This is a genomic window from Colwellia sp. MB3u-4, assembly GCF_014077065.1.
Taxonomy (GTDB): Bacteria; Pseudomonadota; Gammaproteobacteria; order Enterobacterales; family Alteromonadaceae; genus Cognaticolwellia.
The window spans coordinates 57,672-115,342 of record NZ_JACGVE010000086.1; the positions used below are offsets into that span (position 1 = coordinate 57,672).

Annotated in this window: 56 protein-coding genes and 2 pseudogenes (2 of these 58 cut by a window edge); 33 read left to right on the forward strand and 25 right to left on the reverse strand. The window is 37.8% G+C overall.

Annotated features, from left to right (window positions below):
• Positions 1 to 488, forward strand: the 3' end of a protein-coding gene (dinG, locus tag H4J61_RS13725; RefSeq protein ID WP_182185426.1) for an ATP-dependent DNA helicase DinG. It extends 1,627 nt beyond the left edge of the window; only the last 488 of its 2,115 coding nucleotides appear in the window; its start codon lies off the left edge, out of view; its stop codon occupies positions 486 to 488.
• Positions 489 to 561: 73 nt separating this feature from the next.
• Here dinG and H4J61_RS13730 read toward each other — a convergent pair whose 3' ends face one another.
• On the reverse strand, positions 562 to 1,521 hold the full coding sequence (locus tag H4J61_RS13730) for a magnesium transporter CorA family protein (RefSeq protein ID WP_182185427.1): 960 nt from the start codon (positions 1,519 to 1,521) through the stop codon (positions 562 to 564).
• Positions 1,522 to 1,831: 310 nt separating this feature from the next.
• Between H4J61_RS13730 and H4J61_RS13735 the strand changes: the two genes are divergently transcribed.
• Positions 1,832 to 3,184, forward strand: coding sequence for a magnesium transporter (locus tag H4J61_RS13735; RefSeq protein WP_182185428.1), 1,353 nt, complete (start codon positions 1,832 to 1,834; stop codon positions 3,182 to 3,184).
• A gap of 24 nt (positions 3,185 to 3,208) precedes the next feature.
• Positions 3,209 to 4,303, forward strand: a complete 1,095-nt coding sequence (locus tag H4J61_RS13740; RefSeq protein ID WP_182185429.1) for a DUF21 domain-containing protein — start codon at positions 3,209 to 3,211, stop codon at positions 4,301 to 4,303.
• A gap of 169 nt (positions 4,304 to 4,472) precedes the next feature.
• Here H4J61_RS13740 and H4J61_RS13745 read toward each other — a convergent pair whose 3' ends face one another.
• The 4 genes from H4J61_RS13745 to H4J61_RS13760 form a co-directional block, all read right to left on the reverse strand.
• The gene (locus tag H4J61_RS13745; protein ID WP_182185430.1) at positions 4,473 to 5,339 is read right to left on the reverse strand and encodes a universal stress protein; all 867 of its coding nucleotides are present in this window, start codon (positions 5,337 to 5,339) and stop codon (positions 4,473 to 4,475) included.
• Positions 5,340 to 5,530: 191 nt separating this feature from the next.
• Positions 5,531 to 5,734, reverse strand: a complete 204-nt coding sequence (locus H4J61_RS13750) for a hypothetical protein (RefSeq protein ID WP_182136830.1) — start codon at positions 5,732 to 5,734, stop codon at positions 5,531 to 5,533.
• Between the two features lie 255 nt (positions 5,735 to 5,989).
• A complete protein-coding gene (locus H4J61_RS13755) occupies positions 5,990 to 7,204 on the reverse strand; it encodes a CaiB/BaiF CoA-transferase family protein (RefSeq protein ID WP_182185431.1) in 1,215 nt (404 codons plus the stop codon).
• 91 nt (positions 7,205 to 7,295) lie between these two features.
• Positions 7,296 to 8,552, reverse strand: coding sequence for a bifunctional alpha/beta hydrolase/OsmC family protein (locus tag H4J61_RS13760; protein ID WP_182185432.1), 1,257 nt, complete (start codon positions 8,550 to 8,552; stop codon positions 7,296 to 7,298).
• Positions 8,553 to 8,731: 179 nt separating this feature from the next.
• On the opposite strand from H4J61_RS13760, the gene H4J61_RS13765 reads away from it, so the two are divergent.
• Together H4J61_RS13765 and H4J61_RS13770 are read left to right on the forward strand one after the other, a co-directional pair.
• Entirely contained in the window at positions 8,732 to 9,952 is a 1,221-nt protein-coding gene (locus H4J61_RS13765) for a Xaa-Pro peptidase family protein (RefSeq protein WP_182185433.1), read from the forward strand.
• 369 nt (positions 9,953 to 10,321) lie between these two features.
• Positions 10,322 to 10,624: a YciI family protein gene (locus tag H4J61_RS13770; RefSeq protein ID WP_182185435.1), complete on the forward strand. Its 303-nt coding sequence runs from the start codon at positions 10,322 to 10,324 to the stop codon at positions 10,622 to 10,624.
• A gap of 168 nt (positions 10,625 to 10,792) precedes the next feature.
• Here the strand turns inward: H4J61_RS13770 and H4J61_RS13775 are convergent, their stop codons facing one another.
• From H4J61_RS13775 to H4J61_RS13800, 6 genes and pseudogenes are all read right to left on the reverse strand, one after another.
• The gene (locus tag H4J61_RS13775; protein ID WP_182185437.1) at positions 10,793 to 11,545 is read right to left on the reverse strand and encodes a DUF1461 domain-containing protein; all 753 of its coding nucleotides are present in this window, start codon (positions 11,543 to 11,545) and stop codon (positions 10,793 to 10,795) included.
• Positions 11,546 to 11,551: 6 nt separating this feature from the next.
• Positions 11,552 to 12,286: a hypothetical protein gene (locus H4J61_RS13780; protein WP_259363344.1), complete on the reverse strand. Its 735-nt coding sequence runs from the start codon at positions 12,284 to 12,286 to the stop codon at positions 11,552 to 11,554.
• Complete coding sequence (locus H4J61_RS13785; protein ID WP_182185440.1) at positions 12,286 to 13,098, reverse strand: hypothetical protein; 813 nt, start codon at positions 13,096 to 13,098, stop codon at positions 12,286 to 12,288. Before H4J61_RS13785 ends, H4J61_RS13780 begins: the two co-directional genes overlap by 1 nt.
• Positions 13,099 to 13,168: 70 nt before the next feature.
• Positions 13,169 to 13,534 (reverse strand): annotated as a pseudogene (locus tag H4J61_RS13790) (cupredoxin domain-containing protein); the annotation flags it as partial.
• A complete protein-coding gene (locus H4J61_RS13795; protein ID WP_182185445.1) occupies positions 13,534 to 14,958 on the reverse strand; it encodes an ATP-binding protein in 1,425 nt (474 codons plus the stop codon). The gene H4J61_RS13795 and the pseudogene H4J61_RS13790, both read right to left, overlap by 1 nt.
• Before the next feature lie 9 nt (positions 14,959 to 14,967).
• Positions 14,968 to 15,627, reverse strand: coding sequence for a response regulator transcription factor (locus tag H4J61_RS13800; RefSeq protein ID WP_182185448.1), 660 nt, complete (start codon positions 15,625 to 15,627; stop codon positions 14,968 to 14,970).
• Between the two features lie 538 nt (positions 15,628 to 16,165).
• Here H4J61_RS13800 and H4J61_RS13805 point away from each other — a divergent pair.
• Together H4J61_RS13805 and H4J61_RS13810 are read left to right on the forward strand one after the other, a co-directional pair.
• Positions 16,166 to 16,636, forward strand: coding sequence for a hypothetical protein (locus tag H4J61_RS13805; RefSeq protein ID WP_182185450.1), 471 nt, complete (start codon positions 16,166 to 16,168; stop codon positions 16,634 to 16,636).
• A gap of 249 nt (positions 16,637 to 16,885) precedes the next feature.
• Positions 16,886 to 17,317 (forward strand): YchJ family protein, encoded by a 432-nt coding sequence (locus tag H4J61_RS13810; protein WP_220461269.1) that lies wholly within the window; start codon positions 16,886 to 16,888, stop codon positions 17,315 to 17,317.
• On the opposite strand, the gene H4J61_RS13815 is transcribed toward H4J61_RS13810, so the two are convergent.
• From H4J61_RS13815 to H4J61_RS13825, 3 genes are all read right to left on the reverse strand, one after another.
• A complete protein-coding gene (locus tag H4J61_RS13815; RefSeq protein WP_220461270.1) occupies positions 17,314 to 17,847 on the reverse strand; it encodes a VC2046/SO_2500 family protein in 534 nt (177 codons plus the stop codon). The genes H4J61_RS13810 and H4J61_RS13815 overlap by 4 nt on opposite strands.
• Before the next feature lie 123 nt (positions 17,848 to 17,970).
• Entirely contained in the window at positions 17,971 to 19,263 is a 1,293-nt protein-coding gene (locus tag H4J61_RS13820; RefSeq protein WP_182185455.1) for an ATP-binding protein, read from the reverse strand.
• A gap of 75 nt (positions 19,264 to 19,338) precedes the next feature.
• Positions 19,339 to 20,055 (reverse strand): response regulator, encoded by a 717-nt coding sequence (locus H4J61_RS13825; protein ID WP_146879497.1) that lies wholly within the window; start codon positions 20,053 to 20,055, stop codon positions 19,339 to 19,341.
• Between the two features lie 391 nt (positions 20,056 to 20,446).
• Here H4J61_RS13825 and H4J61_RS13830 point away from each other — a divergent pair, with 391 nt between their 5' ends.
• The 4 genes from H4J61_RS13830 to rlmA all read left to right on the forward strand — a co-directional run bounded on the left by H4J61_RS13830 (position 20,447) and on the right by rlmA (position 24,028).
• Positions 20,447 to 21,706: an MFS transporter gene (locus H4J61_RS13830; RefSeq protein ID WP_182185456.1), complete on the forward strand. Its 1,260-nt coding sequence runs from the start codon at positions 20,447 to 20,449 to the stop codon at positions 21,704 to 21,706.
• 116 nt (positions 21,707 to 21,822) lie between these two features.
• Positions 21,823 to 22,104, forward strand: a complete 282-nt coding sequence (locus H4J61_RS13835; RefSeq protein ID WP_182185457.1) for a transposase — start codon at positions 21,823 to 21,825, stop codon at positions 22,102 to 22,104.
• 155 nt (positions 22,105 to 22,259) lie between these two features.
• Positions 22,260 to 23,069, forward strand: coding sequence for an exodeoxyribonuclease III (xthA, locus tag H4J61_RS13840; RefSeq protein WP_182185458.1), 810 nt, complete (start codon positions 22,260 to 22,262; stop codon positions 23,067 to 23,069).
• A 134-nt stretch (positions 23,070 to 23,203) separates the two neighbouring features.
• The gene (gene rlmA / locus H4J61_RS13845) at positions 23,204 to 24,028 is read left to right on the forward strand and encodes a 23S rRNA (guanine(745)-N(1))-methyltransferase (RefSeq protein WP_259363337.1); all 825 of its coding nucleotides are present in this window, start codon (positions 23,204 to 23,206) and stop codon (positions 24,026 to 24,028) included.
• A gap of 79 nt (positions 24,029 to 24,107) precedes the next feature.
• Here the strand turns inward: rlmA and yfbV are convergent, their stop codons facing one another.
• Positions 24,108 to 24,539: a terminus macrodomain insulation protein YfbV gene (gene yfbV, locus H4J61_RS13850; protein ID WP_182136848.1), complete on the reverse strand. Its 432-nt coding sequence runs from the start codon at positions 24,537 to 24,539 to the stop codon at positions 24,108 to 24,110.
• 671 nt (positions 24,540 to 25,210) lie between these two features.
• Here yfbV and H4J61_RS13855 point away from each other — a divergent pair.
• The 5 genes from H4J61_RS13855 (at position 25,211) to H4J61_RS13875 (ending at position 28,141) form a co-directional block, all read left to right on the forward strand.
• Positions 25,211 to 25,591 carry an ACT domain-containing protein gene (locus tag H4J61_RS13855; protein WP_182136849.1) on the forward strand — a complete coding sequence of 127 codons (381 nt, stop codon included), beginning with the start codon at positions 25,211 to 25,213 and terminating at the stop codon, positions 25,589 to 25,591.
• A gap of 13 nt (positions 25,592 to 25,604) precedes the next feature.
• Positions 25,605 to 25,949 (forward strand): ArsC family reductase, encoded by a 345-nt coding sequence (locus H4J61_RS13860; RefSeq protein ID WP_182185461.1) that lies wholly within the window; start codon positions 25,605 to 25,607, stop codon positions 25,947 to 25,949.
• Between the two features lie 15 nt (positions 25,950 to 25,964).
• Positions 25,965 to 27,113, forward strand: a complete 1,149-nt coding sequence (dapE, locus tag H4J61_RS13865) for a succinyl-diaminopimelate desuccinylase (protein ID WP_182136851.1) — start codon at positions 25,965 to 25,967, stop codon at positions 27,111 to 27,113.
• Position 27,114: 1 nt separating this feature from the next.
• Positions 27,115 to 27,792 (forward strand): M15 family metallopeptidase, encoded by a 678-nt coding sequence (locus H4J61_RS13870; protein ID WP_182185464.1) that lies wholly within the window; start codon positions 27,115 to 27,117, stop codon positions 27,790 to 27,792.
• Positions 27,793 to 27,910: 118 nt separating this feature from the next.
• Positions 27,911 to 28,141, forward strand: coding sequence for a hypothetical protein (locus tag H4J61_RS13875; RefSeq protein ID WP_182136853.1), 231 nt, complete (start codon positions 27,911 to 27,913; stop codon positions 28,139 to 28,141).
• A 51-nt stretch (positions 28,142 to 28,192) separates the two neighbouring features.
• Here H4J61_RS13875 and bamC read toward each other — a convergent pair whose 3' ends face one another.
• Positions 28,193 to 29,278 carry an outer membrane protein assembly factor BamC gene (gene bamC, locus H4J61_RS13880; RefSeq protein WP_182136854.1) on the reverse strand — a complete coding sequence of 362 codons (1,086 nt, stop codon included), beginning with the start codon at positions 29,276 to 29,278 and terminating at the stop codon, positions 28,193 to 28,195.
• 561 nt (positions 29,279 to 29,839) lie between these two features.
• Positions 29,840 to 30,079 (reverse strand): CDGSH iron-sulfur domain-containing protein, encoded by a 240-nt coding sequence (locus H4J61_RS13885; protein WP_182136855.1) that lies wholly within the window; start codon positions 30,077 to 30,079, stop codon positions 29,840 to 29,842.
• A gap of 559 nt (positions 30,080 to 30,638) precedes the next feature.
• Between H4J61_RS13885 and H4J61_RS13890 the strand changes: the two genes are divergently transcribed.
• Both H4J61_RS13890 and bcp read left to right on the forward strand, forming a co-directional pair.
• A complete protein-coding gene (locus tag H4J61_RS13890) occupies positions 30,639 to 31,166 on the forward strand; it encodes a glycine cleavage system protein R (RefSeq protein WP_182185466.1) in 528 nt (175 codons plus the stop codon).
• A gap of 8 nt (positions 31,167 to 31,174) precedes the next feature.
• The gene (gene bcp, locus H4J61_RS13895; RefSeq protein ID WP_182136857.1) at positions 31,175 to 31,645 is read left to right on the forward strand and encodes a thioredoxin-dependent thiol peroxidase; all 471 of its coding nucleotides are present in this window, start codon (positions 31,175 to 31,177) and stop codon (positions 31,643 to 31,645) included.
• 160 nt (positions 31,646 to 31,805) lie between these two features.
• Here bcp and cobA read toward each other — a convergent pair whose 3' ends face one another.
• From cobA to H4J61_RS13910, 3 genes are all read right to left on the reverse strand, one after another.
• Positions 31,806 to 32,636, reverse strand: coding sequence for a uroporphyrinogen-III C-methyltransferase (gene cobA / locus H4J61_RS13900; RefSeq protein ID WP_220461271.1), 831 nt, complete (start codon positions 32,634 to 32,636; stop codon positions 31,806 to 31,808).
• Between the two features lie 481 nt (positions 32,637 to 33,117).
• Positions 33,118 to 34,191: an AI-2E family transporter gene (locus H4J61_RS13905; protein WP_182136858.1), complete on the reverse strand. Its 1,074-nt coding sequence runs from the start codon at positions 34,189 to 34,191 to the stop codon at positions 33,118 to 33,120.
• Between the two features lie 5 nt (positions 34,192 to 34,196).
• On the reverse strand, positions 34,197 to 34,421 hold the full coding sequence (locus H4J61_RS13910; protein WP_182136859.1) for a sulfurtransferase TusA family protein: 225 nt from the start codon (positions 34,419 to 34,421) through the stop codon (positions 34,197 to 34,199).
• A gap of 108 nt (positions 34,422 to 34,529) precedes the next feature.
• Between H4J61_RS13910 and H4J61_RS13915 the strand changes: the two genes are divergently transcribed.
• The 5 genes from H4J61_RS13915 to H4J61_RS13935 all read left to right on the forward strand — a co-directional run bounded on the left by H4J61_RS13915 (position 34,530) and on the right by H4J61_RS13935 (position 39,761).
• On the forward strand, positions 34,530 to 35,132 hold the full coding sequence (locus tag H4J61_RS13915; RefSeq protein ID WP_182136860.1) for a hypothetical protein: 603 nt from the start codon (positions 34,530 to 34,532) through the stop codon (positions 35,130 to 35,132).
• Positions 35,133 to 35,171: 39 nt separating this feature from the next.
• Positions 35,172 to 36,629: a M48 family metalloprotease gene (locus H4J61_RS13920; RefSeq protein ID WP_182185468.1), complete on the forward strand. Its 1,458-nt coding sequence runs from the start codon at positions 35,172 to 35,174 to the stop codon at positions 36,627 to 36,629.
• A gap of 57 nt (positions 36,630 to 36,686) precedes the next feature.
• Positions 36,687 to 37,037 (forward strand): arsenate reductase (glutaredoxin), encoded by a 351-nt coding sequence (gene arsC, locus H4J61_RS13925; protein ID WP_182185470.1) that lies wholly within the window; start codon positions 36,687 to 36,689, stop codon positions 37,035 to 37,037.
• 2 nt (positions 37,038 to 37,039) lie between these two features.
• Entirely contained in the window at positions 37,040 to 37,432 is a 393-nt protein-coding gene (locus H4J61_RS13930) for a DUF2069 domain-containing protein (RefSeq protein ID WP_182136863.1), read from the forward strand.
• 361 nt (positions 37,433 to 37,793) lie between these two features.
• Positions 37,794 to 39,761, forward strand: a complete 1,968-nt coding sequence (locus H4J61_RS13935) for a hypothetical protein (RefSeq protein ID WP_182185473.1) — start codon at positions 37,794 to 37,796, stop codon at positions 39,759 to 39,761.
• A 426-nt stretch (positions 39,762 to 40,187) separates the two neighbouring features.
• On the opposite strand, the gene H4J61_RS13940 is transcribed toward H4J61_RS13935, so the two are convergent.
• Positions 40,188 to 40,541 (reverse strand): RNA-binding S4 domain-containing protein, encoded by a 354-nt coding sequence (locus H4J61_RS13940; protein ID WP_182185476.1) that lies wholly within the window; start codon positions 40,539 to 40,541, stop codon positions 40,188 to 40,190.
• A 494-nt stretch (positions 40,542 to 41,035) separates the two neighbouring features.
• On the opposite strand from H4J61_RS13940, the pseudogene H4J61_RS13945 reads away from it, so the two are divergent.
• The 5 genes and pseudogenes from H4J61_RS13945 (at position 41,036) to H4J61_RS13965 (ending at position 45,498) form a co-directional block, all read left to right on the forward strand.
• Positions 41,036 to 42,468, forward strand: a pseudogene (locus H4J61_RS13945) (IS1182 family transposase).
• A gap of 936 nt (positions 42,469 to 43,404) precedes the next feature.
• The gene (locus H4J61_RS13950) at positions 43,405 to 43,776 is read left to right on the forward strand and encodes a hypothetical protein (protein ID WP_182185478.1); all 372 of its coding nucleotides are present in this window, start codon (positions 43,405 to 43,407) and stop codon (positions 43,774 to 43,776) included.
• A gap of 150 nt (positions 43,777 to 43,926) precedes the next feature.
• Positions 43,927 to 44,265: a hypothetical protein gene (locus tag H4J61_RS13955; protein ID WP_182185481.1), complete on the forward strand. Its 339-nt coding sequence runs from the start codon at positions 43,927 to 43,929 to the stop codon at positions 44,263 to 44,265.
• A 53-nt stretch (positions 44,266 to 44,318) separates the two neighbouring features.
• The gene (locus H4J61_RS13960; protein ID WP_182185483.1) at positions 44,319 to 44,783 is read left to right on the forward strand and encodes a GNAT family N-acetyltransferase; all 465 of its coding nucleotides are present in this window, start codon (positions 44,319 to 44,321) and stop codon (positions 44,781 to 44,783) included.
• A 211-nt stretch (positions 44,784 to 44,994) separates the two neighbouring features.
• On the forward strand, positions 44,995 to 45,498 hold the full coding sequence (locus tag H4J61_RS13965) for a hypothetical protein (RefSeq protein ID WP_182185486.1): 504 nt from the start codon (positions 44,995 to 44,997) through the stop codon (positions 45,496 to 45,498).
• A 506-nt stretch (positions 45,499 to 46,004) separates the two neighbouring features.
• On the opposite strand, the gene hda is transcribed toward H4J61_RS13965, so the two are convergent.
• Positions 46,005 to 46,715 carry a DnaA regulatory inactivator Hda gene (hda, locus tag H4J61_RS13970; RefSeq protein WP_182136867.1) on the reverse strand — a complete coding sequence of 237 codons (711 nt, stop codon included), beginning with the start codon at positions 46,713 to 46,715 and terminating at the stop codon, positions 46,005 to 46,007.
• The gene (locus H4J61_RS13975; protein WP_182185488.1) at positions 46,712 to 47,830 is read right to left on the reverse strand and encodes a DUF2066 domain-containing protein; all 1,119 of its coding nucleotides are present in this window, start codon (positions 47,828 to 47,830) and stop codon (positions 46,712 to 46,714) included. Before H4J61_RS13975 ends, hda begins: the two co-directional genes overlap by 4 nt.
• Positions 47,831 to 47,972: 142 nt before the next feature.
• Here H4J61_RS13975 and purM point away from each other — a divergent pair, with 142 nt between their 5' ends.
• Genes purM through H4J61_RS13990 form a run of 3 tightly spaced genes read left to right on the forward strand, consistent with a single transcriptional unit; the run spans position 47,973 to position 50,445 of the window.
• Positions 47,973 to 49,019: a phosphoribosylformylglycinamidine cyclo-ligase gene (gene purM, locus H4J61_RS13980; protein WP_182185491.1), complete on the forward strand. Its 1,047-nt coding sequence runs from the start codon at positions 47,973 to 47,975 to the stop codon at positions 49,017 to 49,019.
• A 3-nt stretch (positions 49,020 to 49,022) separates the two neighbouring features.
• Positions 49,023 to 49,670, forward strand: a complete 648-nt coding sequence (gene purN, locus H4J61_RS13985; RefSeq protein ID WP_220461272.1) for a phosphoribosylglycinamide formyltransferase — start codon at positions 49,023 to 49,025, stop codon at positions 49,668 to 49,670.
• Positions 49,671 to 49,692: 22 nt separating this feature from the next.
• Complete coding sequence (locus tag H4J61_RS13990; RefSeq protein WP_182185496.1) at positions 49,693 to 50,445, forward strand: DUF3108 domain-containing protein; 753 nt, start codon at positions 49,693 to 49,695, stop codon at positions 50,443 to 50,445.
• 139 nt (positions 50,446 to 50,584) lie between these two features.
• Here the strand turns inward: H4J61_RS13990 and H4J61_RS13995 are convergent, their stop codons facing one another.
• On the reverse strand, positions 50,585 to 51,370 hold the full coding sequence (locus H4J61_RS13995; RefSeq protein ID WP_182185498.1) for a class II glutamine amidotransferase: 786 nt from the start codon (positions 51,368 to 51,370) through the stop codon (positions 50,585 to 50,587).
• 350 nt (positions 51,371 to 51,720) lie between these two features.
• On the opposite strand from H4J61_RS13995, the gene fadE reads away from it, so the two are divergent.
• A complete protein-coding gene (fadE, locus tag H4J61_RS14000; protein WP_182185500.1) occupies positions 51,721 to 54,138 on the forward strand; it encodes an acyl-CoA dehydrogenase FadE in 2,418 nt (805 codons plus the stop codon).
• A 591-nt stretch (positions 54,139 to 54,729) separates the two neighbouring features.
• Positions 54,730 to 55,782 carry an aldo/keto reductase gene (locus H4J61_RS14005; protein WP_182185502.1) on the forward strand — a complete coding sequence of 351 codons (1,053 nt, stop codon included), beginning with the start codon at positions 54,730 to 54,732 and terminating at the stop codon, positions 55,780 to 55,782.
• 195 nt (positions 55,783 to 55,977) lie between these two features.
• Here the strand turns inward: H4J61_RS14005 and H4J61_RS14010 are convergent, their stop codons facing one another.
• Positions 55,978 to 57,671: the 3' portion of an acyl-CoA dehydrogenase C-terminal domain-containing protein gene (locus tag H4J61_RS14010; protein ID WP_182185504.1), read on the reverse strand. It continues 127 nt past the right edge of the window; the window shows 1,694 of its 1,821 coding nt (coding positions 128-1,821); its start codon lies beyond the right edge, outside the window; its stop codon occupies positions 55,978 to 55,980.

Consider the following 57,671-nt stretch of genomic DNA (forward strand, 5'->3'; position numbering starts at 1 on the left):
AAGCGACGCTAGTGCTGTTTTCCTCTTATTGGCAAATGGACAAAGTGGTGACCGCCCTGCGAGAACAAACCAAACTCAGTATTTTGGTGCAAGGCGAGCAGTCTCGACAAAAAATCATTGAAACTCATAAAGCCCTTTGTGACAAAAAAGAAGACAGTATTATTTTTGGTACGCAAAGTTTTTCTGAAGGCTTGGACTTACCCGGTCATTATCTCACTAATGTGATTATTACCAAGTTGCCGTTTTCGGTGCCATCATCGCCAGTAGAAGAGGCTCAAGCAGAATATATCACGGCTAAAGGCGGCAATCCGTTTATGTCTATCTCAGTACCTGAAACCTCGAAAAAGCTGATTCAAGCGACTGGACGACTACTGAGAAACGAAAAAGATTATGGTGTTATTATACTAATGGACCGGCGTGTGGTGAATAAACGTTACGGTAAAGACTTATTAAACTCTTTACCGCCATTTAAACGTATTATTGAGTGAAACGAGGCCTAGTTAAGAAACTATACCGGTTTAATTGGGTATAGTTTCCAATAAATTAGCATTTAACTATTTACTACAACCAACGTTTTTTCTTAAATATCATCAGCAGCACCACTGAAACCACGGCCATTACCCCTAATAAAATAAAGTAACCATTAGCTGCTTTTAGTTCAGGTATATATTCAAAGTTCATCCCATAGATACCGGCAAGAAAGGTTAAAGGCACGAATAATGCCGTGATCACGGTTAATACCCGCATAGTGGCGTTAAGTTGATGCGAGGTTACAGACATATAGCCATTGATTAAATCACCGCAAATATCGTAATACATTTGCGAAAGGCTCAGCAAACGGTCTAAACGTTCGCGTAAATCATTAACCGTATGGATTTCTTTATCTGTGATTAGATCAGTATCTTCATCATCTACATAAGCTTTGAGCCTTTCTCCCATGGTGACATGGTAGTTAAAAGTACGTCTTATTTTTACCAGTTGTGAGCGGTATGAGGTAATTTGTTTCATCATCTTGTCATTACCACTTGATTGAAAGTCATCTTCAATTTTTTCTAGCTCAGCTTCAAAACTAAACATTTCCTTTAGATAATAACCACAACTGCTGTGGAAAAGCCTCAGTGCCAAATGCACAGGGCTGCGCTTAAGGTATTTTTCACTGCTTTCGGCAAATAACTCGTTGATCGCTAATGAACTTTGCGGGTGACGGGTAATGAGTACACGTTTACCGATAAACATACTGATTTGCAAATGAGCAAATCTTAGGCCATCGTCATTGGCAATAATGCCGCGGTATAGCATAAAAATATAATCGTTAAACAACTCAATTTTAGGCGGATGGCGCTCACGAAGCGCATCATTTATCGCTAAAGGATGGCAATTAAACTGCGTTAATAGCCGTTTCTCTTCTTCTAATTCAACGTTATCAAGATCAATCCACAGTGTAGTATCGTCATTTTCTTGCCATTGCTTGATTAATTCACTGCTACCAAAGACAGTTTTTTTAGTTGCTGATATCAACATACATTTTATCATTATATACTCTCAATATGCCCCGAGTTAAACGGGATGATTATTACCCCTGACCTTTGATTTTATTGTTATAAAGTCAAAAAAGCAGCAATAAGCCAAAGCTAGAAAAATAGTGAACTAAATTAGCATTAAAACTAACTTATTTCTCCTTGATTGTAATACACTTGTTTTTAAATACGAATCTAATTCACCGAATATAATTCACTAAAAGTAATAACATAAAGTTAAGAGTAAATGACAAACAGTTACCCTCCCACACAAGGTCATATGCCTTTATTAAAACAACTTTAAGGATAAATAAATGTTAGAAAATCCCATTGATAAATTATCCTTAGTCATTGACGACATTCTCATTGCAGAGCATACGCAAGAAATTGTCCAGGTAATGCGCTCGGCCATTGAAACACTCGCGCCAGAACAATTTGCCCTGTTAATTGAAGCACTGCCACAAGATAAGCGTTTAAGTGTTTGGTCTACTTACCCTGAAACCATGCAAAGGTCTGCTTTTGTCGATATGGGACAAGGCACTCGAACCAGCTTAATTCAGGCGTTGAGCGACGAGGAATGTTTTGAGTTACTTGCTCAACTAGATGTTGATGAAGTAATTGAAATTGCAGAGGAAATACCAAGCCGTCTATTAAAGTATGCGATAAAAAACTTAGATGATTCACAGCGAAAACTTTATCAACAAGCACAGCAATTTAGTGTTGATGAAGTCGGTCACTGGTTAGATTACAATTATGTTCGCATTTCAGAAAAACTTAAAGTCACTAGTGCGCAGCTACTTTTACAAAAAGGTCTATCGCCCTATACCGAAGACTTTTATGCGGTCAATAAAGAAGGTGTTTTAACCGGCACTGTCGCCATTAATACGCTAATACAAAGTGACGGCGAAAGCACGTTAAAAACACTTTTTTCTGCTGAGATAACAAGACTTAATGCTAATGAAGAGTTAACAACTGCAGCGGAAACGGTCATATTATCAGGTAAAATGTCGCTACCCGTTGTGGATGAAAACGAACATTTTCTTGGCCGATTTACTGTCGAAACCGCTTATCAAGTAAAGCAAGAGTCGCAAACAGAGCAGATGACTACCGCCGCGGGTTTAAGTACCGACGAAGACTTATTCGCTAGTGTACGCACCAGTGCGAAAAACCGTGGCATTTGGCTTGGTATTAACTTACTGACCGCATTTTTGGCGTCTTGGTTTATTGGTTTTTTTGAAGCAACGCTACAACAAGTGGTAGCCTTGGCGGTATTAATGCCGGTAGTTGCCTCTATGGGTGGCGTATCCGGTAGTCAAACCTTAACGGTTATTGTTCGAGGATTAGCCCTAGGGCAGATAACAGAACAAAATAGAAAGGTGCTGCTGCGAAAAGAGTTAAAAGTGGGCGGGGTCAATGGCATCATTTGGTCTATTGTTATCGGCGCAATTACCTATTTTTGGTTTGACAGCATCGAATTAAGTTTCGTTATTGCCTTAGCGATTTTATTAAATTTACTAACCGCGTCTGCATCCGGCGTTATGATCCCGGCATTATTAAACAAATTAAATATTGACCCCGCCTTATCTGGCGCGGTTATTTTAACCACAGTAACCGATATTGTTGGCTTTGTGGTGTTTTTGGGGTTAGGTAGCTTACTGCTACTTTAGAAAAGTAAAAAAAGGAAAAAAGTAATGCCCGTAGAAACTATCACCTGGATTGCTATTGTGTTTTGTATTTCACAATCTGCCATTTTTTCTGGATTAAATTTAGCGTTTTTTTCACTCAGCAGGCTACAACTAGAAGTAGAAGCAAATAAAGGTAATAAAGCCGCCATAACGGTATTAACACTGAGAAACGATTCTAACTTTTTATTAGCGACTATTTTATGGGGCAATGTGGGGATTAATGTTTTGTTAACCATGTTGTCTGACTCGGTACTTGCGGGTGTTGGCGCCTTTTTGTTCTCAACCATAGTGATCACGGTGGTGGGTGAAATTACGCCTCAGGCTTACTTTTCTCGCAATGCGTTAAAAATGGGTAGCATGCTCGCGCCTATCATTCGCTTCTACCAGTTTCTGCTTTACCCCGTTACTCGCCCAAGTGCGCTAATACTTGACGCTTGGTTGGGCAAAGAAGGTATTACCTATTTAGCAGAAAGTGAATTAGGCAGTATTATTAAAGAGCACATTAGCGCTGAAGAAGCTGACTTAAACCATGTTGAGGGTATTGGCGCACTGAATTTTTTTGCTTTAGATGAAATTAGAGTCACAGAAGAAGGTGAAGTTATTGACCCTAACTCTATTATTGCCTTGCCAACAAAGCTTGATTTACCCGTTCTGCCAGATACTTATTCTGGCCCCAACGATCCATTTTTAACTATGCTAAATCATTCTGGTTATAGTTGGGTGGTATTAACCAACCTCGAAGGTAAACCTTTACTGGTTATTGATGCTGATGGCTTCTTGCGTAGCGCACTGTTTCAGTCAGAAAACTTTGACCCTTACAATTTTTGTCATCGTCCGGTGGTTATCACTGATGAAACGACATCGTTAAATGAAGCTATTTTAAAAATGAAAGTAAGTACCTCTATTGATAAAAACTTCGACGGCGTTATTGAACACGATGTGCTGCTGGTATGGGGTGAAACTAAACGTATTATTACCGGTGCAGATATATTTGGCCGTTTACTTAAAGGTATGCTGCCCCCGATGCAAGATACCGATAATGCCACGGTAAAAAATAAAACTGAAAAAAGTAAAGCTAAACCAAGTAAAGACGAGAAATAAGCATCTAATATAGCGCTGAATCATCCTTTTTCAGCGCCCGTTTCGGCTATTAGTTTCGGCTATAAATAGCATAGCCGAAACGCTTGGTATTAGTTCTGCTCATAGTCCTGATCAAAGTCCTGGTCAAAGTCATAAAAAACAGTGATCATTGAGGTTAAATAGCCGCTAGTTATTCTGGTTTTAGGGCTAGCACGTCTGATTTTAACAAGCTTAAAATTTTCTCGGCGGTATTACCTAACACTTTTGCTTTCAAACCTTTTCGACCAATAGTACCAATAACCACTAACCCTGCTTTTTGCCGTGCCGCAATACTGGGGATTACTTTTTCGGGTTCACCAGCCTTAATAAAAAAATTCGCGACAGGAATGTCATATTCTGCCGCTAACTTTTCAATTTTATGCTTTAGGGTTTTCCCTGCTTTAATTTCTAATTCGTCTTTGTATTGTAAACCTAAGTCACGTAAAAATTTTGAAAATTGTAAGGTATAACAGACAAATAATTCTGCGTTGTTCGCTTTAGCAAATTCTTTCGCTGCAGTTAATATCTGATGATTTAGTGTTTGTTTACTTTTACGCTTAGTCTCTAAATCAATAGCGGCTAAGACATTTGGCGATTTACGCCATTTATGATCACTGACAATAAATATCGGCGCTGGGCACGCGCGTAATAATTGCCAATCGGTAGATGTGTATAAGAAAGTCTCAGTGCGATGGGCTGTTTTAACTACCATTGATAGCTGGTGTTGTTTTGCGTAGTCACTTATCCAATGGTCAATACGCTTTTCCCATACGACTTCATAACTGTAATCAATGTCGTCAGGCACTAAGGTCTTGAGTGATTTTTCTGCGTTATAGGTGACCGCATCGATTACCGCTTGTTTAATATTTTGTGGATCATCTTGAATATGACGTAAACTTTGATAACAAAAATAAACAATATGCAATGCTTGGCTTTTAGTTTTAGCCAGTTCACAAGCTCGTTTTATAGCGACTTGTTTGCTGTCTGATAAATCGGCAACAACGAATATTTTACTCATAATATCTTCTTTTATTTATAGGTATAAATTAAAAGTAGCATACAAAAATTTATTTACTTTGATATAAAACAACTATCTAAAAATTAATGACGAGGAGTTATTGATCACGATAAATTTAACATCTGGGCAGATGATTTTAAGAGTTAAGCAGGTCATTATAGGCGAGTGTAATGCTTAACTTGCCCAGGTATTTAATCTTCAACTTTTGCTTTATGTTTTTTATTAAAATAAAGATATAAAAAGCCAGCGATAACAATATTTAAGATACAACGCAATACCTCAGCGAGTTGAATATTTGCGTCTGCTAAAGCATATATCAAGTCAACCGCAGAGCCAAACCCTAGTATGATCGCTATAATAATAAATATTTTTTCTAAAGACATTGAATTAGACATGGGTTTCTCGATAAACATAACGACATTAAGCGACATAAAATGATAGTGGCTTATTAAAACAGTTCTGCTCTTGCATTTCGCAATCAAACCGAACTAGCTAAAGGCTAATTATACAGGTTAATATGCAGATAATTAGTATATAGGTTAATAACCTACTTAACCTATATACTCGCTTTATTTAAGGTAAAAACAACAGAGCACACTGATTTAAGCGCTTATTTTTACAAAAAATACAAACAATGCAAACAATAAAAATTACGCCACAACACCCGCTTGCAATAACGCGGCAACTTTCTCGTCATTATACTGTAAAAACTGCGTTAAAATCTGTTGGCTATGTTGGCCAATATTCGGCGCGGCGTGTTTATATTGTAATGGCGTATCCGATAAGTTAATAGGTGATGCCACGGTTTTAATTAGCCTACCGTCTTTATCCGGTACTTGTTTTACCATCTCGCGATGGTGTATTTGTGGGTGGTTAAATATTTGCTTTAAGGTATTTACTGGTCCACAAGGTACCGCGATTGCTTCTAATATCGTGACCCAATAATCTGTGCTTTGCTTAGCGAGAATAAGCGCTAAAAGCGGCACAAGTTCAATACGGTTTTCGACCCTATGTTGATTAGTTTTAAATAAGGCATTGTTTGCTAATGCTGAGCACTGAGCGGCCTGACAAAATCGTTCAAACTGTTGATCATTACCTATCGCTAATATCAAGCTGCCATCATTAGTCGCGAAGGTTTGATAGGGCACAATATTGGGGTGAGCATTGCCTAAACGCTTTGGATTTTCACCTGTGGCTAAATAGTTCATGCCTTGATTAGCCAGTGTTGCCACTTGTACGTCAAGTAAGGCAATATCTATGTGCTGGCCTTTGTTGGTATGCGCTTTAGCGAGTAATGCCGCAAGAATAGCATTCGCGCTATAAAGCCCGGTCATTACATCAATCACGGCCACGCCAACTTTCATCGGTTCGCCATCAGCAGCACCGGTTAAACTCATTAAGCCACCCTCACCTTGGATCATGGCATCGTAACCAGCTTTATGTGCGTATGGGCCATGTTGACCAAAGCCAGTGATTGAACAATAAACTAATTTAGGGTTGAGTTTTTTTACTTGCTGATAACTCAAACCATATTTTTCAAGACCACCCACTTTATAGTTTTCAATTAAGACATCGGCTTTAGTGATCATGTCTTTTATCACTTGTTGACCTTGTCGCTGGGTTATATCAATAGCGATTGACTGTTTGTTGCGGTTTGCACTGTGGTAATAGGCAGCTTGGGCAGGTTCATTACCATGCGCTGGTTTAATAAATGGAGGACCCCAGTGACGGGTATCATCACCTTTTTTTGGTCTTTCTACCTTAATAACGTCAGCACCCATATCAGCAAGCATTTGTGATGCCCAAGGCCCGGCCAAAATTCGGCTTAAATCAACAACTTTAATACCCTTTAACGCTTCAGACATATCCCAAACTCTACCCTTTACATTGTTGCCATAACAATGATGATCTTCTATCTGCCAATGATAATTTATCATCAGCAGTTAGGCTAATTTTTTATGCTTGATTAAGCAATGTACTCACCACTTTGACATTATTGTGCAGCGTTTTATGTACTGGACATTTATCTGCTATGGCTAAAAATCGCGCGTATTGAGCTGTTTCTAGCTCGCCAACAAAGCTAATTTTCCGCACTATGGCTTCAATACCCTGACTTTCACTTTCACATTTTTGACAGTCTTGTTGGTAATCTCGACTGTGTGTTAGCTCCACTTTAATATGTTTGATAGCCAAATTTTTACGCTCGGCGTACATACGTAAAGTCATGGCGGTACAAGCGCCTAAGCCCGCTAGCAAATGCTCATAAGGATCAGGTCCCATGTTATTACCACCAACACTTTCTGGTTCATCAGCAAGCCAATAGTGGCTATTGGTGCTGACGTGTTGAGTAAATTTATGGTTTTTTTCTTCTACGATGACGTGGCCTTTAGCGACCTCATTTTTGTCAGGCTTACTGCTAGCAGTTTCCGCAATATGTTCAGTAATATGGTTAGCATTGTCCGCGTAAGTAATATATCGCCCTGCCCACGCCGCGATTACATCAGCAGCATATTCAGCATCACGTTTATTGGTCAGTAAATGGTCGGCATCATCTAAACTAACAAAGCTCTTAGGATGTAAGGCGGCTTGGTATATTTTCTCCGCTTCGCTGATATTTACCGTGCTGTCAATTGGCGAGTGCATAACTAAAAGTGCTTTTTTTAGTTGACCAATATGACGGGTATCGTAGCGCTTTATATCATCTAAAAATTGTTTTTCTATGGTGAATACACGCCCAGCTAAATTAACCTCTGCTTTACCATTTTTTTCAATATCATCAAGCTGCAGGGCAAAATTCTTCGCGACATGCGCTGCATCTAATGGCGCGCCAATAGTGACCACTGCGCTCGCTTCTTCAACATATTGAGCAACGTTAAGCACAGCTGCACCGCCTAAACTATGACCAATAAGTAGTCGTGGTGCTTGATATTCTGTGCGAAGAAAATCTGCTGCCGCAATTAAATCTTCTATATTTGAAGAAAAATTACTATTAGCAAAATCACCATCACTATTACCTAAACCGGTAAAATCAAACCTTAATACCGCAATACCTTTTTGCACTAAAGCTCGGCTAATACGTGATGCCGCCGCGATGTCTTTGCCACAGGTAAAACAATGAGCAAATAAGGCATAAAACTTAACCTCAGATTCAGGACTCTCCAGTAAACCTCTTAAGCGGTGTTCACCACTGATAAACTCGACTTTTTTACGCATAGCTATTCCTTGGGTTAATTGAGTTAATTGGGCTTGTGATCTTTCTGGGATTACAATATTTGACCGTTAAGCTTTAGGATAAATTTCTTTCATCATACCGCTACTTTATTTGTTAGGATACATGGCTTATTTTTTTGTATAAAATATATCAGTATTAATTAAATTTTTTAAGGAACCATATGACTATAGGTGTTGGCGGCTCTACCGCGAAAGTTGAACTTGAAAAGTTAGTCAATATGACTAGCAAAGTGCAAGCAATAACAGCGACTGAATTAAAACAGCGCATTGTGAAAGCGCAAAAAATTATGGCTGAAAATAATATTGAAGCCACCTATATCAATGCCGGAACAAATCTATATTACTTTACAGGTACCCGTTGGTACGCCAGCGAACGTATGGTTGGCGCTATTATTCCTCAACAGGGTGAGATTAAATATATCACGCCATTTTTTGAAGTGAATACGCTTGAGCAATATATGACCATTAAAGGCGAGATAAAAGGCTGGCAAGAACATGAAAGTCCTTATCTGCTATTTAAACAAACCTTGGCTGAGTGTGGCATTAACTCCGGCCAAGTAGCCATAGATGAGTCGACCGCTTTTTTTATTGCCGACGGTATTAAAAAAGCGGCACCAGAGTTTGAACTTGTTGATGCAAAATGTGTAACCGCGGGTTGTCGTGCAGAAAAATCAGACACTGAAATAGCCTTATTGCAACAGGCAAAAAATATGACTATCGAAGTGCATAAAGCGGTTGCTCGAATATTACATGTGGGGATTACTACCCAAGAAGTCACTCACTTTATTGACCAAGCGCACCGCAAAGTGGGCGCTACTGCCGGTTCCTATTTTTGTATCGTGCTATTTGGTGAAGATTCATCTTATCCACACGGCGTAAAATCACCAAAAACTCTGGAAACAAATGACATAGTCTTGATTGATACTGGCTGTCAGGTTGAAGGATACAACGCTGATATTACCCGCACTTATGTATTTGGTGAGCCTAATCAACGCCAACGTGAAATGTGGCTCTTCGAAAAGCTAGCACAAAAAGCGGCCTTTGATGCCGCCAAAATTGGCGTAGCTTGTGGTGATGTAGATGTTGCCGCCAGAGCTTATTTAGCCAGCCAGAATTTAGGACCAGATTATGAAACACCAGGCTGTCCCCATAGAACAGGCCATGGTGTTGGCTTAGATATTCACGAATGGCCTTACCTAGTGCGCAGTGATAGAACGCCACTAACTAAAGGTATGTGTTTCTCAAATGAGCCTATGTTGGTATTGCCGAATGAATTTGGCGTACGTTTAGAAGATCACTTTTACATGACTGATGCTGGCGCAAAGTGGTTTACTGAGCCTTCTTATTCTATTGACGATCCGTTTGGCTATCAGCAAACTTAAGCAAAGCTACAACTAACAGACAAATACAAGGCTTTAACTTCAATACCCGTACCATCTAGTAAAAACTTAGTAAAGTTAGGGGTAAACGAACGTTTATCCTTAACTTATCAAAACTAATACCGCTTATAGCCTTAAATAGTTTGGCGTATAGCTTAGCTTTGGATAGAATTGTTATCTTATCGTTTTTGATACGATCTTATGTACGCATTTTAGAAGATATCCCGTTAGTTATTTTCTTTGTTCTTTACTTGCTATTGGCTCAGTGTTGTCTTGTTATAAATACAGGTCTGAAGCTTAGGCAGAAGATAAACAATAATAATTTAACTTGGACGCTACTTGCGGCTTTTAATTAATAATTTTGGATGTAATATGTTTTATCTTATCTACAGTGAAGATGTTGAAAATAGTTTAGCTCTGCGTATGAGCGTGCGTGAAAATCATTTAGCGCGTCTACGTGTATTGCAAGATCAAGGCAAGTTACTGGTGGCTGGACCTTGTCCTGCTATTGATAGTGAAAATCCTGGCGACGCAGGCTTTACCGGTTCACTTATTATTGCTCAGTTCGACAGTTTAACTGATGCTCAACAGTGGGCAGATCAAGACCCCTATATAGCAGCGGGTGTTTATAAAAAAGTGACCGTTAAACCTTACAAAAAAGTACTGCCAGCATAACTATTAATATTAATCATGCAGAGTAACTTTTAGCAAATACCTATTACTTAGCTTACTGGGATTTTTTCCTGCGGCAATGGCTAGCAACACCATAGAAATGTGTCAAGCCAATATGGAAACGCTTGCTTGAGGTGGTTAATTTTCTATAGGTTTAAGATTAATTAACCTTTATTTTTGACGCTGATAACGGCTTAATATTGCATCAATAATTAGTGCTAATAGTAAAGCTACGAATAGCAATTGTCCGGCTATCGCGGCAAAAATATCAGGCGCTTTCATAAGTGAAGCCATTAACGAGTCTTGATAATAAAAAAACCACTGATGATCGTTAGGAAATATAAGGGTATGTAAATAATAAAAAATGGGTGTAAAACCCCATATCCCCAAGATAGCGATAACCAAAAAAACAAGGCAGCCTAAAGCGATTAACTTCTGCTTTGCTGTCGGCATTGCTCTTATCGACTCTACCGTTAATTGCTTAGCTTTACGGCTATAAAATATCAATAAGCTGAGCAAAAAAAGTAAATTACCCCACCAAAATCTACTCATATTATCGAGTAAATTAGCCACATCTTGCAAATGCTGCACTTCACTTTTAGTTAATAATTTTTGTAATATCCCCTGATGATTTAAATAACTAATTTCTGTTAAACCATCACCCTGATGGTGGATAGACTGCACAATATCGGCAAACTTTTTTTCGTGTAATCTCACATCGTTAATGGGAAAGTCACGCTTACCTTGGGTGTTTTTTGGCACACTTTTGCTAATCACGGTATTTATTTCTAATGTTTGGTACCAAACATGATATAAAAAGTTGGTCGCTTTACTCATTTGCCAACTGACACCTAAAGAAAAAACCAGTAATGCTAAGGCAAAAACACACCAAAATAATTGTCGAATCAATAAATGTTTCAACATGATTTTTTAAAATTCATATTCAATGGAAGCACGTAAGATATGGTCTTTGTCATCGCCATTTAAACCGGTTATAAAACCCAATTCCCATTTCAATTGCTTTTGACCATCAAACCTTTGTATGCCCATAAAAGTGGGACCAATACCGGTATAGTCTTGGCCAATATAAATTTCAATGGCTGGCTGAACTTGTGGTAGCCACCGATAGCGGTATTGTAAACGAAACTCTGTTTCAAATTCATTTTTGATATCGCTACCACTTTCATAAATTAAAAACGCATTCAAGGCTAAGCTGTCACGGCCAAATTCTTTTTCAAATAACAAACCGGTAGTAACTTCCCAAATATCCAATTCATGTACTTTTTCGACTTCAAGTGACAGACCCCAATCGGCCCAATATTCGCCTTGATCTGTCATCATCCAGCGCGTTTCAACTTCATAGGCAGACAAGCCAAAGTCACCATCTTTATCTCGCTCACCCACGATATAAAATTCAATCATAACATTGTCAGTTATTGACTTTCCGTAGGCTATTCGTTGCCCTAAACTGTTACCCGCGTCATTTTGATGTGACAACATACGCCATTCAAATTCTTGCTCGTTAGGTAGCACATAGGGATGATATACCTTATCAACAACAACACCGTCAGCCAGCGCAACTTGACATGTCAGCGCTGAAAAAGCAGATAAAATCAACGGCAAAAAACTAAATCGTGTTAATTTCTTAAAGATTAGAAAGTTCATCACACCATCTCCTTATGACTCACTATAGTGCGTGTTGACTTTGAAAGCGTCGAGCAAACAAAAATCAAAGTAAAGGCAATCACAATGGCCGAAATATAAAGTAATAATTGCAGTAATGTTGGCGTGGCGTCGTAGCCAAAAAACACTGTAAACAACTGCCCTAGTTCGGAATTTTCCATTATTAAATAATTAGAGTCCCACAAAAGCCTATTCCCAGGTAAAACATCGATTTGGATCAGTAATTTTGTCGCTTTCATCAATAGTCCAACACTAAAAACGATCAATAGTGCTTCGCGAATGAGGCGACAATAACGCTCAATAAACGCCATTAAAAAATACAACAACACAGCGATACTGGCGCAAATACCCACACCGAGAGTAACGCCTGCCACCAAGGCATTAGAGGCATTATTTTGATGCCAAAAGCCTGTGATATAAATTAGAAAATTCGCACCGTTGAGTGTCATAACAATAACGGTTAAGGCCACTGCACAAAGCCGAACAAGAGTAAGTTTTCGGACGCTTAATGGCCTTTTTACGATTGCAATCTGGCTCAATAACAACAGCGATAGAAAATAGCAAACAATGTAAAGACAAGCATAAAGCCATTCTCGCCCGGTATCATCTAGTGTATGTGCAATTTCATCCATAGTATTTAATAAAATTAGGCTTAACATTACGCTAGTCAATACCGCAAGATAATACCACCGCAACTTGATACCTTCTTGCTGGAGCATAGAGATCAAAATAATACTAATGACAAATATGGGTAAAGCATCTCTTAAAAAAAGAATAACGGTATTAATTAACATGTAAAACCTCCTTAAGCAGAAGGCTATTCGCTGCTAGCGGTGCAGTATAAACTAGCGCTAAAGTCTCTATATTAGTGTCAGCTACGCTCTTTTTAGGGACAACAATAATGGTGCCTTGAGCGCTGTTAGGGTTAAACTCACCAAAAAATTTGTAACGACCTGGAGGTAAAGGTCCAATAAAAATCACTGATTTTTTTTGTGGGAAAATCACTTTCTCTCTATTAAGGTCAAAACTATCAAACTCTTCAGGGGTGCTATCTCGATTATAAATAACTAATTTTACTTTCGTGTTTGCTGGAATTTCTATTTCAGCCGGATAAAACAAATGATTTTTAAGTTCTACCTCGAATTCTGGCCGATTTGCCAAGCTAGCAAATGACAGTAGCGCGAAAAAGACAATAACGCTTTGCATAAGTTTGACAGAAAATAGGCTCATTAATAATCTCCCTTTGCTGGTGAGCTGGGTAATTTATTGCCATTAATAGTTGCACCGTGGTTACTATCTGCCATAGAAAAAACAACCTTTACACATAAGCCAAACAAAGCCTTTGAGCGACTTAAACTGATGTTTGCTTGATGTAATTCTACAATATGTTTAACAATCGACAAACCTAAGCCACAGCCAATAACTTTTGAATTATGGCTATCGCCGCCGACACGATAAAAGCGATCAAATACCCGTGAATATTCTTCTGGCGCAATACCCGGGCCGGAGTCTTCAACACGTAATATAAGCTTATTTTTGTCTTGCAGGCACGAGACTAAAATCTTGCCATTATCTGGGGTATATTTAGCCGCATTAGCAATCAAATTTTTCAATAGTATACCGATTGCAAACCTGTTGCCCAAAATGTTCAATGGCGCACTATTCAGTTCAATATCATGGCCTCTGCTGGCAATATAAGGATAGAGTTCACTAATACATTCTTGCAATAGCGCTTGTAAATTAAGCACCGCACTTTCAGCCAATATTTGTTCTGGATTAGTCCGGTTCAAGGTTAATATTTGATCAACCACATGTGCCATACGTTCAACACTTTGCTCTAATTGCTGAAAGGGTAATACTGACAGCGCTGTTGAGTTTTGGTCACTGTCAACAAGGATGACATCATTAAAGCTTTGCTGAAGGTTATAAACATTAATTTTCAATACGCTTAATGGCGTTCTAAGTTCATGGGCAGCATCTGAGGCAAATTGCTTTTCACGCTCAAACGATAATGACAGTCGCAGAAATAATTCATTTAAGGTTTCAATCACTGGCGCAAGTTCTGTGCTTGAACTGACCGTTAAAGGGCTAAGGTCATTTGCTTTTTTATTTTTCAGTGCTCGAGTTAAAAAAGTCAATGGTTTCAAGCCCTGCCGCACCGCTAATGAAATGATTAATGCGAGTAATGGCATGACTAAAATAATGGGGGTAACCGCAGATAAAATTATATCCTCAGCAAGGTCAAATCTTTGTTTTAATGGTTGCGCAATAATAACCCAAGCATTTGTTGCTGAGTTATCTGCTGAGTTATCTGTTATTTTATCAGTATAAGTACGCCAGCGTTTGCCTAAGAAATTAGCTTCTTTAAAACCAGAATTTAAGGTATTTATTAGCGTGTTTGGCGCATTATCACTACGTGTTACCACCTGGTTATCAAGCACTATTTGATAAGAAAAATTGCTGGTAGCTGGGTGCGTAATGACACCTTTAGGTAGCTTAACGGCCGTTATAACCTGAGCTAGAGAGACTAATTCATTATCAAAGACACTTTCTGCTTTGCGCATACTCGCTTTATAACCCTGAATAGCCGAAAAAAAAATGACTAAGGTAATAATTGATAACAGCATTAGCACGAGATAACGACGAATAGGCATAAGAAACTTTTAAGCCTTATTTATGGTGTAGCCAACACCACGAACCGTTTGGATAAATTTTTCAGGTAATTTTTTGCGTAAATTGTGAATATGGACTTCTACCGCATTACTCATCACTTCTTCACCCCAATCGTAAAGACGTGATTCAATTTGCTCTCGTGACTGAATTCGCCCAGCATTTTCCATTAATACTTTTAGCACCATATATTCTTTTTTTGAACAGGACAGTTCTTTATCTTCGATAAACACTTTGTGGGCAGTCGTATCGAGCTTTACCAAGGCAATGGAGATTATTGCGCTATCAGCAGTGCCTAATCGGCGTTCAATCACCCGTAAGCGAGCAAGAAGCTCGTTAATGTCAAAAGGTTTAATTAAGTAATCATCGGCGCCAAAGTCTAGTCCTTGAACACGCTGCTCAATAGTGTCGCGCGCGGTCAGCACAATAACTGGCGTAGTTTTCTTTTTAGCTCTAAGCTTTTTTAGCACTAATAAACCATCCATGTCAGGCAAGCCTAAATCTAAAATTACCATGTCATGATCAGGAATAGTCAATGACGTTAATGCGTCTTCGCCGGTATCAACGTGATTAACCAAGAAGCCCTCATGTCGTAACGACTGTTGTAATGCTTGTGCTAATGGCAGATCGTCTTCAACGAGTAAAATTCTCATATTGTTACTTTAGAACCTATTTAACTTATTTAACTTATTTCAAGCCAAACTATCGATAAAAATTTAGCTATTTACATATAACTAACCGTAATAGTTTTAGCACGTAAACTCAATAGCTTGGTTATACACTTCGAGATGAAATTAACGACGTAATTGGATATGTATTTATTAATATTCTTGGTTATTGTCGTTCGCTCTGTAGAAGTTTCATTTTAAATCAATTTGCACCAGTAACATAGTAGAATGCGGTGTTTATCTTTTCACCTTTAATGTTTAGAGCAATTATTCCTTAAAATTTACCCGTGTCGTAAGTTACGCAGCTGTAGTGTAAATAGCGTTAAACAGTATAATTAATCTCTAACTACTAAGCTCTAGCTACGCTTACTTTACACATAAAAAATCAGCTTAACTTCTTTAAATTATCGATTTAAAAAAGCGACTCTTCTTATAACCTTGAGTAAATATCAGTAAAATAATGCTTGAAATAGCATCAAAACCGATATACTGTACATTCATACAGTATATCGAGGTAGGCACTATGATTAACACTAATAAAATAAATTTAAAAATAAATAACAACAGCTTAGCTATAGCCCCTAGTATTAATTTACCACCTCAAATTAATTTATCTTCTGCTTGGTGTAATATTATTAGTGTAAATAACCTCGGAGATGTCTCTGAAAAGTACCAGGACATTTGTCAAAACCACCATGATGATAAAAAGTGGATTTTAATGATTAATCCAGAAAATGCCTCGCTAGAACAACTCTCTAACATGGGTAAAATTAATCCAGCAAAAATACTAAAAGTGAATGCAAATAAGGTCAATGTCAGTTTAGAGCATATCAAAAACACGTTATTAAAAGGTACATGTTCTGCGATGATTCTATCAAACGCCAACTATAATCAAGCCGAATTAAAAGAAATATCTCGCTGTGCTGCCTTAGGAAAAACTCAATGTATTTTATTACAAAAAACAGATTATAAAGCGATAAACCAATTGCATTAAATTACTATATTTAGTCAAGGTTTTAAAACAAAAATAAAGCAATAAATTGTGCTTAATCCGACGACTTAATCTCAAGCGCAAAAAGCGTTGGGCTAAGTTAGATTAACTAAAAAATTAAAGCCATAAACTATGTAAAGCATAATAATTGTCATGATAAACTAAACATAATTGCCCTTTAAATAGTTTATCTAGATGTTATGTCCATGCGGCTCAGAACAAACCTTTACACTGTGTTGCCAACCTTTAATCATGGCAACAAAACCGGCTAACTCTCCAGAACAACTGATGCGGTCACGCTACTCTGCTTACGCAACACAACAGGCCGAGTATATTTACCTTACTTATGCCCAATCAAGCCAAGCTGAACAATCCATTGATGACATCGCACAATGGGCTGCAGAAACAAAATGGCTGAAACTCATTATTCACTATGCCAGTGATCACGAAAAAGATTTAGCTAACCGTCATAATGCTCAAGTAGAGTTTTCTGCTTTTTATCAAGTTCACAAACAAATCTGGCAAATGCGAGAACAATCTAATTTTGTGCTTGAAGATAGCGCATGGCGATATCTTGATGGTGAGGTGTCAGATAGCAAAGCATTAAATAAACCCAAAAAAAATGAGTTTTGTTTTTGTGGCAGTGAGAAAAAGTTTAAACATTGTTGTGCTAAGACTTTTTAGGCAACCGCTTCCATTAGCGGTGCTTTAACAATAGTAGTTTGCACTGCCGCTAACCAAGCCATAGCATTGAAGTCGGCTCTTGGTGGTGTTTGTGTTAATGATATGTCTTGATTTTTTTGCTGGCAATATAAACTGGTATTAGTCATCACCTGTTGGTTTATATGTTTTACATCATCACGAAACGCCAATGGTTTAGGATTAAGTATATTTGCTAATCTTAGGTCTTCTAACTGCTGTTTTTCAATCAAATTTGCCTGATTATAACTGCTGATATCAGCAACATCTTTTACTGCTAAAGGGGCTTCATCAGGTAATTGAAAATATTTTCGTAACTGTTCTGCTGAAGTGGTTTTTTCAGGTATTTGTGAAAGTGGTAATGTAAATTGGCTATGCGCTCTAACATCGTCGGTTAGCATGGCGAGTAACAGCGAAAAATCAGAACGACGAGCATGATGAACACTTTGGTTAAGCTGTTCGCCTAACTGAAGTTCATGAACAAGTATGTCGTTTGATAAAGCGTTTAGGGTCAAAATAATCTACTGTTTTGCTACCGATAATATTTGTATCGGCAGCAGCACAGATTACTTTAACGCTATGCGTAATTAATTATTAATTTTTATAGTAAATACAAAGTATTGACTGATTTTTATCCACTAAGCAGAAATTTGTTTAATGGGCCAACGCAGTATGAAGCTCGCGCCACCATTTTTGCTATCAACAACAGATGCACTGCCACCATGCCACTCCATAATCCGACAAACGATGGCTAGACCTAAACCAAAACCTCCTGTTTGACGGTTACGAGATACATCACCACGGGAAAAAGCATCAAATATAGTACATTTGAAATCATCGCAGACTCCCTCACCATTGTCGGTAACACTTATCTGGCAGTAATCTTCACTTTTTGTAATTGTGATGTCTATTTCACCGTTACCGTATTTTATGGCATTAGAAATATAATTATTCAACGCTCGACTAATAAAGTGTCGATCAACCTCAACTCGTTCATTTCCAAGCAGGTTAACAATGTTAAATTTTTGTTCAAATTGTTGGTAATTACTGACCTGTTTTTCGACAATATCCACCAATGATTCTTCGCTAAAATTTATTTCGGGTTTGTCATTATCGAAACTAGCGTAAATTAGCATTTCACTAATGAGTTGTTCTAACTCACAAACATCTTTACTAATGGCTTTGCGATATTTCTCTTGTTTGGCTTTATCATCGGTGCAGGCTAGCATTTCTAAGGCAAACTTAGTGCGAGCTAACGGTGTACGTAATTCATGTGCAACCGCAGTTGAGAGTTCTTTATGAGCATCGATTAAACGTTTAATACGACTGGCCATAGTATTAAACGCCGTAACCATAGGCGCTGCCATAGTCGATCTTGCTTGTGGTGCAACAACATCAAAACTTTCTTGACCAAACTCTATTGCCGTTTTTTGTAACTGATCCAAGTCTCGGGACAAAGGCCGTAACCAAAAAAACAATATACAGGCTAAGATTGCCAGCAAAATAACACGAATGAGTGCCTCTAGCCTCGGACGGGTTGGCATTTTAGCAGGCCCCAACACAATGACAGTGCCAGCATTATTGATCTGGTGATGAATTTCTACCGCGTTATTATCATAATAAATATGCGTGTTTTCTTCTTGAATGACGTCATGATTTTGATGGCTGATAGCTTTTACTTCTTGCGCTGACATTAATTTTAATGGCAGTTGCCACTGCTTGGCAGCTTTCGATAGTATTTCTTGCCATTGATCTTCTGGGTGCTTTTCTAAATAGTTAGATAGCGCCAACAGCATACTTTTATAACCAGTGTAAGACTCTATGTCTTGTTCAAGGTATGAACTCCATGCTTCATCAAGCATCCATGAGAATACGATGAATATAGAAATAATAAGGAAGTATAAGCTGAAGAATGAGCGACCAAGTTTCATAAAATGCCTAAAAAAAGGAAATAAATACTGATGAGTCGCTATAACAGCTCACCAGCTTACACACTAAAATAATAGTTAACTCCATGCATCTGGAACAAATAAATAGCCTTGTCCCCAAATGGTTTTAATACGAAAAGGTGTTTCATTACTATCGTGTAATTTTTTACGCAAGCGTGATATACGCACATCAACACTTCTATCCATGCCGTCGTATTCGCGACCAACAACCGCTTTATAAATATAATCACGATTCTGCACTTCGCCTGAACGACTAGCTAATAACCAGAGTAAGTCAAACTCTTGGCTAGTCAGGTCAACATTTTCGCCATGCAATGTCACTTGTCTAGAACCACGGCTAATATGCAGTTCACCACAATTAATTTTAGCATTTTCTTTACCATCCGTTGGCAACTGGCCACGACGCAATAGCGCATTAACACGGGCAAGCAGTACTCTTGGCTCAACAGGCTTAATCACGTAGTCATCTGCACCAATTTCCAAACCTAACACTTGGTCAAAGTCTGTGCCTTTCGCAGTTAGCATTAAAATTGGCCCTTTAAAGTTAGGACGTAAATCTTTACAAACAGCAAATCCATCTTTACCCGGTAGCATAATGTCTAAAATAATCAAATCAGGAACGAATTTATCAACTCGCTTTTCTACCGTGTCGCCTCTAAACTCTTGCTTAACGTGATAACCTTCATTTTCTAAAAACTCAGTCACTAGATCCGACAACTGACGGTCATCCTCAACGAGTAATATCTTTTTAACTAACAATTCACTATCTGACATTAACTGCTCCTACTTTATTACGCTGTATTAACAGCATTTTCACGGCTGGTTGATGAACACGGTTAATGTTTACTCTAGCCAATAAATAACAACCATTGAAAATATGACTCATCACACAAGCATAAAATGTTTATTATTAATTAACAACACTATGTACAAGGTGTTACGGCAATAGTACAACTTATTACCCTGAAATTACAATTAATTACACTAGGACTAACAAGGAGATTTTTATGATACTTTGCTCATAAAAGTGCTTCTCGTCACTATTGATGCGTTGAGAGAATTAGACGGTGCGTTGAGAAAAATAGAAACTTTTTACTTAGTTATCAAGCTAACTTATTATATAATCAATAGGCATTATCCCCACTGTATTATATAAACATTCGTTATGACGATTCACGCTGCTAAAGTTAAAATACCTGCAAAAAACACCTTAATGACTGAACAGTTAAAGGCAAAGAAAACCTTGTTTTCTGTCATGCTGGTGGTGCTGTTTAGTAGTGCCGGCATTGCCTTACCTTATCCTGTATTAGCACCTCTTTTTCTTAATGAAGTTAGCCCTTTGACCACTTTTGCTGATTTACCCAGTAAAATATTACTCGGCATTATACTGGCGATATACCCTTTAGGGGTTATTCTAGGAAGCTCAGTTTTAGGTGCTGCTTCAGGTATTTATGGTCGCAAAAAAACCTTAATCATCACCTTGATTTTAACTGCTGTTAGTTATGTGTTATCGGCTTTAGCGGTTATGGCTGAAAGTTTTTTACTGCTCATTTTAGCGCGTTTTGTTACAGGCATTTTTTCAGGTAATATCAGCATAGCCAAAGCTATAGCGGTAGATTTATCGCCCACGCTAGATAAAACCCACACCTTTAGTCTGGTAAACGCCACCAGCTATTTAGGCTGGTTGCTCGGCCCTTTAGCCGGTGGATTACTGGCAATATACGGTTTAGACACCGTATTCTACTTCGCCGCCGTCGCGATAGTTATTGCCCTGATCAGCGTTGCTTATGTATTACCTGCTGGCAATAGTAACTCCAGTCAGCCAAAGATAAAATTTTCGCAAATTTTTAGTAAACAAAACTCATTTGCCTTACTCGCTAATAAAAAAATTAGACGTATCTTTTTAATTTATTTATTAGCAACACTTGGCCTAAATGCCTATTACGAATTTTACCCCGTTTGGTTGGTGGAAAACTTTGACTTCACTAGCCCCGACATTGGTTATATAACAGTTGTTTTAACCTTATTTATGACCATAACCAGTGTGTTTTTTGTTAAGCAATTAAAACACTTATTGGGGCTTAAATTGGGTGCCATTGTTGGCATGATGTTAATGGCATTGTTGTTTAGCTTACACCTTGTCTTATCAGCAACCAGTGTTTGGCCTATTTATGCCGTAATAGGCATCGCCATCGCTATTTTCAATGGTTTATTACCGGTTTATATTTCCGAGCAATATGCTGATATTGAACAAGGGCAACTTATGGGCTTAATTACCACCACCTTCAGTTTAGCTAATATGCTGATGGCGCTTATTGGTAGTGTATTAGCCTTATTTGGCGCACACTGGGCCATATTATTTGGTGCCTTGTTACTTATCATTGCCTCCATCGACTTTCACTTTAGTCAAGAAGATATGCGCTAGCTTATTTCGCGCTAAAATTATTAGTTACTTACGCACTAACCCCATTGTAAATTGATGATTGGACTTCCCTTGGTTGACCAGACTCCAAACTAGTTTCATTTTAACTTCAACTAGAGGTGTTTATAAACAAAGGCAGACGATATACCCAAGAATTTAAAATTAGAGCAGTTAATCAAACGAATGAACGTGGTTATTCAGTTGCTGAAGTATATAAGCAGTTAGGTATTGCTACTAAAACGTTATATCACTGGCGAAGTCAATTATCGGATAAAACTAAATCGGTTAAAGCTCCAGATGATGAATATGAACCTTTATCCAAAAGTCTAACCGTTACAAGCTGCACTTACCTTGAAGATAATACGAAACAGCGTTGCCAAGCTATCTTAATTAGTTTCTAATACCACTCATCTTCAATTTCGGTTATGAAAAATAATTTATCAAAGCGCACTTGATTATGCCTATAACTATTTTAGTCTGCTTAAAATAACAACTTAGTATGCCGATAAATTAACAAAGCCAATTAACCCACTGTTATACAAGTATATATATAATTATGAAAATCATCTCTTTTAATATTAACGGCCTGCGCGCTCGTTTGCATCAGTTACAAGCTATTATCGATAAACATCAACCCGATATTATTGGCCTACAAGAAATTAAAGTTCATGATGAAGTATTCCCGCTCGCTGATGTTGAAGCGATGGGCTATCACGTTTATTTTCATGGTCAAAAGGCGCATTATGGTGTTGCTATGCTGTGCAAAAAAGCCGCTAACGTGGTCACTAAAGGCTTTCCAACCGATGATGACGAAGCGCAAAAGCGCATGATCATGGTGCAAACAACTGATGAAAATGGTGAAAAAGTCACCGTATTAAATGGTTATTTTCCACAAGGTGAAAATATAGCCCATGAAACAAAATATCCTTACAAACGTCAATTTTATAAAGATTTAATGCAATACTTAAATGAGCACCATACCCCTGATGAAAATATTGTGGTGATCGGTGATATTAATATTTCACCTGCTGATTTAGACATAGGTATCGGTGAGCCAAATAAAAAACGCTGGTTAAAAACGGGTAAATGTAGCTTCCAACCAGAAGAAAGACAATGGTTAGCCACCTTAATGGATTGGGGCTTTACTGATACTTTTAGGTCATTACACCCAACTCGTGAAGAAAGATATTCATGGTTTGATTATCGCTCTCGTGGCTTTGATGATAATCGTGGTTTACGTATTGATGTGGTGCTAGCAACCAAAAAATTTGCTAGCCGCTGTATTGAATCAGATATTGATTATGAACTTAGGGCCATAGAAAAGCCGTCTGATCATGCACCCATTTGGTCTACGTTCAGTAAATAAAGCTTTCCAAGTAACATACTACTTATAATTTTAATTTTAATTTTAATTTTAAAATCAAACTTATTCTGTTAACACCATACTTGTAAAAAGGGGCTAGTCCCCTTTTTTGTTAAAAATAGACATTAATGATCCCTATGACTGCAACCCACTATGCTTGCCCTATATGTAGTTTTCCTCTGCAAAATCAAGAAAATCTGTTTCGCTGTGAGAATAATCATAGCTTTGATCGCGCGAAAGAAAATTACTTAAATTTATTGCCCGTGCAATTTAAGCATTCAAAAAATCCTGGTGATAACAAGGCGATGGTCAATGCTAGGCGAGCATTTTTAGAACAAGGTTATTATCAACCCTTGGTTGATAGACTCGTCGCTTTATACCAAGAAAAAGTGCTTACTGATGCTAACAAGCCAACTATTGTGCTCGATGCCGGTTGTGGTGAAGGCTTTTATACTCATCAACACAAAAATACTGAAAATACTGTTTATGGTGTTGATATTGCCAAAGAAGCAATAAAAAAAGCTGGCAAAAAATATCCACAATGTCACTTTAGTGTCGCGACGTTATCAAAATTGCCTTTTAGTGATAGTCTATTTTCTTGGATTATATCGGTTTATGCGCCTATTTTAGAAAAAGAGTTTACGCGCGTATTATCAGCCGGTGGTTTTTTGTTAACGGTTACGCCAGCAAAACAGCATTTGATGCAATTAAAGCAGCATATTTATCATGACGCTAAAGAACATGATGAAGAAAAATTGCCCATTGAACATTTAACACTGGTGCACCAAGAAAATATCTCTTATCAAATGCACTTAAAAACGGGTCAAGACACGCTAAATTTATTGGCTATGACACCCTTTGCTTTTAAAGCCAGTAAGGAAGCCAAAGAAAGCTTATTAAGTCAGCATGACTTTATCTGTCAGGCTGACTTTCTGATCAGGCTTTATCAAAAATCGAACTAAAAAAATGCGCTACAGATTAACTGTATCGCATTATTAGTCATAACCTTTCCAGATCAACTTTACTTATAAGCCTAGAGAATTAAGAGGTTTTATAGCTATTTTTAAAGCTTAAGCTTAATAAGTGAGCCAAGTCTAAATAACGTGGACGTTGAGTTGACAACTTGATATCACCACCGCTTTGGTTAACACGCGCAACACTTTCTTTGTACCAATTAGCTAACGCAGGCGGAAGAAATTTATCGGCTTTAATCCCCATAAAAATCAACGCTTGTAATGGAAAACTCATAATACAAAGTGTATATAATAGCGCTTGAGGTAAGGCAGCCATAGAGCCAAAATACAACTGTAAGATTAAACAAAACACTGCTAAGCCGGGCATCACTTTACACACCAAACGGCTCACTTTAACCGCATGATACTCCATAAAGTATTCACCAAGTTCAACGCGTGAGGGCCATAAATTCATGTACTTTCGGCCAAGCAAAATAATTTCTAATATAGATAACTTCATAAGCGATACCCTACAACAGCGGTTGATTAAAAGATAGTACCTTTTTATATACGATGGTATTAAGTAAAATGACCACAGTTGATGACATTTTATTGCACTGCATCAAAATTCTGCAGGAATTCCTAGTATTTATGAGGCTATAGCGGGTGTCTTGGTTGACGATATAGCCTACCCCATTACATTGGTTGTAATTTCAACACACTTGTAGTCTTCCAACAGTATAATCAGTAATTACAAAGATCTGCCCTATAAATAAGTAGATCTTTAGCTGTTTTACGCCTTAATACGACATTTTAACAACTTATCTATGACTTTTAACACAGATTATTAGCTGGTATTTTTTAACCAGTAAAATAAATAAATAAATAACAACAACTTAACCAATTAAACAATAGTTATGCACAATGATATCCACAACTTATGTGGATATCATTAAACGTACAATATTATAATTTATACAATTAATTCGCTTTATATACTCAAATAGACTTAGAAATACACTAGTTTGATAGCAATAATCAATTTAATGCGCAGTAAATACAGGTTAACCAGTTTACTTAAACATAATATTTAATTATTACATTCAAACCCGCGCGAGTATAAGCCCTAGAGTTAAACGCTATTAAACGCTATAGTGTCGACATTAGCATTTAAACAAGCGAAGTCGATTTATGAGTAACTTTACCCTACGGCGCTTATCTGAAACGTTTGCTATTCATAGTTTACGACGTGAGAGCTCAATACCCGACGTGGTATTTAATGCCCCGATATTTTTTTTAGCAAAAACCTATGACGAAATTTCAATTGTTATTCCAGAGCATATTGAAATTGACAGTGAAGAAGTCGAACTTGGCTGGCAAGCATTTGAAGTTGTTGGTCCACTCAACTTTACCTTAACCGGTATAATGTCAAATATATCAACAGTGCTAGCAAATGAAAAAATCAGTATTTTTGCCATTTCTACTTTTGACACTGACTACGTTTTAGTAAAATCAGATAAGTTTGCCGCCGCTAAAGCCGCGTTAATAAAACATAACTACCAAGTGATATAATTCAGGAAATAAAATGACAATACTTTATGGCATTAAAAACTGCGATAGCGTAAAAAAAGCAAAAAAATGGTTAGAGCAACAAAATATCCCTTATCAATTCCACGACTTTCGTAGCGATGGCCTCAGCCCACAATTGCTACAAGAGTTTATAAAGTCTGCCGATTTGACTCTGCTGTTAAATAAACGCAGTACTAGCTTTCGTAATTTAACTGACGAGATTAAAAACAACCTCACTGACGACGTGATGACCGAGATTATTTTAGCGCAACCCACGCTAATTAAACGACCACTACTTAAACACAACCAAGCATTTTTGGTTGGCTTTAAAGATAGTCAATATCAAGAAATTTTGCTTTAGGTATATAGTATTCTCATGATAAAACATAACAATTGCACCATTTCATTAGCACAAGCACTGATTGAACGCCCTTCTGTTACCCCTGAAGATTTTGGCTGCCAAGAACTCATGTCTGAGCGTTTAGCCAAGTTAGGTTTTAATAATGAAAGCATGGTATTTGAAGATACCACTAACTTATGGTCTCGAAGAGGCAGTTCAGGGCCAGTATTTTGTTTTGCTGGCCACACCGATGTTGTGCCAGCGGGCAATTTAGAAAGCTGGAACACACCGCCATTTGATCCCGTTATTATTGACGGTATGCTTTATGGCCGCGGGGCCTCTGATATGAAAGGCAGTTTAGCGGCGATGATAGTAGCAACCGAACGATTTGTTGCTGACTATCCTAAACACCATGGCTCTATCGCATTTTTGATCACCAGTGATGAAGAAGGCCCTTTTATTAATGGCACAACACGTGTTATCGATACGCTTGAAGCCCGTAATGAAAAAATTGACTATTGTATTGTTGGTGAGCCTTCTAGTAGCAATAAATTAGGCGACGTGGTTAAAAATGGTCGTCGTGGTTCAATTTCTGGCGAATTACACATTCATGGTAAACAAGGCCACGTGGCTTATCCTGATCACGTTATTAATCCCATTCATAAGGCCATGCCGGTTTTAGCCGAGTTAAGTGAAATGCATTGGGATAATGGTAATGAATATTTTCCGCCAACGAGTTTTCAAGTGTCGAATATTCAATCTGGCACTGGCGCTACCAATGTCGTGCCGGGACATTTAACCGCATTATTCAATTTACGTTATAGCACTGAATTAACAGCCGAAATGATCGTTGATAAAGTTGAAGCCTTATTAACTCGGCATCAATTAAACTTTGAAATTAACTGGATATTTAACGGCCAGCCATTCATTACAGAACCAGGTACATTGGTTGATTCTGTTGTACAAGCGATTGAAACTTGCTGCAATATAACCACCGAGCTTTCTACCAGTGGCGGCACTTCAGATGGACGATTCATTGCACCTACTGGCGCACAGCTTGTTGAGCTTGGTCCTTGTAATGCTACTATTCATCAAGTTAATGAATGTGTTGCGGTACAAGATTTGATTTTATTAACCGATGTCTACTATCAAACCTTGGTTAATGTTTTAGCCAACGATAAGTAAAATGACAGAACTTGAGTTAATATTGACCGGGAAAACTGAAAGTCATATTCATTGGCTAGCCCCTAATGTTGGTATTCATACTGAAATGTTGTCGGCATTCAAACAACTACAGTTAGCCGCAAAAGCTGCGGGTATAGAGTTGAGCATTGCCAGTGGCTTTCGCAGTTTTGACCGACAACTCATGATTTGGCAAAATAAGTTTTCTGGTAAAACAGCTATTAAAGATGGCTCAAATCAAATTTTAGCGGTTAAACAACTCAGTGACGCTGAAAAAATACACGCCATTATGTTATTCTCTGCGCTGCCGGGAGCCAGCCGCCATCATTGGGGCTGTGAAATTGACGTTTATGCGAAAAATTTATTACCCGCAGAGCAGTCTTTAGCATTAGAGCCATGGGAATACCAAGCTTCAGGGCACTTCTATCCCTTAACCGTTTGGCTAGCTGAACATGCGAAAACGTATGGTTTCTTTTTACCTTACGATAAGTTTCGTGGCGGTGTTGCCCAAGAGCCATGGCATCTTTCATACTTGCCATTATCTAAACACTACCAACAGGCTTATACTGAAGCACTTTTAGCAGAAGCATTATTAAATAGCGAGATTCAAGGTAAAACCTTACTGCTCGCGTTGTTACCTGAGCTTTATCAACGTTATATTCTCAATGTAGCCGATGCTTAACTCGTATTAGCTATTTACTATTAAGCGCTTTTTGAAACTAACATTAAAGGTTTAATTATGAGTATGATTGAGCCTATTGTAGACATTTTATTTACACATTTAAGCGGAGCGTTATTTTATGACCAGTATATTAAATGAAGATTGGGTTGCCCCAACCATCGTTATTATTGCATTCGTTATTTTAATTGGTAATTTAAGTACTTTTCAAAAAAGTGCAAAAACACCTTTACGTAAGAAAGGGTTAAACGATTTAAAAGAAACCGTACCAAGAACGCAAAAGTCGCCTCATAAAATGGCAACCGTTAGTAAGACTAATGATATTACCCATAAAATAAAAAACTCCGATTAACGGAGTTTTTTTATTGTTATATAAGTAACAGCAGTTGCTATTATTCGACTATTAAAAAACGTCTTTAAATGACAAGCCCGCTTCCATTACCTTAAATATTTTCTCTAAAGTTGCCTCAGATAATGCTGTACCATCGGCATCATATAAAGTAACAACAGATTTTTCCGCCATTTTCTCTAGCTGAAATTGATACTTACCATTAGGTAGATCTATAACCTGTATACTGTCTCCCCAAATGCTATCCCACAAACTAGATTCAGGTTTTACGTAATCAACATAATAAATTTTAGTGGTTTCATTAAGGTCGGTAATGCTAAAACCATGATCTTCAAAAAACAAAGGTAAGTTAGACCAGAATAGCTCTATATCCATTTCTACAATATAGGCCGGTTCCCCAGAAGCATTCTCACCTAAACTAACAAAGGTTTGATTAGCACGTAATAAGCGATTTTCTTGTTGTTTTAAACGATATTGAAAATCAACTTGTGCTATAACTTCATTAAGCATATTCATTTCAGCACGTTGTTGATCAATAATATCGATAACTTTACTACCACCTGCTGCATCTGTTTTCAGATAATCAAGTAATTCAACAACTAACGCGACACTTCGACCATGAGATTTACTTTCAAGTGTGTAGCGGTAACGAATACTTTCTGATATTGCTATTGATTTAAAAGGCCAAGTGCCTGTTTCTACTTCTTTGTTATACCAATCTGACTCAAAAACTAAACCTTCATCGTCTACTTGTTTTAATTCAACATTGTCTGTGGTTAACTGGCCTTTTAAGGCTTTTAAAATAAAACCTTTTAGATCATCGTCATCAATTACTTGGTCAAACCATACCTTTGCTGCAGCAGAAGTGCTCTCTGTGCGTGTTGACGCCGCGATAGGTAAAACGAGTGATGGTGCACGTACATCTACATCACCACCAACCGGACCTTCATGGTTTATTTCGTCACTAACAAAAAAGGTATCAACTTGTTTAGGTTTATCTAATCCTGCAGGTATTTTTAACGCTGTTGCTTCTTTTTGTTGCGCGTATTCAAAATCGCCTACCGCTTGCTTATTATTTACAGTACCGCAGCTAGCAACAGCGACACTTAATAATGAAAAATAAAATATCTTGCGATTCATTAACACTCCCGAGGATACAAATCTGAATCTTTCTAATTTAATTTTGCTTGTTTAGTTTTATTAATACTCATTGGTATAAGTATTATTTTTAGTCCTTACGACAAACTAAGAAGTTAACATCGTAAAGTTCAAGCAATACATCAATAACGTCGTTTTGATTACTGAATCCGGGCTAAGTTCCCCAAAATCATCTGATTTATTTAAAAGCCGCCAAATTCATGGCAATAGCGCTAAATTGAGCAGCGCACCATGGTACTTGCCTGAAAATACAAACACAAGATATTGCCGCATATTTATCATAAAAAATAGTAAAATAGTGACGTATGTTGATGGTTACTGGTTTGCACTTCTGATCTAAAAAGAGTAACAGTGTCTGCGTTATACTTGTTATCTTGCTAACGGCATTATTACGGTTAACGACATTAAAAATATTAAGTAACTATTAATGATCCCTATATTCGATTATATGCTTCATCATTATAAAAGGCCCTTAAATAAAAAAAGTTGATTACAAAGCAAAGCGCAAATAACCAACTATTCAAAGTGTGACTATCGTTAGTATTAATTACTCTTATGGCTACCGTCACACATAGGCTGATTTTCGGTTAATTTACAGCCACAAAAAAAGACTTTACCCGATTCTTTTGCCGTATATTTTACCGGTGTAAATTCAGAGCCTTTATGTGAACCGTCACAAAAAGGTTGTTTGTCACTTTTGCCACATGCACACCAAAAATAATTTTTTTCTGCCTCAACTTCAACGCCATAAGGGGTATTTGAAGCACGTTCTGGTTTACTCATAATATATTCTCCATGATTTATTCTTCAAAATTTAAAAAATTCAGTTAGAGTATCAATTCAGTTTGGTCATAATATACCAAGTACCAAGCAACCATGTCTCCTGCATAAGCGGGTAGGTTCTTTCACATTATCGTAAATTCGACTGCATGTACATTAGTTAGCTTCACCTGTTATTTTAACCGTGAAAAATCTAATTGTTTTAAAGTGGAACAGCTATATCGCCAACCAACTTTACCCTACTCAGCCTAACACTTTAGATAAAGCTATTATCATTTCAGCGGATATTGCTCTCAGCGCTTTAAGCACATAATTTATTAAAACAGGACGAGCACTGGCAAAATAAAATCAATATAAAAAATAGTTATACACGCCTAATTAACCCTGATCATTACAGCATTTTCTCTTTATATTGCTCGCATTCTTTTAGGACAACTATCCTTATCCTATGTCAATAAATCTAGTTTTTTCAAAGGGCAAAATAAACACTAAGTATGCTGTTAGCTTTAGTCCCCTAACATGCGTTACAATAGCGCTTTTAGCATGATGGCTAGGTTTATTGATGAGCGAATATTTAGTATTAACGGCAATGGGGCCAGATCGCACAGGCAGTGTCAGTGACTTAACCAAATTAGCCAGTGAGTGTGGCTGTAATATCTTAGACAGTAGAATGGCAATATTTGGCCTAGAGTTCACCTTAATTATGCTGCTTACCGGTAGCAACAAAGCTATTCATCAATTAGAAAGTAAATTACCGGCTGTCGCCCATGAACTTGAGTTAATCACTATGATGAAAAGAACCTCAGGTTATCGAGAGCAAGATTATGTTCATCATTACCAAGTTGATTATGCAGGTATCGATCAACCCGGTATTTTAAAGGCTGTTACGGCATTCTTTGCGACGCGTAATATCGATATATCGTCATTAAAATCTGAAATTGATCAGAAAAATAATCACACGAGTGCCGCCATATTAATCGCGCTGATGGAAGAAACCAGTATCGAACAACTTGAAAACGACTTCTTGCAGTTGTGTGAACAATTTGATGTGCAGGGTTGCATAAAAAAAATTCAATCAAACTTATTTTAGAGGCTTAAATGAAAACATTAATTGCCGGTGATAACGCGCCACTTTTCACCTTAAAAGATGAAAATGACCAAGACATTAAACTCGCAGAATATATTGGTAAAAAACAAGTATTGGTTTATTTTTACCCTAAAGCGATGACACCAGGCTGCACGGTGCAAGCACAAGGTCTACGTGACCATAAGGCCGAGTTAGATAAATTAAATACTCAAGTGTTTGGTATTAGTCCTGATGAACCAAAAAAACTGGCCAAATTTTGTCTACGTGATGAACTCAACTTTAGCCTATTATCAGACCCTGATCATAGTGTTGCTGATGCCTTTGGTGTGTGGGGTTTAAAGAAATTTATGGGCCGTGAATATGATGGCATTCACCGTTTGAGTTTTTTGATTGGCTTAGATGGAAAAATTAGCCATGTTTTTAACAAGTTCAAAACTAAAGATCATCATCAAGTCGTTCTTGATTTATTAAACAAGCTATAGTTTTTAAATTCTAGCGGCTTAAACAAGCGAATAAATAGCAACAAAGGCTTAACAACAAACTTGTTAAGCCTTTTTAATATCAATAAATTAACTGCCCTTTCATGGCTTATCTCATTAACCTACCGTCTTTAATCAGTGTTAATATGCTCAAAATATCAACTTAGCTTTGCTCTGCTGATAAGCGTAACTGTTGCTGATAGTTTTTTGCATCTAAAAAGCCTGGTGTTGTTAACGCGATATCGGTTAACTGGTTAACAACATCGCCAATAACGATTAAAGTAGGCGGTGTAACTTTATGCTCAGCCGCTAAATCAGCAAGCGAAGATAATTTACCACGAAAAATTTGTTGTTCCGGCTGAGTGCCTTTGCGTATCAGCGCTGCCGGTGTATTTTTGTCACGGCCATGCTTAATTAATTGCTCAGTGATACTAGGCAAGGTGTTAATGCCCATATAAAACACCACGGTTTGACTACTACAACTCAAGCTTTGCCAAGGTAAATTAAGTTGGCCGTCATTTTGGGTATGACCGGTAATAAAGGTACAGCCTTGCGCTACACCTCTGTGTGTTAAAGGAATGCCCGCATAAGTTGTGCAACCTGATGCCGCCGTAATACCCGGACAAAGATGACAGCTAATACCATTTTTTAATAAAAACTCAGCTTCTTCACCACCGCGACCAAATATAAACGGGTCGCCACCTTTTAAGCGTAATACTTTTCGACCTTGTTGTGCATATGTCACCAACAATTCATTAATTTTATCTTGTGGCACACAATGCTTTGCTTGTTCTTTACCGACATATAAACGTTCACAATTTGGCGGCAAAAGCGCCATAATTTCATCACTGACTAAACGATCATAAATGGCAACGTCTGCCTGCTCAATAAAACGTAAGGCACGAATAGTTAATAATTCTGCGTCACCTGGGCCTGAGCCAACCAGTGCTACTTCACCAGGTTGTAAAGTCGACTTTCTATTTATGTTATTCAAAACGTTGCTACTCAATTTATTTTCATTAGATAACGGTGTTATTTATAGCGCACCTTATCGACCCTTATTCTATTATAATATAAAAATCATCAGGCTTATAAATTTTATTTTAATAACTTAGCGTTAATTAACCTAAGTTATTTTATTTACAATAATAAAAAATCACGCTGCACTAGCTTACAACCAACGTAAAATAAGCATTTATACTGAAATTAATCAACGTATTACAACTACAATGAGTTAAATAGCTTAACAAAAGTGTTCTCAATTAATCACCCGCCGCCTTAAAACGCTCTAACGAGTAAAAAGTAAAGGGTGGCATTCATATTCAAAGGTGAGGAGAAAAATAAATATACAATTGATGTGAAAGGTCAACACGCATCATTAAATGTTGAACCACTCCATTAAGCTAAAAGCTAAGTCAAAGTCAAAGTCAAAAACTAAAGCCTAAACAACTAGGCTTTAATAAATGAATAAAGAGCTAACTGGCTTTTATCACCTCATGCTGAGTCGTTGTTGACCAAGCATTCAGCACGGCTTTAACAAGCGTTGCTAATGGAATAGCGAAAAATACGCCCCAGAAACCCCATAAGCCACCAAATAATATCACAGCAATAATAATCGTTACTGGGTGAAGGTTTACCGCTTCAGAAAAAAGCAAAGGCACCAGCAAGTTGCCATCAAGCGCTTGGATAATGCCGTACGCTATCATCACATAACCAAATTCAGCACTGGTACCAAATTGGAACAAAGCAACGAGCAAAACAGGCAATGTAACAATCGTCGCGCCAACATAAGGCACAAGTACCGATAATCCCACTAATACCCCAAGTAATACCGGATAATTAAGTCCTAAAGCAATAAAAGCTATGGTTGATGCTGTGCCAATAATAATAATTTCAATCAATTTACCACGAATATAATTCATGATTTGCTGATTCATTTCAATGCCTACTTGTTTTGCCATACGACGATCTTTTGGCAGAAATTGGCGTAAGCTAGTAAAGAGCACGTTTTTATCTTTCAGAAAGAAAAACACCATTAATGGCACTAAAATAAGATAAATCAACAAGGCGACAACATTAGAAATTGAATTAAGCGATGCTTTGAGCGCCATTTGTCCCCATTCAATTAGCTTATCATTAACTAAGGTTATTACATGGGCAATTTGTTCATTACTGACCAAGTCTGGGTATTGTGCTGGTAATGCGAGTAAATAAGTTTGTCCTTGCCCGAGCATTTGCGGCACTTCTTGCAGTAAATTGCTACTTTGCTGCCAGATAACTGGCATCAGTCCCAATATGCCGATTAAGGTTAAACCAACAAAAACAGACACAACAATAATCACGGCCAGTACCCGAGATAATCCCAGCTGCGAGAGTTTATTCACTGGTAAGTCTAATAAAAACGCTATGGCAACAGCAACAAATACCGGCATTAATAAACTACTGAAAAAATAAACAAACAAAAAAGTACAAATTAAAATAACCATTAAGGTTACCGCACTCGGGTCCGAGAAATTTCTTTTGTACCAATCGCTAAACAGAGAAACCATAATATTTACTTTTCCATTCTTATTATTAATTCAACAATATATTTATCAATATTACGCTGTTCGAAATAAAACCCTTGTTTTGTCAACAATTTAGGAATATCTTTTTTAGAACCATTATCGTAAATGCGTATCAAACAACTATCAATCGGTGTTAACTTTCTGAGTAACAAGCGTAAATTTACCAAGGGTACTGGGCATTTATCTTGTGTCGCATCGTATTCGTAAATCATAAATATAAATATGCACAGTGCTTTAGTTTGATTATCTAATTTGCGACAATTGATTACAATGGCATTTGTAAATTCTTTTAGTGTATTCTAATAATTTAAAGAGGTTAAATGAGCGAGCTTTCTAATAATCCCAGTCTTAAAGAAATCAACACCTACAAAAAAAAGATAAACTGGGGTGACATACCGACTATTTATCAGTTAGCAACAAATTCAATTAGTGATATTGATGGCATGTTAACGCATGGTTTTGATAATGCATTTAAACAGTTACTAGACAAACGTAACTGGAATATCAATATGGTAGATCAGCAAAACGATATTATGGGTAAAGTCACAACAGGTAAGCCAAAAATTTCGCTTTATCATCACATGAATGAACAACATTATGAATTACATTGTTACCCCATAATTAATAATGAACGTGTGCTGCAAGCGCAATTTAACAATACGCTTTGCCCATTTGTCACCTGGAGACCTGAAACGATGCAAATGTTGTTTAGATTGAACTCATTGATTCCTTTTATTGTCTACACCTTTCAAAAGGGCGATGTCGCAGATTATGCCCTTATTCGTTATGCCAACAAACGTGTTAAAGAGTTGATATTATTACTACAACAATCGTTTGACATTACTGATATCGAAGGCTATACAATCGCTGAGTTTTGTCAAGAAATTCACCGTAAGCATTCACAATCTCAGCATAATGCATAAATATAGTGTTGATAAACCTGACAATATGGAAAATTAAATTTGTTTAAATTAAAGCCACTCATTATTTCACTTGCCTTAATCTCATCAATTACCAGCAGTGCATTTGCCGCAAAGAGTGAGACTAATAAAAATAAACTGCCCGAAATTGGCTCAGCAGGTGTCAGTGTATTGTCTATCGAAAAAGAGCGTCAAATTGGCGGCGAAATGATGCGTCAAATCCGGGCGTCTCAACCGATATTAAATGACCCCGTATTAACAGAATATATTAATGACTTAGGCAACCGCATGGTGCGAAACGCCAAAGACGTAAACTATAGTTTTGAATTTTTTGTTATACGTAACCAAGAGTTAAATGCCTTTGCTTTTTTTGGTGGCCATATTGCCATTCATAGTGGCCTGATAACCACCGCTAGCACCGAAAGTGAACTCGCCTCAGTGGTTGCTCACGAAATATCACATGTGACCCAACGACACTTGGCAAGACGATTAGAAGCACAAAACAAATCACAACCTTTGACCATGGCCGGTATGATCTCAGGCGTATTACTTACCTTGATAAACCCTACCGTTGGTATGGCTGCACTGAGTACTACAATGGCAGCGTCACAACAAGCAGGAATAAATTATACCCGCGGCAACGAGCAAGAAGCCGATAGAGTGGGCATTATGCTGCTCGCTAATAGTGGTTTTAATCCCCAAGGTGCCCCTGATTTTTTTACCACTATGGCAGAGAAATACCGTTACACCTCGAAGCCGCCAGCCATGTTATTAACTCATCCTTTGCCTGAGTCTAGAATTTCAGACGCCAGAATAAGGGCGCAAAATTACTCACCACGCCCCTTAGCTCCCAGTTTAGAATTTGAGTTAGCTAAAGCCCGCATTATGGCAAGATATGAAGGAAACGCGAAAGATAATATCATTAACTTTCAGCAAAGTTTAGATAAAAAACGCTATGCTATAGAGGCTGCAGCACAATATGGTCTTGCCCTTTCTCAATATGAAAATAAAAATTATCAAAGCGCTATTAGCCAACTTGAAACATTGTTGCGCAACGACAAAAAAAACCTATTTTATGTTGATGCCCTAGCCGATGGTTATATTGCCGTAAAAGCTTTTAACAAAGCTATTGCCATGCTTAGCGAGTTAAATCTTTTAATGCCGAACAACCAAGTAGTGACATTGAACTACGCGAACGTTTTAAATGAGGCTGAGCAATACAGTAAGGCAGAAACGCTATTACAAGATTTCTTAGTGCTGAACCCAAAAAACTTTATTGCCAATGATTTATTATCAGAAGTATATAGAAAACAAGATAAAAAAGCGCTTATGCACGCTACTAAAGCCGAGGTTTATGCCCTATTAGGTGCTTATCCAAAAGCGGTTGATGAGTTACAAACCGCTTACAACTTTGTTGAGGAGAACCCATTACTACAAAAACGTATGAAGGGCCGCATATTACAATTGCAAGAACAACAAGAAAAGCTTAAGCGCTTATAGAAATCAGTTAAAATACCACTAAATTTAATTTGTCTAATAACAATCTAAGAGAAAAACATGTTAACGATTTATCACAACCCTCGTTGCTCAAAAAGCCGACAAACATTAGCACTTATTGAAGAACAAAAACATGATGTCACTATTGTTGAATATTTAAAAACCCCGCTTAGTATTACAAAAATTGAACAGCTATTATTATTACTTAAGCTATCACCACGGGAAATGATGCGAACAAAAGAAGCTGAATTTAAAGAGCAAAACTTGGCCAATGCTGATGATGCCACTTTAATCGCGGCTATGGCTAACACCCCTAAACTCATTGAGCGCCCTATTGTTACTGATAACACCCGTGCTATTATTGGTCGTCCACCAGAAAATGTACTTTCGCTAATGCAGGCTAATGATTAAAAATGACCAATAAAAAACGTTTATCTACGACTACACTCAAGCAGATCACTCTGTTTGGCTACTTCTCATTGCTTTTTTACATGCCATTTTGGCTGATTATCATGAGTGATGACACCGCGCTATCAGTACCTTTAACGTTAGTCATGTTTGTCCTACCTTTATTGTTTCCATTAAAAGGCCTAGTACAAGGCAACCCTTATACATACGCATGGTCAAACTTTATCGTTATGATTTATTTTCTGCATAGTTTAACCACATTATGGGTTTCAGCTGATGAAAAATTATGGGCCTTGGGCGAATTCTTCTTTGCCGCCGTTATGTTTATTGGTGGTAGTTATTATGCAAAATACCGTGGCCAAGAACTGGGGTTAAGCATTCGTAAAAAGAAAGAATAGTGTCACTGCCTCTCATGTTCAGTAAGTCACCACTACGAACTTAATACCAAGAAACTTAATACCGAAAAAATAAATGCCTAGACAGTTAAGCGCTAGGCATTTTTCATCAACACGCCATCACTCATTAATACTAAACAAGGGCATACCTACACGGGTGCTATTTTTTGTTCTCCACCTGTAAATTAGTACTACGGCTTTAAAACCCTCGAAGCTATAAACACATTCCTTTCTTTACTCTAAAACTAAAATTGTTTAAAAATAGGTCAGCAGATTAGCATTGCAACCCATTAGCATTTTTTATACAGTTAATTCACCCTAAACAGGTCTTTTAATTTAACTCAGCATTTAAACAGAGGCACGGATGAATAATATTGGCATTAATCAAAGAGGTTTTTCAAACAAAGTAAGCACACTTGCGTTGACTTTAGTTGTATTGATTGTACAAGGATGTGGTGGTAGTGGTGGATCTAACGCCAAAGAGAGTAAACCTAGTGATGATTTCATCCCTGTTGTTACTCAAACCGGCATAGTCGCATTTGATGACGCCAGTAAAACTGCACAACCGATTGAGTTATTTCTTTACTACCCTGACGATACGCTGAGCAATATTAGTTGGCAACAAACTACAGGCAGTGAGCTTGTTTTTCATGCCGAACATTCCAAGGGTATTGCCTTTACACCATCTGCGGCAGGCGAATATAGTTTTCAAGTCAGCTTTATCCGCAATGGCGTAAGTGAAACCTTATCGCATACCGTTATTACTTCAGAGGAACGCAGCCAAATATCAGCAAGACTAGGTCATGCAGCATTGGAGGGTAGTGATGTTTCTTTAAGAGCCAGCATTGAAAATGCCGCGTTAACAAACAACAGCATTGTATGGCAACAAATCTCTGGCCCAACGGTGACTTTTAGTGAAGTAACCGAGGGACAAACTGCCGTTTTTTTCAAGGCGCCTACGGTTAGCGCTGACAGCTTGCTAACCTTTACGGTTAGTGCTTCAGATGGCGCCACAGAGCAACAAGATACTATTGCCATACTAGTCGAAAATGCAGCAACTATTAGCAGCGATGATAACACGGCTTACGATTCACGATTAGCCACCGTATTTCCTTTTAATGCAAACTCACCTTATGCCGATGTTTTAGTTAACTGTGTTTATAGTAATAGTATTGATTTTCGCACTAGCTGTCGCTTTGATGAATTACCGCTAATAGCACAAGATACTACCACACCGACTATTGACGACATTATGGACCGCGTTGTGGTTTCTCATCAATGGATGGGGCAAAGGTTTAAAGAGTTTTTACAAAACTCAGATCAGCAAGACGATTTTAAAAACTTGCTTCGTGCCACCACAGCCATTGTTATTTCATATGACATACGCCCTTCATACTATTGGGTAGTGACCGGTGCTATTCATCTTGACCCTGAGAACCTTTGGTTAACACCCGATGAAAGAGATACCATTAATCAAGCCCCCGACTTTCGTGCCTCATTCGGCAATGAGCTAAATTTTGTTATGCCATGGCGTTATGTTAGCAATAATAACTACACCAGCTTTTACTATCCAGAAAATTTGCGAGAAACTCGTGACGCGAGCGAGGGTGTTTTTGATTTAGCGTCATTGATGTATCACGAACTCGCACACGCCAATGACTTTTTTGCACAAAGCACCTGGGCAGACTTAGACCGAAATGATCGCATACTAGACGCTGCCGATAAAATCTTAAAATCAACCGGCATACAATCTGATATGTTAAGCACTTCACTGCCGCTCAATGGCACACAAATGTATAGCTTAGCGCAGGTACGTTATCATGGTGAAACGGCGACCAGCAGCGAAAAAAATTACAATCCAAGTGACGTTACCGGTTTTTTTAGCCCTGAACGTGCCCCGCAATTTTACAATTACACTAGTAAACGCGAAGACTACGCCATGTTGTTCGATGGTTTTATGATGAAAGCGCGTTACGATATTGATAGAGATGTTGCAGTAACTAGCCAGCCTCAAAATGCAGGAGAGCAATACATAGTGACTTGGGGGCAACGCGGGCGTATTGGAGACGTTAATATTAAACCCAGAGTTGACTATGTTACTCGCCGTATATTGCCTGAGTTTACTTCAGCCTCCAATATTATTAACAATTTAGCCGCACCAATAGCGATGGTATCAGGGAAAACATGGGCAGAAAATTTAGCGATTAGTCCTGAGGTAAATCAAGCTAATAAAATAGTGCTTGATAGTTTCCAGTTAACTAATTCAAAAGCTAACAGATTCAATGCTAACGGCCCAATGTTTTATGAAAAGCCAATCCCTAAACGTAACTAGCATCAACATAACTAGGCTTAAATGTAGCTGAAGCTAAGAAAAGCGGGATCGCCCAATGTAAACTTAGCTAGGTTCGAGCATAATTAATTGTAAAGATTAACGAATAATGAGAGGGTTTTTAAACTATCAGTGAATTAAGCCAATAATTATCAATGACTATGTAAAATATTTTAGCTTCTCAATCAACAAATACAGTGACTTTAAATGGTCACTTTTGCCATTTTCAGGACCTAATTTACATCTGTGTTCATCACAAAAAAAAGACCACTTTGCTACCAAAGTGGTCGTTCACGTAGTTTTATTGGTCTAATTTCTTGGTGCGCAAAGCTAAAGGTCGTTCGTACCATATTTCACATTGGGCTTGTGACAAGTTCTACCACTTTACAGAACTTTCTATAGGGTAATAGGCCCTAAAATTTTGGCCTTTTAGCTTTTAATTGATGGCTTAGTGGCAGTTTCTGATGAAATAATCCGTGCTTTACTTTTAGCTCTTTTTTTCTTTTTTGAATTTTTATTCGCTAAAACTACTGTACTAATAAACTCTGCTGATTTTTTGCTGGGATTAAAAGCAATTTCAATAATTTTACCGTTACATTTGATAATATCTCCGCGGCGAATTTTTTTACGTTTTTGAACTACAACTTCATTATTTACTAAAACATTACCTTCACTGATCATGGTTTTAGCTTCGCCGCCACCGTCAACCATATTGGCAATTTTGAGTAAGTTACAAAGTTCTATAGGTTCAACACAAATATCGATAATTGAGTGTTTTGACATGAAATACGCCTAATGATTTAAAATAATAATATTGTTAATATTCTAACATATATTTGGATAAAACTTGTATTAAGGATACTTTATAATGCTGAGCTAGCATAGACGGTAAATACTTGATGCATTTAGCATTTTATTAAACGTTGCGCAAAGCTTCGGTATTCACTGATTAAATTTTTAAGTTGTGACATCTAGGGTTTCTTTATGGCACCAACTTGTCGTTAGGATATCTTTTGAAATAGCGAATTTTTAAAGCAAAACTAAAAATTAATACAACCGACTACTCTAAGGACAGTAGCGGCCAAAAAACGACCTATTTCAGTCGTGAATTTATCACTGTAAATAGTCCGTATTGCCACCAGGCTGTGTAAAAAATATTGATCACCTTTTGGTCTAACCCTCAGTTTTTTATGATCAATCAATCTTAATTTTCAGCTCTCGAAGATAGCGTATTAGCTATAATTAATAGTAGGAAAACAAGAACGAGAAGTGCTGATATGTCCCACCATATTAAAGGCCAAGGTCGAAACCAAATAACCCTATTTCCTGAAGCATTGGACGATTTTGTCACCAAAGAAAACCCCGTTCGTGTCGTTGACGCCTTTGTTGATGAGCTTGATTTACACACTTTAGGGTTCAACCGTGTTATCGCCAAAAATACAGGTCGGCCAGGTTATCATCCTGCCGCGTTGCTTAAGTTATACATCTACGGATATTTGAACCGCATCCAGTCTTCTCGCCGCTTAGAGAAAGAGTCACATCGCAATGTTGAGTTAATGTGGTTACTTGAGCGCTTAAAACCAGACTTTAAAACGATTGCCGACTTTAGAAAGGACAACGGTAAGGCTATCACCAAAGTCTGCCGTCACTTCATCGAGTTATGCCGTCAAATGAATATGTTCACCGATGCCGTTGTGGCTATAGATGGCAGTAAATTCAAAGCGGTTAATAGCAAGCACAACAATTACACGCCAAACAAAGTTAAAGACCATATTCGCCGTATGGAAAAGCATATTGAGAATTACTTAAGTCGACTTGAAACCGCCGATGCCAATGATAAAGTTGATGCTGTTCAAGCCTCTGCTGCTGAGAAAATTGCATGGATGAAACAACGCGTAGTTGAACTCAAGGAACTTGCTGTACAAGTGGGGCGCATCCAGACAAGCAACTTTCCACGGTTGACCCTGATGCCCGCTTACTTAAAACACAAGGCATGAACAGACAGGTTTGTTATAACGTTCAAAGCTCTGTTGATACGAAACATCATTTAATAGTGACGCACGAAGTCACCAATACCAATGACCGTGGCAAGTTGGCCGATTTGACACGGTTAACGCAGCAAGCATTGGCGCAGAAAAACATTACAGTGTTAGCTGACAAAGGTTACTACAGCGGAGGTGATATCAAAGAAACTCAAGATATGGGGGCCTCTGCGCTTGTGCCCAAAGGGGATACGTCAGGTGCTAAAAAGAAAGGGATCTTCAATCGCTCTTTATTCAAATATGACCAAGACCGAGACCTTTATTTTTGCCCTGCGGGGAATGAACTACCACATAAGCGAAATGTTGAAGAAGGCGGAATGAAACTCAAGGTCTATGTTGACCACATTGCTTGCAGGGACTGTGATATTTGCGCTAAATGTACCCAATCAAAACGCGAGCCACGAAAGATAAGGCGTTGGATACACGAAGGTGAAATGGAAGAAATGCTAACACGATTGAAAAACGCACCTGACACGGTGCTCATTCGCAAGCAAACGGTAGAGCACCCCTTTGGCACCATAAAAATGTGGATGGGGGCAACCCACTTCCTTACCAAACAATTGAAAAATGTCAGTACCGAGATGAGTCTTCATGTTCTCGCTTATAACCTCAAACGAATGATGTCGATTGTGGGCAGTGAAAGTCTACTCGAAGCAATAAGGGCGTAATTAGCCTTTTATTGTTAGCTCATATGCGTGATAAACGTGCTAATAAAGCGGATATCAGCTCCCTCAACTCAAATTAAACAACATACCAACAATTTACTGCAAAAATAATAAGGTGTAGATAAAATATTGGAATTTGGGTAAATCAAAAATAGTTTTTACACAGTCTGCCACCATTGCGGTCGTTCATCATCAAATTATTAATACTAACTTTGTGCGCATTAAAAACATAAGCAACAAATTATTTGCCATATATTTTCTAATAAATAATTCATGTCGTATTACTGAGAAGTCTTAGTAATAACCTAAAAAACCATCTACCTCCCTAATCTATTGATTTTATGGGTAATAGTCTCAACTTCTACATTGAATATTACTGAGACTTCTCAGTAATATCCCAGTTACGATAAAAATAAAAAATTTATCGTTTCTAAAGCTTTGAAATAATGGGATATTAATAGTAATTAATTAAAGCTTATGGGATGGACATTACTGAGAAGCCTCCATAATAAGCTGTTGAACTAAACCGCTTCGCGGGGAGTGCCAGCTCCCTGACATTTCTCTGTATTCCAGCCACACTTAACTTGCTACATCACTCACTTTTGGAGGCATGTAAAGAAACTGTTCAAGCAATCATTTGTTTCTTGATAGTCTGTTTCGTTGTGAGAGTTCACATCTTGCGCGTCAAAAATAGGTAGTAATAGGTTACAGGGTGAACTAAAGTAGAAAAATAGATAATGGATTGATCGAATCAGAGTTAATGCTGAGAGTGTTTAAAAAGGAATTATTTAACTCGAAGTCCCCCCTGAAAAAAAATACACTTATTGCATAACTAGTGCCAACTTAGACGTTCTGAGAACGGCTCAGTCCAACAGGACATTTATCTCTCATGCTTCGATAAGAGATAAATGCTTAATTGTTATGTGTATCGGGAATACTATGGCATCTGAACCTAATTACTCAAAATATACTATTTCCGAACTTTACGATGTTTTGGATAATATTGACGGGAATAAATTTCCTGAACGGCTAGAAAAAATTAACTATGAGCTTGAGTCAATGGTTATCGAAGATGAGCAAGATTATGAACGTCCAATTAAGAAAATGAGCCCCATTAAAAAAAATGCTCTAGGTTTCTTTTTAATATTTTCAATTATGTTATCTATTTTATACGCTGAATATGTCCCAATGCGAGGATTAGATTGGATTACAGAACAAACCCATCCACAACTATATTGGGTTTCGGTTATAATTTTTGGTCTATGGTCGTGCTATTATGCGAAGAAATACATAGATGTAAAAAACACATAATAAGCTGTTAAACAAGGACAAAAATAGTTGGTTTTTGCTCCTGCGTCGCTTATTTTAACCAACTATTTTTTGCCCATTAATTTAGCGTTGGTGATTAATATTCAAATTGTTCTATACTAAATAATGAATTTTTAAATAAGGATTTTTATAATGACTAAATACATACTTTTATTAGCGGTAATTACATACATTCCAAGTGCATTAGCTAAAAGCAACGAGGAAAACTACGATCTTACAAAAGAGTTAGCGCAATGTTACGTGGCACATGAATTATCGAGAAATATAAATGAAGCTAATACATTAAAAAGCTTTTTAAGGAAGCTGCCCTCACACAATGAAGTTAACCAGTTAATTAATTATTCATTCAACTATCAACGAACTAGCGAATTAGCCCTCAGTAATGCGTTTAGCAAATATTGTTCAAATGCAACCGATAAAATAGAGATTTTAACTACATCGCTATTAACACCTAACAAGACAATTAAGTAGGACTAAATTTAGTGGGGCGTTATTTTTTTATCAAGTCTTGAGTCATCAAAACTATGTTTAATCTATTTAAAAAAAAAGCTAAAGAACCTCAATTTACAATTAGACATGGCGTACAAAAAGATATTGATTTTGTTGTTAAGCAGATTGTGGAAGATTCTAAATATGGGTATTTCGCCAGAGGTATGCCTGCGAAGTTAATTATTGATAATCAAAATGCAATGTTAAATGCATCTATTAAACGACAGTTTCTCCAAATGCAAACTGATTATGGGCTATCTCACCATCATAGCTCTATTTTTGTTATCTTTGAATCTTGTGAAAATGAATTAATTGGCTTCGCGTTAGTTTTATGTGATGTAGAGTCTGAGGATAAACTATCAGAGATATTAGTTGCTGGAATTCGTCCTGAAATGCGTGGAAATGGTTATGGTAAAGTATTTATAAAGATGTTGGTTAGCGACTTAATAAAACAAACACCATTAAAAGCACGTTGCTATAAAGAATCCACAATTATGTAGAATATTCTATTAAGTTTAAACTTTAAAGTAACAACTACGACTAATACAGGTACTAGTTATTTATACCGCTCTAAAGAAAATTAGTTAATATATATCAAAACATAAGTCATTAAAGTAGGACAAAAAACAGTTGGTTTTTGCTCCTTCGTCGCTTATTTTAACCAACTATTTTTTGCCTCTTAATGAGGTCTATATTTCAAATGGAATTTGGATGAAAATCACTAAAACAATCACTTTAACTATTATTCTTTTGTTTTCTTATTCCTCATTTAGTAGCGAGCTTGATATGACGGGTATATGGATTGGAGAAAGCGTCACTGCTAGTGAACACAGAAAGATCTATACCGTAAGAACAAGAGATGGTTATTATTTTTCAAGACACGAATATTATGAAGATGACGCAATGGTAAGGTGGCTACATAATTATGGTATTTGGGGGCAAAGTGATGACAAATTCTGGACATATTTTGTGGTGTATGCAAGCGCTACAAGCGTTAAAAATTTGCCTGATTGCAACCCGCCAAGGTTTAGCTATATAGTTCAGTCTATCTACCAAAATAAAACGACCTATGTAGCTGAGCGTGATGGTGTAGAGTACACCATGGCAAGAATAGATAAATTACCTATTGAGTTTTTCACAAATGATAAAGTTCTCCATAAGTTCGCTTTAGAAAAAATTAATACATTTAAACAAGAGTGTAGAAAAGAACTATAAGCAATTAAACAAGGACAAAAAATAGTTGGCTTTTGCTCCTTCGTTGCTTATTTTAGCCAACAATCTTATTGCCCGTTAATTGGGCGTTATTGATACAGAAACTAACCCACCTTGCTGATTAGTTTCTATAGCTAATGTCTTCTTTGTGGCATTAGTTAGCGTTAAGAGGCGAAACACCAACAGTAGCTTCAAGCTTAAAGCCGACGTTAGCCATAACGACATGCTAATCTCAGAAGTGTGGAAAAAGTTGTCTCTATTTTCTAGCCGCTTGTGAAGTTTTTTAAAATGGCTCAGAAATTTTCACAAAAAACATACGATTAATTTTTCTAACCTAGTTACAGCCCTGAAACTATTTAACTAAATCCTCACTTTATTTGAAGTTCCACATAAGCTCAAGCATAAGTCATTTGGCTTTTTTGGCTTTAACTAAATGAATTAAAAAGATTAAATTAAACGGATAATTGAAATGACTAGTTCTAAGTCACTATTTTTAAATCATTAGTGATTTAAAATAAGACATCTTTAATAAAGGGAATAGTGATGCGACGCTGCTCTCTGATTGATGCCTGATCAAGCTGTTCTAATGCGGCAATTAAGCTGGTCATATCGCGTGATAAACGATTAATTAAAAATCTCGCCACGTCATCATTCATTGTTAAACCCCGTTGTTGTGCACGGTATTGCAAGGCAAATGACTTCTCTTTATCTGATAAGGGTTTTAATTGTTCCGTTAAGCCCCAACTTAGCCGAGAGACCAAATCAGGCAAAGTAATATTTAACTGGGCAGCGCTTTGATCACCGGTAATAATCAGGCATTTGTTTTGCTCAACCATACGGTTATATAAATCAAACACGCCTTGTTGCCAGATATTATTACCCGCGATCAATTGAATATCGTCTAAACAGACTAAATCAATATTTTCTAAACCGTCAAGTACATCAACCGAAAGTTGAGTAAGCTCAGAGAACGACAAACACAACGAGGTTATGCCTAATGTGTCGGCATAGGCACAACTGGCGTGTAACAAGTGACTTTTACCAACATCGGTTAAACCAAACAAAAATAAACTGTGTACTTGTTTGTTTTCATCACCTATATGATCGAGAAAGTGCGTTAACTGTTGCACCACCATTTGGTTGCTCTCACTTTTAAAACTCGCGAAAGTTTCATCGTCAGGTAATTGCACAGACAGAGTGAGTTGCGAAACTTTCTTCACTTTTTACCCCAATTAAATACCGGTACTTGTTCTGTGCCCTCAGGCGCAGCGAGGGGGTCAACATAACGATTGAGCTGTTCACTCAATTTTAATGAAGCAAGCAAAGCTTGTTGTGAGCCAATTAACGACAATTTAAAGCGCCGATTAGTACCTTTCGCACTGACCAATTGTACTGATTGCACAGCAGACAATTCTGCAAGAAAATCTGACACCGCTATCAAGTCTACTAATGAGGCGATATTGGCAACATCTATTTCAAACTCGTGACTGTTAGTTGTTGATAAGGCATATTGCTGATAAATAATATCGGTAATATCAGACAAAGCAGCACTTAATAATTCATCAACGTTATTACCTAAGTATTGTTCGCTAAACATTTGTACGTGCTCATTTTGCGGATCAGTCATTAAACTCCAGTCTACTGCTAAACTATTGACTTGGCACTGAGGACAATCTAAAAGATCATTTTGGTCAGCAACTAAGCTTGAGTTTGAGACTCTAATCACCACCACAGCTTCTGCCATATAACGCGCAGACGCTTGTGCTACTGGTTTTGAAAAACGGCCCCAAACATCAGTTAATGTCAAAGCATTAAGGTCAGTTAAGTCCATTATGGGCATAACTAATGGTAAACCACGCAACTGGGAAAAATCATCAATAACGCGGGGTAACAACGAATTCGATGTTGCAGAAATTATCTTACGTTTAAAGCCATCTTCCTCAACCAACCAGACCATCACTTGTGGCCTTAATTGCCCCCAAATCGGCAAGTCACTGGCTTTAAACAATTGATTGATCTTGGCTTCGTTAAAGGAAACATTGAGTAATACTTTGTTATTAGTGCGAATATATTGATATTGCGTAACATACATGCTGTAGTTATTTATTGCCTGGGTAATAAGCGGATGATCAATGTCATTACCGCCAACCTTGACTAAAATTGCCCGCAAGGCATTTTTAAGTGCTTGATTACGATCGCCATTTGATTGTGACGCTACAGCCACTTTTGCGCTGTACAAGTTTTCGACCTCGATAGCGCTAATTTTAAGCGATAATACAAGGCACAAGAATATCAGATAATTTCTGAACATATTTAGCATTAACATGTGTTTCATAATGAAGATCTTATCATAATGTTGCTGATTTTTATCACTTATAAAAAATAAATTATTTTAAAGATTTTCAGCACGTCTTTGCGCTGATAGAATGTGCGCCTTTATCATACAAGCAAACTAACAACATAATTGAGGTTTCCCCGTGAGCGAAGAAAAACAGTCTTTAAATTATAAAGATGCTGGCGTTGATATAGATGCAGGTAATGCCCTAGTTGAAAATATTAAAGGTGCCGTAAAACGCACTACTCGTCCAGAAGTTATGGGGGGGCTAGGTGGTTTTGGCTCTGTCTGTCAACTTCCTACTGGCTATAAAGAGCCTGTACTTGTTGCCGGAACGGATGGCGTTGGTACAAAATTGCGTTTAGCAATAGATTTAAAAAAACATGACACAGTCGGTATCGACTTAGTAGCTATGTGTGTAAACGATTTAATCGTGCAAGGTGCTGAGCCACTATTCTTCCTTGACTATTATGCTACAGCAAAACTTGATGTTGACGTTGCTTCAGCCGTTGTGGAAGGTATCGCAGAAGGTTGTGTACAAGCGGGTTGTGCATTAGTCGGTGGTGAAACCGCTGAAATGCCAGGCATGTACCACAAAGGCGACTACGATATCGCTGGTTTTTGTGTCGGTGTAGCTGAAAAGTCACGTTTAATTGATGGCACTAAAGTAGCCGCAGGTGATCAACTTGTTGCACTTGGCTCTTCTGGTGCTCACTCAAATGGTTTCTCTTTGGTACGTAAAGTATTAGAAGTAAATAACACCAACACCGATGACTTACTTGATGGAAAACCATTAGCTGAGCATCTTTTAGCGCCAACAAAAATTTATGTTAAATCAGTTTTAGAACTGCTTAAGCATGTTGATGTGCACGCCTTGTCACATATTACTGGTGGCGGCTTTTGGGAAAACATTCCACGTGTTTTACCAGAGAGCGCTCAAGCCATTGTTGACGGCAATAGCTGGCAATGGCCGGCCATCTTTAATTGGTTGCAAGAAAATGGCAATATCAGTGAACATGAAATGTATCGCACATTTAACTGTGGCGTTGGTATGATCATCGTAGTACCTGCTGAGCAATTGGCACAAAGCATCGACATTCTTAACGCGCAAGGTGAAAACGCTTGGCATATTGGTGAAATTGCTGATCTACAAGCAGGCCAAGAACAAGTTATTATCAACAAAGGTTAATCATTGATGCGAAGCCGAATTGTAGTACTTATTTCCGGCGGCGGCACAAACTTACAAGCGATTATCGATGCCTGTAAGCAAGACAACTATGGTGGCGAAATCGTCGCTGTAGTGTCTAACAAAGCTGACGCCTATGGTTTAACGCGAGCACAAGATGCTAACATAGCAACCTCTGTGCTTTCACACAAAGACTTTGATAGCCGAGAAAATTACGATAGTGCCTTGGTCGCCGAAATTAACAATTATCAGCCTGATTTGATTGTGCTAGCCGGTTTTATGCGTATTTTAACGGCTAAATTTGTGCAAAAATTTCAAGGTCGCTTGATCAATATCCACCCTTCTCTATTACCTAAGTATCAAGGTTTACATACCCATCAACGCGCTATTGACGCCGGTGATATTGAACACGGTGTTAGTGTACATTTTGTTACTGAAGAACTTGATGGTGGGCCGGTAATTTTACAAGCAAAAGTCCCTGTTTTTCCAGAAGACAACGCCGATGAACTTGCTCAGCGTGTACATCAACAAGAACATCGTATTTATCCTATGGTGGTTAATTGGTGCTGTACTAAGCGCGTAACTATGGCAGAAGAATATGCATTATTTGATGGTGTAATTTTACCTATTTCGGGGTATGCTAGCGAAGAATAGTATTTAATTTAGAGAGTTTACCATGTTGAAATCATTACCTTATATTCCTTTACTTTTGTCTAGTCTCACCTTTAACGTCATGGCAGCAGACAAAGAAAATAGTGTAGTGATCCCTGCATTTAACGCTCAATATACTATTTTGCGAAACAACAAAGCTGTTGGTGAAGCCACACGTAAGTTAAGCTATTTAAATAATGGCTTAGCGAAATACAGTTATCAGACAGAAATTGAATGGTTAATTTTCTCAGATAGTCGTGCAGAAACCTCTATTGTTAAGCTTGAAGGCTATAAAGTAACGCCAACAAGTTATGAATACAAACGTGAAGGTACTGGCTCTGACAAATATTATAAATGGCGTTATGACACAGCAAATAATAGCGCTATTGATGAGAAAAAACAGCAAACAAAAAGCATAGACTTCCCTGAGAACATTCAAGACTCGCTCAGTTACCATCTGCAGCTTCGTCTCAATATGATCACTAATCCCGAACAAGAGCATTTTGTTTACCCTGTGATTAAAACGTCAGGTTCAATCAAAAATTACGTTTATCAATACGACGGTGAAGAAGAGCTAATGTTACCTTATGGCTTGGTAAAAACCATTAGACTTAAACGTGAAGTTGTAGAGAAAAAGCGTATCACCTACGCTTGGTTTGCACCCGAGTTAGATTACCTGTTAGTTAAACTTTATCAAATTAAAGCGGATGTAGAGCAATTTGAAGTACAATTAAAGTCAGTGACCAACACCGATGCAGCAACCGCTTCAAGCAAATAATTAAACCTCAGTACACTTTTAATAATTTTTCTATCAGTTATCGTAAAGTGGTTTAGTAAAAAGTAACTGAATTAAACATGGTTAAAGTAAAAAGTGACTCAGTTAAAAGTCACTTTGTTTAACCACTTTTAAGCTTTCATTAGTCTTGCTTACTTTCAAAAATTAGCTGGCCTTTACAAAATAATAAACCTTCGCCTACTTGCATTTTTTGCCATGTTTCATCGTCAGTTAATGGTTGAGTCGCGATAACAGTAACAATATCATTTTCGGTAGTTTCTTGATCAAAATTCACCACCATTTCTGCATCAATCAAACTCGCTTTACCAAACGGCGCACGTCGAGTTAACCAATGTAAATTATTGGTACAATACACCAATAAAAAATCACCATCGGTTAACAATAAATTGAATACACCCAACTTATTGATTTGCTTACATAGCCCAATGATATAATGAAATAATACTTCAGCATTAGGCTGTTCGCCGTCAAACTCTTCTAAAAGTTGATCTAATATCCAACAAAAAGCCTGTTCGCTATCGGTTTCTCCAATAGGTAAATGATACTTTGTCGCTAACGTAGATTTAAAATCAGCTAATTGGCCATTGTGCGCGTAAGTCCAATTTTTACCCCACATAGGGCGAACAAATGGGTGGGTATTAACCAAAGATACATTGCCAGAGTTTGCCTGTCGTATATGACAGATCACTGTTTCACTTTTGATCGGGTAATCAGTCACCAACTGAGCAATAGGTGAATGTGCACTCGGTAGCGGGTCTTTAAAGCTGCGACACCCCTTGCCTTCATAAAAAGTAATACCCCAGCCATCTTTATGTGGCCCAGTATTACCGCCTCGCTGCATTAAACCACTAAAACTAAAACAAATATCCGTAGGTACATTGGCACTCATGGCCATTAATTCACACATAAAATAAAACCAATAAAAACAAAAATTGATGAAGCTAACACCAGAAAAGTACCGTGTTAACCGTTGAGGTATAATTAAGAAAAAATAAAAATAATCTATTATGTAAACTCAAATTAATCGAGCTTACTTGCCCATTTTACTTTGTTATAGGCAGTAATTAATACTGTTTTAATTCTTTACAGCAAATAATCCTAGTAAAGGGCGTTAGTAATGATAAATAATTTGAAATTATCTAGCAGACGAATTAAGCTTAAACTATTACGCTGGTCAGACCTTAAGCTCTGGTCTGACTATAAACTTTGGCCTGACTTTACCAACGTTGGCCAAAATATCAACATTAAGGGAAATATGTGGACTACTTAACTTGGATACTCATTGCTATAGCATTATGCGGGTTTATGGCTTATTCACGCGCCTCACTCTCAACATTTACCCTAGCATTTACCTTACTGATGATCGTCGGAACTTTTTTCCACGTGATCGCTTTCTTCGGTTGGCTAATTTTTGTCATTATTGCCCTGCCATTAAATATTGCTGATGTGCGAAAGCAGTATATTTCTAGTCCATTGCTCGCTATTTTTCGAGGCATTATGCCCGAAATGTCAAAAACTGAGCAAGAAGCTATTGACGCCGGCACTACCTGGTTTGAAGCGGAACTATTTCGCGGCACGCCCGACTGGAAAAAACTTCATAACTACCCTAAACCAAGATTAAGCGCAGAAGAACAAGCGTTTTTAGATGGTCCAGTAGAAGAAGTTTGTCGTATGACTGATGATTGGCAAACAACCCATGAACTTGCCGATTTAACACCCGAAGTATGGCAATATCTTAAAGATAATAAATTTTTCGCGATGATCATTAAAAAGCAATACGGTGGTCTAGAATTTTGCGCCTATGCTCAATCTTGTGTCTTACAAAAGCTTTCCAGTGTCAGTACCGTTTTATCATCTACCGTTGGCGTACCTAATTCACTCGGTCCGGGTGAATTATTGCAACATTATGGCACCCAAGAGCAACAAGATTATTATTTACCACGACTAGTTAAAGGTGATGAAATTCCTTGTTTTGCCTTAACGAGCCCAGAAGCGGGTTCTGATGCGGGTGCGATTCCTGATTTCGGCATTGTTTGTCGTGGTGAGTTCGAGGGTAAAGAAGTACTTGGCATGCGTTTAACATGGGATAAGCGATACATCACCTTAGCCCCTGTTGCGACGGTATTAGGTTTAGCATTTAAATTACAAGACCCCGACCACCTGTTAGGTGAAGAAGAAAACTTAGGCATTACCTGTGCATTAATACCAACAGATATCGAAGGTGTTATTACCGGTCGTCGTCATTTTCCACTCAACGTGCCGTTTCAAAATGGTCCAACCCAAGGTAATGACGTTTTTGTGCCATTAAGTTTCATCATAGGTGGTCCTGAAATGGCAGGACAAGGCTGGCGTATGCTGGTTGAATGTTTATCTGTGGGCCGCGCCATTACCTTGCCTTCAAATAGTACCGGCGGTATCAAGTCGCTAGCATTAGCAACGGGCGCTTACAGTCGTATTCGTCGCCAATTTAAAATAGCTATCGGTAAAATGGAAGGTGTCGAAGAACCATTAGCACGCATAGGTGGTAATGCCTACTTAATGGATGCAGTAACGACTATGTCGACAGGCGCAATTGATATGGGCGAAAAACCCAGTGTGGTGTCTGCGATTGTTAAATATCACCTGACCGAAAAAATGCGCACATGTGTCGCTGATGCTATGGATATTCATGGTGGTAAGGGTATTTGTATGGGCCCTAGTAATTATCTTGCCCGTGCCTACCAAGGTGCCCCTGTTGCTATTACTGTTGAGGGTGCAAATATACTGACTCGCAGTATGATTATTTATGGTCAAGGTGCTATTCGCTGCCATCCTTATGTGTTGGCTGAATTATCGGCGGCAAATAATGAAGATAAAACACAAGCACTGAATGATTTTGATCATGCCTTATTTGGTCATATTGGCTTTGCGATTAGTAATATTTGCCGTAGTGTTTGGTTTTCTTTTACCGGCAGTTATGCCCTTAGCGCACCTTTTAACGATGAAACTAGACGTTATTACCAACTAATGACCCGTTTTAGCTCAAATTTAGCCATGCTATCTGACATTGCTATGTTAACGTTAGGCGGAGATTTAAAACGTAAAGAGCGTATTTCAGCACGACTCGGTGATATTTTAAGCTATTTATACTTAGCGTCTGCCACCCTTAAACGTTACAACGATGAAGGTCGCCAAAGCGCTGACTTACCCCTAGTACAATGGGCCTTAGAAGACAGTCTATACAATATTCAACAGGCGATTGACGCACTCATTAACAACTTCCCCAATCGGATAGTGGCTAAAGTATTGCGACTGATCATTTTACCGCTCGGCTGTTGGTTGAAAAAACCGTCAGATATAACCGATCATAAAGTGGCGGCCTTACTGCAGTACCCGAATGAAACGCGTACACGCTTAGGAAAAGGTCAATACCTTACGCGTGAACCAGGCAATATTTTAGGGCAATTAGAACAAACGCTTGAAGATATTATTGCTTGTGAACCTATTTTTGAGAAAATTTGTCGTGAACTTGGTCAACGCCTGCCATTTTATCAACTCGATCTTGTTGCTGCAAAAGGCTTAGCGGCGAATATTATCACTGAAAAAGAAGCCGCATTACTCACCGCGACAGAAATTTCGCGCAAAGCGACCATTGATGTCGATGACTTTGATTCTGACTACTTAAAAGCGGGTTAGTTTTTAAGTAAAAATCATGGTTCTAAAGCCCCTTACTGCCAACAGCAATAAGGGGCTTTTTTTTGTTCAACAATTGATTAAGTTAATGTCAGCCTACATCAGTGCTAAATTTCAATTTCAATTTCAACCATCAATTTCAACCAATAGTACAAGGAGAATATTGGCCATTATTATTGCCATAAAGCGCTAATAAAAATGCCACTAACGCTTTGTGCTGTTTGAAAAACCAGTTAAATTAACTGATTAAGTTTAAGCGCTAAATAGCGAAGCTTGTCTGAATTAGCTTGTCTGAATTAGCTTGTCTGAATTAACTAGGTAACAAAACATCAACACATTAATTACCCAGTAAGAGTATGCCAGAAATTTTTTGCTACTATTTATACTAGCTTCCTGCCTATGATTTATTCTAGTATTGATAATCTAGTATTGGTAATATTAGCCATTGAAAATAGCCATACAGGCACAAGCCTTTATTAGCAACTTCCCCTTGAGCTTGTGCCATAAAATGACTTTAAATTTTAACCGTGACACAGCACTATAAATTTTGCATTTAGCATTCGATATTTAAACAAAGTATAAAAGGTTAACAAGATGAAATATGTTCGATTAGGCAGTAGCTCATTAGAGGTGTCACCTGCTTGTTTAGGCAGTATGACCTGGGGATTACAAAATAATCAAAGCGATTCTAATGCCCAACTAGATTATGCTCAATCACAAGGTATCAACTTTGTTGATACGGCTGAAATGTACGCCGTACCACCTAGTGCAGAAACTTATGGCAAAACTGAGGAAATAATTGGTCATTGGCTTGGTGCTAATCCATCACGTCGTAAAAACATTGTATTAGCATCAAAAATTGCCGGTCCCGGATTCTCCTACATTCGTGATGGTAGTAATATATCAGGTGCCAGTGTTATTGCCGCCGTTGAAGCATCATTAAAACGCTTACAAACCGATTATATCGATCTTTACCAGTTACACTGGCCTAACCGTCAGTCTCCTCACTTTGGTCGGCACTGGCCAAATGGCATTAACTATCCACAGGTTAATGTTGAACAACAAAATGAAGAAATGTTAGACATATTACAAGGCTTAGATAGTTGCGTTAAAGCGGGTAAAATTCGTTATTGCGGACTATCAGATGATACACCTTGGGGCATTAACCAGTACTTACGTTTAAGTGCTGAGCATAACTTGCCGCGTATGGTATCAATACAAAATGAATTTAGTTTGTTACATACAAAAGATTGGCCGTATTTAATTGAAAATTGTGTCCATGAAGATATCGCCTATTTACCTTGGTCGCCACTGGCAACAGGGTTACTGACCGGTAAATACCTCAATGGCCAACGCCCAGCAGGTAGTCGCTTTACCTTTATGCAACGCAATGGTCTTTTTAGAGATACAGCAAATACTTCAGCCGCAGTGCAGGCCTACGTCGACCTTGCCAAAAAACATCATATTTCGCCAGCCCATTTGGCTTTAGCTTGGTGTAAGCAAGTACATGGTGTAACTTCAACCATTATTGGCGCAACCAATATGCAACAATTGACAGAAAATATTAATGCTTTTAATCAACCACTGACCCCTGATGTACTGGAAGATATTAAGCAGGTATTGCAACGGTTTCCATCACCGTTTTAGCCAGAGATATATTTAAAGTTCATAGGCAGACACACTAAAAAATAAAAATTTCACAACAAAACTGACGTTTGCTGACAGAATCAAAAAAGGCCATATTCCTCATGAAATATGGCCTTTTTATTTTATTATCTAGATTAATTCTTACATAAAAACCTAGACAAAAATCTCAGCTAAAATATAGCTAAAACTCATTGCTTACAAGAAAGATAATAACTCTTCATCTAACTGCATTAAGGTTTTAGGATCAGCCATCATAGTTACCGCTAATGACTTAGTACGTGGTAATAAGCGTTCAAAGTAAAATTCAGCTGTTTTAATTTTTGCACGATAAAAATCTCTGTTTTCAACATCAGTCGCTAATTTTTCATAGGCAGCTTGCGCCATTTGCGCCCAAAAATAAGCCATAACGATGTAACCTGAGTACATTAAAAAGTCTACTGAAGCAGAACCAATAACGTCACGATCTTTTTTAGCTTTAAGGCCTAGGCGAATAGTATATTGTTGCCATTTCGCTACCGATGTACTTAACGGCCAGATAAACTTGTTCATTTGACGTTTATGTGGATTGCTCGATATCATGCTGTGATCTTTACAAAAAATCAGTATCTCTTTAGCAAAAGTATTTAACGATTTACCACGTGTCATTAGCACTTTACGACCTAATAAGTCGAGTGCTTGAATACCAGTTGTGCCTTCATAAAGCGTTGATATACGGGTATCACGAACAATTTGCTCCATGCCCCATTCTTTAATGAAACCATGACCACCAAAAATTTGTAGACCATGATTAGCACTTTCCTGTCCAAGCTCAGTTAAAAAGGCTTTTAAAATGGGCGTGATAAAACCTAAACGATTATCGGCTTTTTTACGGTCTTCTTCAGTTTTAGCATTATCTATATCATCAACAATTTTTGCGGTGTAATAGATCATCGCACGACCGCCTTCACTAATCGCTTTTTGGGTCATTAGCATTTTGCGTACGTCAGGATGACAAATAATAGGATCAGCGACTTTATCGGCATGTTTTGTACCGGTTAATGAACGCATAGACAAACGCTCTTTCGCATAAATCAATGAGTTCTGATAAGCCAATTCAGCGGCACAAACACCTTGTAATGCCGTACCAACACGTGCGGTATTCATAAAGGTGAACATACATTCTAAGCCTTTATTTTCAGGGCCAATTAACACCCCTTTGGCATTATCAAAATTAAGTACTGCTGTTGATGAGCCTTTAATACCCATTTTATGTTCTATAGAACCACAAGAAACATTGTTGAACTCACCAATAACGCCTTGCTCATCAGTTTGCATTTTAGGCACAATAAAGAGTGAAATACCCTTAGTACCTGCGGGCGCACCCGGTACTCTTGCTAATACAATATGAATAATATTATCGGTTAAGTCATGTTCACCGGCTGAGATAAAAATCTTAGTGCCGGTAAGGTTATAGGTACCATCACCATTTGGCTCAGCTTTGGTTTTAACTTGGCCTAAATCTGTACCACATTGCGGTTCAGTTAAACACATAGTGCCGGTCCACGACCCTTCAATAAGACGGGTAAGGTAAAGTGCTTTTTGCTCATCAGTACCATGAGTATCAATAGTATTCATCGCACCATGACTCAAGCCCGGATACATGGCCCAAGACCAGTTAGCTGTACCCATCAATTCAGACATTACCATGCCTAGTGATGACGGTAAGCCCTGGCCACCGTGCTCAACAGCATGTGACAAACTAGGCCAACCACCTTCAACAAATTTCTGATAAGCTTCTTTAAAGCCTTTAGGGGTTGTGACAACACCATTATCAAAAGTACAACCTTCTTCATCACCGCTTTGGTTAATAGGTAGCAGTTCATTTTCACTAAATTTTGCACACTCTTCTA

Coding starts and splice junctions, on each gene's coding strand:
- H4J61_RS13890 (WP_182185466.1), top strand. CDS start 30,639: ATGAGCGAATATTTAGTATTAACGGCAATGGGGCCAGATCGCACAGGC.
- H4J61_RS13860 (WP_182185461.1), top strand. CDS start 25,605: ATGACAATACTTTATGGCATTAAAAACTGCGATAGCGTAAAAAAAGCA.
- H4J61_RS13735 (WP_182185428.1), top strand. CDS start 1,832: ATGTTAGAAAATCCCATTGATAAATTATCCTTAGTCATTGACGACATT.
- H4J61_RS13910 (WP_182136859.1), bottom strand. CDS start 34,421: ATGATTTACGAATACGATGCGACACAAGATAAATGCCCAGTACCCTTG.
- H4J61_RS13935 (WP_182185473.1), top strand. CDS start 37,794: ATGAATAATATTGGCATTAATCAAAGAGGTTTTTCAAACAAAGTAAGC.
- H4J61_RS13855 (WP_182136849.1), top strand. CDS start 25,211: ATGAGTAACTTTACCCTACGGCGCTTATCTGAAACGTTTGCTATTCAT.
- H4J61_RS13820 (WP_182185455.1), bottom strand. CDS start 19,263: ATGAAACTTGGTCGCTCATTCTTCAGCTTATACTTCCTTATTATTTCT.
- H4J61_RS13750 (WP_182136830.1), bottom strand. CDS start 5,734: ATGTCTAATTCAATGTCTTTAGAAAAAATATTTATTATTATAGCGATC.
- H4J61_RS13830 (WP_182185456.1), top strand. CDS start 20,447: ATGACGATTCACGCTGCTAAAGTTAAAATACCTGCAAAAAACACCTTA.
- H4J61_RS13940 (WP_182185476.1), bottom strand. CDS start 40,541: ATGTCAAAACACTCAATTATCGATATTTGTGTTGAACCTATAGAACTT.
- H4J61_RS13825 (WP_146879497.1), bottom strand. CDS start 20,055: ATGTCAGATAGTGAATTGTTAGTTAAAAAGATATTACTCGTTGAGGAT.
- xthA (WP_182185458.1), top strand. CDS start 22,260: ATGAAAATCATCTCTTTTAATATTAACGGCCTGCGCGCTCGTTTGCAT.
- H4J61_RS13805 (WP_182185450.1), top strand. CDS start 16,166: ATGATTAACACTAATAAAATAAATTTAAAAATAAATAACAACAGCTTA.
- H4J61_RS13950 (WP_182185478.1), top strand. CDS start 43,405: ATGGCATCTGAACCTAATTACTCAAAATATACTATTTCCGAACTTTAC.
- H4J61_RS13870 (WP_182185464.1), top strand. CDS start 27,115: ATGACAGAACTTGAGTTAATATTGACCGGGAAAACTGAAAGTCATATT.
- H4J61_RS13780 (WP_259363344.1), bottom strand. CDS start 12,286: ATGAACTTTCTAATCTTTAAGAAATTAACACGATTTAGTTTTTTGCCG.
- H4J61_RS13885 (WP_182136855.1), bottom strand. CDS start 30,079: ATGAGTAAACCAGAACGTGCTTCAAATACCCCTTATGGCGTTGAAGTT.
- H4J61_RS13955 (WP_182185481.1), top strand. CDS start 43,927: ATGACTAAATACATACTTTTATTAGCGGTAATTACATACATTCCAAGT.
- H4J61_RS13765 (WP_182185433.1), top strand. CDS start 8,732: ATGACTATAGGTGTTGGCGGCTCTACCGCGAAAGTTGAACTTGAAAAG.
- H4J61_RS13960 (WP_182185483.1), top strand. CDS start 44,319: ATGTTTAATCTATTTAAAAAAAAAGCTAAAGAACCTCAATTTACAATT.
- H4J61_RS13740 (WP_182185429.1), top strand. CDS start 3,209: ATGCCCGTAGAAACTATCACCTGGATTGCTATTGTGTTTTGTATTTCA.
- arsC (WP_182185470.1), top strand. CDS start 36,687: ATGTTAACGATTTATCACAACCCTCGTTGCTCAAAAAGCCGACAAACA.
- H4J61_RS13785 (WP_182185440.1), bottom strand. CDS start 13,098: ATGTTAATTAATACCGTTATTCTTTTTTTAAGAGATGCTTTACCCATA.
- H4J61_RS13795 (WP_182185445.1), bottom strand. CDS start 14,958: ATGCCTATTCGTCGTTATCTCGTGCTAATGCTGTTATCAATTATTACC.
- H4J61_RS13975 (WP_182185488.1), bottom strand. CDS start 47,830: ATGAAACACATGTTAATGCTAAATATGTTCAGAAATTATCTGATATTC.
- H4J61_RS13995 (WP_182185498.1), bottom strand. CDS start 51,370: ATGTGTGAATTAATGGCCATGAGTGCCAATGTACCTACGGATATTTGT.
- H4J61_RS13770 (WP_182185435.1), top strand. CDS start 10,322: ATGTTTTATCTTATCTACAGTGAAGATGTTGAAAATAGTTTAGCTCTG.
- H4J61_RS13930 (WP_182136863.1), top strand. CDS start 37,040: ATGACCAATAAAAAACGTTTATCTACGACTACACTCAAGCAGATCACT.
- rlmA (WP_259363337.1), top strand. CDS start 23,204: ATGACTGCAACCCACTATGCTTGCCCTATATGTAGTTTTCCTCTGCAA.
- H4J61_RS13755 (WP_182185431.1), bottom strand. CDS start 7,204: ATGTCTGAAGCGTTAAAGGGTATTAAAGTTGTTGATTTAAGCCGAATT.
- H4J61_RS13905 (WP_182136858.1), bottom strand. CDS start 34,191: ATGGTTTCTCTGTTTAGCGATTGGTACAAAAGAAATTTCTCGGACCCG.
- H4J61_RS13990 (WP_182185496.1), top strand. CDS start 49,693: ATGTTGAAATCATTACCTTATATTCCTTTACTTTTGTCTAGTCTCACC.
- H4J61_RS13810 (WP_220461269.1), top strand. CDS start 16,886: ATGGCAACAAAACCGGCTAACTCTCCAGAACAACTGATGCGGTCACGC.
- H4J61_RS13775 (WP_182185437.1), bottom strand. CDS start 11,545: ATGTTGAAACATTTATTGATTCGACAATTATTTTGGTGTGTTTTTGCC.
- H4J61_RS13800 (WP_182185448.1), bottom strand. CDS start 15,627: ATGAGAATTTTACTCGTTGAAGACGATCTGCCATTAGCACAAGCATTA.
- bamC (WP_182136854.1), bottom strand. CDS start 29,278: ATGAATCGCAAGATATTTTATTTTTCATTATTAAGTGTCGCTGTTGCT.
- bcp (WP_182136857.1), top strand. CDS start 31,175: ATGAAAACATTAATTGCCGGTGATAACGCGCCACTTTTCACCTTAAAA.
- dapE (WP_182136851.1), top strand. CDS start 25,965: ATGATAAAACATAACAATTGCACCATTTCATTAGCACAAGCACTGATT.
- yfbV (WP_182136848.1), bottom strand. CDS start 24,539: ATGAAGTTATCTATATTAGAAATTATTTTGCTTGGCCGAAAGTACATG.
- H4J61_RS13875 (WP_182136853.1), top strand. CDS start 27,911: ATGACCAGTATATTAAATGAAGATTGGGTTGCCCCAACCATCGTTATT.
- H4J61_RS13915 (WP_182136860.1), top strand. CDS start 34,530: ATGAGCGAGCTTTCTAATAATCCCAGTCTTAAAGAAATCAACACCTAC.
- H4J61_RS13745 (WP_182185430.1), bottom strand. CDS start 5,339: ATGAGTAAAATATTCGTTGTTGCCGATTTATCAGACAGCAAACAAGTC.
- H4J61_RS13730 (WP_182185427.1), bottom strand. CDS start 1,521: ATGTTGATATCAGCAACTAAAAAAACTGTCTTTGGTAGCAGTGAATTA.
- H4J61_RS13760 (WP_182185432.1), bottom strand. CDS start 8,552: ATGCGTAAAAAAGTCGAGTTTATCAGTGGTGAACACCGCTTAAGAGGT.
- H4J61_RS14005 (WP_182185502.1), top strand. CDS start 54,730: ATGAAATATGTTCGATTAGGCAGTAGCTCATTAGAGGTGTCACCTGCT.
- H4J61_RS13965 (WP_182185486.1), top strand. CDS start 44,995: ATGAAAATCACTAAAACAATCACTTTAACTATTATTCTTTTGTTTTCT.